This is a genomic window from Streptomyces cavernae (assembly GCF_004023625.1).
Taxonomy (GTDB): domain Bacteria; phylum Actinomycetota; class Actinomycetes; order Streptomycetales; family Streptomycetaceae; genus Streptomyces; species Streptomyces cavernae.
Genome location: NZ_RPDJ01000032.1, coordinates 1 through 57,419, shown reverse-complemented (window position 1 = coordinate 57,419; position 57,419 = coordinate 1). Strand labels below are relative to the sequence as shown.

At 69.6% G+C, this 57,419-nt stretch carries 53 protein-coding genes and 1 pseudogene (1 of these 54 running past the window's edge); 29 read left to right on the top strand and 25 right to left on the bottom strand.

Translation table 11 applies throughout. The features are described from left to right. Together EF387_RS34685 and EF387_RS34680 are read left to right on the top strand one after the other, a co-directional pair. On the top strand, positions 1-247 hold the final stretch of the coding sequence (locus EF387_RS34685) for a hypothetical protein (protein WP_128380566.1). The gene continues 401 nt to the left of window position 1, outside the view; the window shows 247 of its 648 coding nt (coding positions 402-648); its start codon lies off the left edge, out of view; the stop codon is at positions 245-247. A gap of 10 nt (positions 248-257) precedes the next feature. Next, complete coding sequence (locus EF387_RS34680; protein ID WP_128380565.1) at positions 258-1,169, top strand: ArsR/SmtB family transcription factor; 912 nt, start codon at positions 258-260, stop codon at positions 1,167-1,169. Positions 1,170-1,221: 52 nt separating this feature from the next. Here EF387_RS34680 and EF387_RS34675 read toward each other — a convergent pair whose 3' ends face one another. Then, positions 1,222-2,439: an MFS transporter gene (locus tag EF387_RS34675; protein ID WP_274388968.1), complete on the bottom strand. Its 1,218-nt coding sequence runs from the start codon at positions 2,437-2,439 to the stop codon at positions 1,222-1,224. A 1-nt stretch (position 2,440) separates the two neighbouring features. Next, positions 2,441-3,421 carry a diiron oxygenase gene (locus EF387_RS34670; RefSeq protein WP_128380563.1) on the bottom strand — a complete coding sequence of 327 codons (981 nt, stop codon included), beginning with the start codon at positions 3,419-3,421 and terminating at the stop codon, positions 2,441-2,443. 449 nt (positions 3,422-3,870) lie between these two features. On the opposite strand from EF387_RS34670, the gene EF387_RS34665 reads away from it, so the two are divergent. The 11 genes from EF387_RS34665 to EF387_RS34615 all read left to right on the top strand — a co-directional run bounded on the left by EF387_RS34665 (position 3,871) and on the right by EF387_RS34615 (position 13,651). Beyond that, the gene (locus EF387_RS34665; RefSeq protein WP_238431858.1) at positions 3,871-4,269 is read left to right on the top strand and encodes an NUDIX hydrolase; all 399 of its coding nucleotides are present in this window, start codon (positions 3,871-3,873) and stop codon (positions 4,267-4,269) included. Next, positions 4,266-5,096: an inositol monophosphatase family protein gene (locus EF387_RS34660; RefSeq protein WP_162467261.1), complete on the top strand. Its 831-nt coding sequence runs from the start codon at positions 4,266-4,268 to the stop codon at positions 5,094-5,096. The genes EF387_RS34665 and EF387_RS34660 overlap by 4 nt, the downstream gene beginning before the upstream one ends. A gap of 41 nt (positions 5,097-5,137) precedes the next feature. Then, entirely contained in the window at positions 5,138-6,235 is a 1,098-nt protein-coding gene (locus tag EF387_RS34655) for a DegT/DnrJ/EryC1/StrS family aminotransferase (protein WP_128380560.1), read from the top strand. Beyond that, a complete protein-coding gene (locus EF387_RS34650) occupies positions 6,232-7,212 on the top strand; it encodes a Gfo/Idh/MocA family protein (protein WP_128380559.1) in 981 nt (326 codons plus the stop codon). The genes EF387_RS34655 and EF387_RS34650 overlap by 4 nt, the downstream gene beginning before the upstream one ends. 98 nt (positions 7,213-7,310) lie before the next feature. Continuing rightward, entirely contained in the window at positions 7,311-7,787 is a 477-nt protein-coding gene (locus EF387_RS34645; RefSeq protein WP_128380558.1) for a DOMON-like domain-containing protein, read from the top strand. Positions 7,788-8,453: 666 nt separating this feature from the next. Continuing rightward, on the top strand, positions 8,454-9,557 hold the full coding sequence (locus EF387_RS34640) for an AIR synthase-related protein (RefSeq protein WP_128380557.1): 1,104 nt from the start codon (positions 8,454-8,456) through the stop codon (positions 9,555-9,557). 5 nt (positions 9,558-9,562) lie between these two features. Continuing rightward, positions 9,563-10,408, top strand: coding sequence for a hypothetical protein (locus EF387_RS34635; protein WP_128380556.1), 846 nt, complete (start codon positions 9,563-9,565; stop codon positions 10,406-10,408). Positions 10,409-10,410: 2 nt separating this feature from the next. Next, positions 10,411-11,370, top strand: a complete 960-nt coding sequence (locus tag EF387_RS34630; RefSeq protein ID WP_128380555.1) for a MazG nucleotide pyrophosphohydrolase domain-containing protein — start codon at positions 10,411-10,413, stop codon at positions 11,368-11,370. Positions 11,371-11,423: 53 nt separating this feature from the next. Further along, positions 11,424-11,963, top strand: coding sequence for an ATP phosphoribosyltransferase (gene hisG, locus EF387_RS34625; RefSeq protein WP_128380554.1), 540 nt, complete (start codon positions 11,424-11,426; stop codon positions 11,961-11,963). Further along, positions 11,950-12,672 carry a hypothetical protein gene (locus tag EF387_RS34620; protein WP_128380553.1) on the top strand — a complete coding sequence of 241 codons (723 nt, stop codon included), beginning with the start codon at positions 11,950-11,952 and terminating at the stop codon, positions 12,670-12,672. Before hisG ends, EF387_RS34620 begins: the two co-directional genes overlap by 14 nt. A 31-nt stretch (positions 12,673-12,703) precedes the next feature. Further along, positions 12,704-13,651 carry an aldo/keto reductase gene (locus tag EF387_RS34615; RefSeq protein WP_128380552.1) on the top strand — a complete coding sequence of 316 codons (948 nt, stop codon included), beginning with the start codon at positions 12,704-12,706 and terminating at the stop codon, positions 13,649-13,651. Positions 13,652-14,207: 556 nt separating this feature from the next. Here EF387_RS34615 and EF387_RS34610 read toward each other — a convergent pair. Then, the gene (locus EF387_RS34610) at positions 14,208-15,554 is read right to left on the bottom strand and encodes a Gfo/Idh/MocA family protein (RefSeq protein WP_128380551.1); all 1,347 of its coding nucleotides are present in this window, start codon (positions 15,552-15,554) and stop codon (positions 14,208-14,210) included. 934 nt (positions 15,555-16,488) lie between these two features. On the opposite strand from EF387_RS34610, the gene EF387_RS34605 reads away from it, so the two are divergent. From EF387_RS34605 to EF387_RS34580, 6 genes are all read left to right on the top strand, one after another. Then, positions 16,489-17,757, top strand: coding sequence for an ABC transporter substrate-binding protein (locus EF387_RS34605; RefSeq protein ID WP_128380550.1), 1,269 nt, complete (start codon positions 16,489-16,491; stop codon positions 17,755-17,757). Then, positions 17,754-18,692 carry a carbohydrate ABC transporter permease gene (locus EF387_RS34600; protein WP_128380549.1) on the top strand — a complete coding sequence of 313 codons (939 nt, stop codon included), beginning with the start codon at positions 17,754-17,756 and terminating at the stop codon, positions 18,690-18,692. Before EF387_RS34605 ends, EF387_RS34600 begins: the two co-directional genes overlap by 4 nt. After that, complete coding sequence (locus tag EF387_RS34595) at positions 18,689-19,555, top strand: carbohydrate ABC transporter permease (RefSeq protein ID WP_128380548.1); 867 nt, start codon at positions 18,689-18,691, stop codon at positions 19,553-19,555. Before EF387_RS34600 ends, EF387_RS34595 begins: the two co-directional genes overlap by 4 nt. Further along, positions 19,552-20,217, top strand: coding sequence for a hypothetical protein (locus tag EF387_RS34590; RefSeq protein WP_238431857.1), 666 nt, complete (start codon positions 19,552-19,554; stop codon positions 20,215-20,217). The genes EF387_RS34595 and EF387_RS34590 overlap by 4 nt, the downstream gene beginning before the upstream one ends. Next, positions 20,214-21,941 (top strand): hypothetical protein, encoded by a 1,728-nt coding sequence (locus EF387_RS34585; protein WP_202918457.1) that lies wholly within the window; start codon positions 20,214-20,216, stop codon positions 21,939-21,941. Before EF387_RS34590 ends, EF387_RS34585 begins: the two co-directional genes overlap by 4 nt. 578 nt (positions 21,942-22,519) lie before the next feature. Then, positions 22,520-23,416, top strand: coding sequence for a glycosyltransferase family 2 protein (locus tag EF387_RS34580; RefSeq protein ID WP_128380547.1), 897 nt, complete (start codon positions 22,520-22,522; stop codon positions 23,414-23,416). An 84-nt stretch (positions 23,417-23,500) separates the two neighbouring features. Here the strand turns inward: EF387_RS34580 and EF387_RS34575 are convergent, their stop codons facing one another. Further along, the gene (locus EF387_RS34575; protein ID WP_420802654.1) at positions 23,501-24,421 is read right to left on the bottom strand and encodes a polysaccharide pyruvyl transferase family protein; all 921 of its coding nucleotides are present in this window, start codon (positions 24,419-24,421) and stop codon (positions 23,501-23,503) included. 182 nt (positions 24,422-24,603) lie between these two features. After that, positions 24,604-25,584: a heme/hemin ABC transporter substrate-binding protein gene (locus tag EF387_RS34570; RefSeq protein ID WP_128380546.1), complete on the bottom strand. Its 981-nt coding sequence runs from the start codon at positions 25,582-25,584 to the stop codon at positions 24,604-24,606. On the opposite strand from EF387_RS34570, the gene EF387_RS47175 reads away from it, so the two are divergent. Together EF387_RS47175 and EF387_RS48725 are read left to right on the top strand one after the other, a co-directional pair. After that, entirely contained in the window at positions 25,551-25,817 is a 267-nt protein-coding gene (locus tag EF387_RS47175) for a hypothetical protein (protein ID WP_162467259.1), read from the top strand. The genes EF387_RS34570 and EF387_RS47175 overlap by 34 nt on opposite strands. Before the next feature lie 208 nt (positions 25,818-26,025). After that, positions 26,026-26,313 carry a hypothetical protein gene (locus EF387_RS48725; RefSeq protein WP_238431856.1) on the top strand — a complete coding sequence of 96 codons (288 nt, stop codon included), beginning with the start codon at positions 26,026-26,028 and terminating at the stop codon, positions 26,311-26,313. Here the strand turns inward: EF387_RS48725 and EF387_RS34560 are convergent. Continuing rightward, a complete protein-coding gene (locus tag EF387_RS34560; RefSeq protein ID WP_128380545.1) occupies positions 26,246-27,730 on the bottom strand; it encodes a sensor histidine kinase in 1,485 nt (494 codons plus the stop codon). The two genes, EF387_RS48725 and EF387_RS34560, sit on opposite strands and share 68 nt — an antisense overlap. Beyond that, positions 27,727-28,443 carry a response regulator transcription factor gene (locus tag EF387_RS34555; protein ID WP_128380544.1) on the bottom strand — a complete coding sequence of 239 codons (717 nt, stop codon included), beginning with the start codon at positions 28,441-28,443 and terminating at the stop codon, positions 27,727-27,729. The genes EF387_RS34560 and EF387_RS34555 overlap by 4 nt, the downstream gene beginning before the upstream one ends. Before the next feature lie 205 nt (positions 28,444-28,648). On the opposite strand from EF387_RS34555, the gene EF387_RS34550 reads away from it, so the two are divergent. The 3 genes from EF387_RS34550 to EF387_RS34540 are packed head-to-tail and all read left to right on the top strand — an operon-like array spanning position 28,649 to position 31,209. Next, positions 28,649-29,935, top strand: a complete 1,287-nt coding sequence (locus EF387_RS34550; protein WP_128380637.1) for a ferredoxin reductase family protein — start codon at positions 28,649-28,651, stop codon at positions 29,933-29,935. A gap of 19 nt (positions 29,936-29,954) precedes the next feature. Further along, positions 29,955-30,395, top strand: a complete 441-nt coding sequence (locus tag EF387_RS34545; protein WP_128380543.1) for an FMN-binding protein — start codon at positions 29,955-29,957, stop codon at positions 30,393-30,395. Position 30,396: 1 nt separating this feature from the next. Beyond that, a complete protein-coding gene (locus EF387_RS34540) occupies positions 30,397-31,209 on the top strand; it encodes an FAD:protein FMN transferase (RefSeq protein WP_128380542.1) in 813 nt (270 codons plus the stop codon). Here the strand turns inward: EF387_RS34540 and EF387_RS34535 are convergent. From EF387_RS34535 to EF387_RS34500, 10 genes are all read right to left on the bottom strand, one after another. Beyond that, positions 31,128-32,108 (bottom strand): phosphotransferase, encoded by a 981-nt coding sequence (locus EF387_RS34535; RefSeq protein ID WP_128380541.1) that lies wholly within the window; start codon positions 32,106-32,108, stop codon positions 31,128-31,130. The genes EF387_RS34540 and EF387_RS34535 overlap by 82 nt on opposite strands. Before the next feature lie 177 nt (positions 32,109-32,285). Then, positions 32,286-33,746 (bottom strand): helix-turn-helix domain-containing protein, encoded by a 1,461-nt coding sequence (locus EF387_RS50410; RefSeq protein WP_162467260.1) that lies wholly within the window; start codon positions 33,744-33,746, stop codon positions 32,286-32,288. 459 nt (positions 33,747-34,205) lie between these two features. After that, positions 34,206-34,997, bottom strand: a complete 792-nt coding sequence (locus EF387_RS34525; protein WP_128380539.1) for a class I SAM-dependent methyltransferase — start codon at positions 34,995-34,997, stop codon at positions 34,206-34,208. A gap of 5 nt (positions 34,998-35,002) precedes the next feature. Further along, positions 35,003-35,152, bottom strand: coding sequence for a hypothetical protein (locus EF387_RS47615; protein ID WP_202918456.1), 150 nt, complete (start codon positions 35,150-35,152; stop codon positions 35,003-35,005). Between the two features lie 88 nt (positions 35,153-35,240). Beyond that, positions 35,241-37,190, bottom strand: a complete 1,950-nt coding sequence (locus EF387_RS34520; RefSeq protein WP_128380538.1) for an ABC transporter ATP-binding protein — start codon at positions 37,188-37,190, stop codon at positions 35,241-35,243. Between the two features lie 121 nt (positions 37,191-37,311). Beyond that, positions 37,312-37,437: a hypothetical protein gene (locus EF387_RS49500; protein WP_274388967.1), complete on the bottom strand. Its 126-nt coding sequence runs from the start codon at positions 37,435-37,437 to the stop codon at positions 37,312-37,314. Next, positions 37,434-38,120, bottom strand: coding sequence for a DUF5819 family protein (locus EF387_RS34515; RefSeq protein WP_128380537.1), 687 nt, complete (start codon positions 38,118-38,120; stop codon positions 37,434-37,436). Before EF387_RS34515 ends, EF387_RS49500 begins: the two co-directional genes overlap by 4 nt. Next, positions 38,117-39,952, bottom strand: coding sequence for an alpha/beta fold hydrolase (locus tag EF387_RS34510; RefSeq protein ID WP_238431854.1), 1,836 nt, complete (start codon positions 39,950-39,952; stop codon positions 38,117-38,119). The genes EF387_RS34515 and EF387_RS34510 overlap by 4 nt, the downstream gene beginning before the upstream one ends. Before the next feature lie 238 nt (positions 39,953-40,190). After that, positions 40,191-40,514, bottom strand: coding sequence for a hypothetical protein (locus EF387_RS46820; protein WP_155589799.1), 324 nt, complete (start codon positions 40,512-40,514; stop codon positions 40,191-40,193). Between the two features lie 215 nt (positions 40,515-40,729). Next, entirely contained in the window at positions 40,730-42,193 is a 1,464-nt protein-coding gene (locus tag EF387_RS34500) for a phytoene desaturase family protein (protein WP_128380535.1), read from the bottom strand. Between the two features lie 652 nt (positions 42,194-42,845). Between EF387_RS34500 and EF387_RS34495 the strand changes: the two genes are divergently transcribed. Further along, the gene (locus EF387_RS34495; protein ID WP_128380534.1) at positions 42,846-43,190 is read left to right on the top strand and encodes a response regulator transcription factor; all 345 of its coding nucleotides are present in this window, start codon (positions 42,846-42,848) and stop codon (positions 43,188-43,190) included. Positions 43,191-43,335: 145 nt separating this feature from the next. On the opposite strand, the gene EF387_RS34490 is transcribed toward EF387_RS34495, so the two are convergent. Both EF387_RS34490 and EF387_RS34485 read right to left on the bottom strand, forming a co-directional pair. Beyond that, positions 43,336-44,616, bottom strand: a complete 1,281-nt coding sequence (locus tag EF387_RS34490) for a sensor histidine kinase (protein ID WP_128380533.1) — start codon at positions 44,614-44,616, stop codon at positions 43,336-43,338. 148 nt (positions 44,617-44,764) lie between these two features. Then, positions 44,765-45,448 carry a response regulator gene (locus EF387_RS34485; RefSeq protein WP_128380532.1) on the bottom strand — a complete coding sequence of 228 codons (684 nt, stop codon included), beginning with the start codon at positions 45,446-45,448 and terminating at the stop codon, positions 44,765-44,767. Positions 45,449-45,700: 252 nt separating this feature from the next. Between EF387_RS34485 and EF387_RS34480 the strand changes: the two genes are divergently transcribed. After that, positions 45,701-46,639 carry a helix-turn-helix transcriptional regulator gene (locus EF387_RS34480; RefSeq protein WP_128380531.1) on the top strand — a complete coding sequence of 313 codons (939 nt, stop codon included), beginning with the start codon at positions 45,701-45,703 and terminating at the stop codon, positions 46,637-46,639. Here EF387_RS34480 and EF387_RS34475 read toward each other — a convergent pair. Further along, positions 46,628-47,368 carry a Type 1 glutamine amidotransferase-like domain-containing protein gene (locus EF387_RS34475; RefSeq protein WP_202918455.1) on the bottom strand — a complete coding sequence of 247 codons (741 nt, stop codon included), beginning with the start codon at positions 47,366-47,368 and terminating at the stop codon, positions 46,628-46,630. The two genes, EF387_RS34480 and EF387_RS34475, sit on opposite strands and share 12 nt — an antisense overlap. A gap of 242 nt (positions 47,369-47,610) precedes the next feature. Between EF387_RS34475 and EF387_RS34470 the strand changes: the two genes are divergently transcribed. After that, complete coding sequence (locus EF387_RS34470) at positions 47,611-48,345, top strand: alpha/beta fold hydrolase (protein WP_128380530.1); 735 nt, start codon at positions 47,611-47,613, stop codon at positions 48,343-48,345. A gap of 127 nt (positions 48,346-48,472) precedes the next feature. Here EF387_RS34470 and EF387_RS34465 read toward each other — a convergent pair whose 3' ends face one another. The 3 genes and pseudogenes from EF387_RS34465 to EF387_RS34455 all read right to left on the bottom strand — a co-directional run. Next, a complete protein-coding gene (locus EF387_RS34465; RefSeq protein WP_128380529.1) occupies positions 48,473-50,518 on the bottom strand; it encodes a SpoIIE family protein phosphatase in 2,046 nt (681 codons plus the stop codon). Between the two features lie 563 nt (positions 50,519-51,081). After that, positions 51,082-51,486 carry a VOC family protein gene (locus tag EF387_RS34460; RefSeq protein WP_128380528.1) on the bottom strand — a complete coding sequence of 135 codons (405 nt, stop codon included), beginning with the start codon at positions 51,484-51,486 and terminating at the stop codon, positions 51,082-51,084. A 140-nt stretch (positions 51,487-51,626) separates the two neighbouring features. Further along, a pseudogene (locus EF387_RS34455) lies at positions 51,627-51,902 on the bottom strand (GntR family transcriptional regulator); the annotation flags it as partial. A 220-nt stretch (positions 51,903-52,122) separates the two neighbouring features. Between EF387_RS34455 and EF387_RS34450 the strand changes: the two are divergent. Next, positions 52,123-54,408 (top strand): alpha-L-fucosidase, encoded by a 2,286-nt coding sequence (locus tag EF387_RS34450; RefSeq protein ID WP_128380527.1) that lies wholly within the window; start codon positions 52,123-52,125, stop codon positions 54,406-54,408. Here the strand turns inward: EF387_RS34450 and EF387_RS34445 are convergent. Both EF387_RS34445 and EF387_RS34440 read right to left on the bottom strand, forming a co-directional pair. Then, positions 54,395-55,432: an L-idonate 5-dehydrogenase gene (locus EF387_RS34445; RefSeq protein ID WP_128380526.1), complete on the bottom strand. Its 1,038-nt coding sequence runs from the start codon at positions 55,430-55,432 to the stop codon at positions 54,395-54,397. The genes EF387_RS34450 and EF387_RS34445 overlap by 14 nt on opposite strands. A gap of 26 nt (positions 55,433-55,458) precedes the next feature. After that, positions 55,459-56,229, bottom strand: a complete 771-nt coding sequence (locus EF387_RS34440) for an SDR family oxidoreductase (RefSeq protein WP_128380525.1) — start codon at positions 56,227-56,229, stop codon at positions 55,459-55,461. Positions 56,230-56,389: 160 nt separating this feature from the next. Here EF387_RS34440 and EF387_RS34435 point away from each other — a divergent pair, with 160 nt between their 5' ends. Then, the gene (locus EF387_RS34435; RefSeq protein ID WP_128380524.1) at positions 56,390-57,157 is read left to right on the top strand and encodes an IclR family transcriptional regulator; all 768 of its coding nucleotides are present in this window, start codon (positions 56,390-56,392) and stop codon (positions 57,155-57,157) included. The last annotated feature ends 262 nt before the right edge of the window (positions 57,158-57,419 follow it).

The following is a 57,419-nucleotide window of genomic DNA, read 5'->3' as shown; positions in this document are numbered from 1 at the left end:
CGTGCTCTCGGCTCGACAAGCGCTCGGCTATACCGTCGACGCGCTGCTGGAAGAGCAGGGGCAGTTCGGAAGCCACCTGGTCAAGTGGCGGTCGCGCCGCTTCCGAGCGGCCAAGCCCACGGCGCTCAGCTTTGAGAAGTACTGGGAACTCGAGACGATGCAGGGCTTTGATGCCACCGACCCGTCGAGGTGGATCAATGCGGTTCTGACCCTGTGCCAGGATCTGTCGCTGAAGATAGAGGTCTGAGCGACGCCTCGTGATCCGGATACAGCTCGATGAGCTGACCCTCGGACGGGTACGCATCGCGATCAGCCCGTTGTGGGAGGCCGTCTCCAGCCTGGCGTTGACCACTCGGTATCGCAGCGAGATCCCGCACCCTTACACGAAGTGGCTCGCGACCGCACGCCGCCACGTTTCGCCCGCGCTGCACCAAGAGCTGGTCAGCATGATGCGAACGCATCAGGTGAGTTTATCGTCCTCTCTCACGCCGATCCCGCACTGTTCCTCTCCCTCGATCGAGGACGAGCTGGAGGTTCTGCGCGCCTCGGGACACGACAGATTCGCTGAGCTCACAGGTGACTACTGGAATGCTGCGATCGCGGCTTACTGGCCCGATATGCGCAGCGTGTTGGAAGAAGAGATCCTGATGCGCGGCCGTACCCAGGTAACCGCGGGCGCGGACATGATGCTGCACGAACTGGGAGGACGGGTTCGCTGGGAACGCCCCGAGTTGAGTGTGCCGCACCAGACCGATCTGGACTGGCGAATGACGGACGGCCACTTGATCATCGTCCCCGTGCTGTTCGCGCGTGGCACGAGGGTCTTCTCAACCCTGCGCGACACGGCCGCATTCTCCTATCAGGCACAGAACGCTGCGGTTCTCCGCGGGCCTGCCGGCGCCGCGGGCAGGCCCGCCGACGAGGTGCGCCAGAACGACAGGCTGACCACCATTCTTGGGCGCGGACGGGCGGCGGTCCTGCGCGGACTGCATTCACCGGCCACCACCACGGGACTGGCCAGCTCCATCGGTCTGGCGCCGAGCACCGTGTCACAGCACCTGTCCGTGCTCTCCTCGGCGGGCCTCATATGTCGCCACCGAATAGGCCCACGAGTGCTCTACGAGTTGGCTGACTCAGGTGCTGTCCTGCTCGCCCAACTTGGTGACTGAGCCCTGTGCCGCCGGCCTGGCGTGACAGGCGCGCGGCAGGCAGCTGACCCTGTCAGTCCCTGGGCAGATTGCGGATCGCCGGAACGTAGAGCAGCAGGCAGACGGTGACCACCAGCATGGCCGAGGAGAAGTACAGCACCGGCGCAGCGCCGAGCGAGAGGGCCACCAGTCCGGCGGCCATCTGTCCGACTGGTCGCATGACCAAGGATCCGGCGACGTCATAGGCGTGCACTCTCCCCAGGACGTCGGGGGGTATTTTCGTCTGCACGCTCGTGTGGAACATGACCAGCCAGAACGCGGAGGCCGCGCCGTCCAGGAGGTAACCGCCGGCAAGTATCGGTGGGGACAGCCGCATGGCGACCACCAGGATGGCAAGGGGGCCGACGGCGAGAGCGACAGCACCGGCCCGCAGGGGATAACGCGGCTTGAGCCGAGCGGCGACCAGACCACCCAGAACGGCGCCCACGCCGAACATCGACATGATCACACCGAGAGCTGTCTCTCCGTGCTCGATGGTGATGAGACTCGGCCCGAGCGTCATGAAGGGACCGTTCACGGTCACTTGGAAGAACATGAAGACCACGATCACGCTCCAGAGCCACCTGCGCGCCCGGAACTCCTGCCATCCCTGGACCAGGTCGCGCCGGAGGGGCACCCGCCGCTGCGCGCGAGGGAGCCTCAGCCGCAGGGTGAGCAGACAGCAGGCGCTGGCACCGAACGTCGCGGCGTCGATCGCCATGACGACCGGAACGGATGCGAAGACGAGAAGCAGCCCGGCCGCGGCGGGCCCGGCCACCGTCGCCAGCGACTCCGTGACCCGGATCGCCGCGTTGGCCTTCTGAACGTCACAGGCGAGCCGCGGAATGACGCTGCCGAAACCGGGCTGAAAGGCCGCAGCGGCGCATCCGCTCAACGCGAGCAGTATGACGACCAGCCAGATAGAGGGCCTGCCGACCGCGAACGCCAGCGCGAGAGCGCTGTGAATGATCAGCCGAGCCACGTCTGCGGCGACCATGACGCGCACCGGAGTGAACCGGTCGACGATGACACCGCCGACGATGACGAAGAGGGCCAACGGAGCCGTATAGGCGGCGAGCGCGTAGCCCACTCCGGAGACCCCGTGCCCGGCCTTCAGCACCGCGACCGTGATCGTAGTCGGGAGAAGCATCTGGTCGCCGAAGATCGATACGGTCCGGCCCGCGAAGAAGAGCGTGAAATCCCGGGACCAGAGCCGCTCTCGCGGCTCAAGCGATTCGAGAGACCGGACCACGCTACGGTGCCGCCGTGGTGAAGTCGTAGTCGACGCGCTCCTCGATCTCCAACTCGCGGACGAGACGCTCCACCGTGGAGAAGTCGGTGAACATCATGTCCGTGCCCGGCAGGTTGCGCGTATCGGCGATGATCTCGACCGTGCCGGGGATGTCGACGAACTGGAGGATCTCCGACCACAGTTCGTAGTCCTGTGCAGCCAGGGCCCGGATCGCGTCTCCGACAGAACCGGCGAAGAGATCGCGCTGCGCCTTGGTGAGGTGGACGAAGACGTCCTTCATCAGTTCGGCGACGATCGGCCCGTGCGCCGCCTCGTCCCTGGCATGAAGACGCGCCACGAGCGAATGCATGGGATGAATCGTCTTGTCCCGCGCGAGCAGCTCCAGGAAGTTGTTGATGTGGAGTTCGCCAACCACCGTCCAGACCAGGAACAGGATGTCCCGCTCCCACTTCTCGCTCCGCTGCGCGGTGAGCTCGAACAGACGCCTGTTCGTCACCGGGTGGGAGTAGTCCGGCTCCAGGGTCAGATTGCGAGCCTCCTTCGTACGCTGCATCGCCGTCATGTGCATATAGGTGTGCCACACCTCGTCAATGTGTGACTGCTGGACTGCCTCCTTGGCCTCGTACCGATCGATGCCGGAGAACACTCCATGCGCGAGCATCTCGAAGGTTGGATTGGCGACGTACTCCTCAGCCGCGATCACCCGGGCGTTGTAGGCCTGCCACGCCAACGTGTTCACGAGCCGGCGCGACTCCTCCGGAGCGTCAAGGAAGCGCGGGTGCTCGGCGAATGGAATGAGGTGTACCGGGTAGTCCGGTACATCCGATGCGGAGGCTTCGGAGCTCATGAAGGCGGCCATGTCCGTGCGGATGGTGGCCCGTCGCGGCCAGGCCGCAATGAGACGCCTCAGAGTGCTCGGGCCCACATGCGGCTCGGATTCAACGTTCTCGATCCCGAGTTCCTGGGGCTGAACGTCGCTCATGAAGGTGTCCCCTTCTCGTACATGCGGGAATTGGCCGCCGCCTGACTCCGGCTCAAGGTCTCCAGAGGGCCGAGCCCATCGGGTCAGGTATGCCTTGCAAGTCCGTTCATGATTGGAGGAGGGCGGCGAACTGTCAAGGCAGCCGGACAAAGACCGTTTCGCATGCCCGATCGCGTGACGACCGCACGAACCTCCCCTACGCCGGATTAGTGCAGGTCAAAGAGAGTGTGGGTAACCCCGGGCGGGCTGGATATCCCCCTCGACGCGGGCCCGCAACAAATCGGGAGATTCGGCGGCCAACGAATCGCTATACGTCGCCGTATGCGGATAGTTACCCTGGTGGTCCGTCCCGCAGGTGCCTATAGGCCTCGGAGGATCTCGACTTGAGCTATATCTCAGAATTGCGCGCGAAAGTGGGCACTCGTCCACTAATTCTGCCCGGGGCCGCCGTGATCGTCGTGGACGCAAACGACCGAGTTCTGCTCCTGGAGCGCGCCGACACCGGGGGCTGGGGGCTGCCTGGTGGATTCATGGATCCAGGAGAGTCCCTTGAGGAGACCGCTCGACGGGAGGTCATGGAGGAGGTTGGACTGGAGGTTGACGAGCTGACACTGATGAACGTCTTCTCCGGGCCCGAACAGTACTACCAGTATCCCAATGGGGATCAGGTCTTCAATGTGACCGCGGTCTACACGGCCACAGTTCGTGACTGGTCGCACCTCAAGCAGGATCCCTCGGAGGTGTCCGCGGCGAAACTCTTCACCACAAGTGACCTTCCAGCCGACCTGATCGCACCGGAAGTGCCGATTCTGGAACATTACTCCAGATTTGTGGGCGCATCTCGGTGACCTCCACCACCTCTCTGGTCCCCCTACGCGCGTATCCGGCCTTCCTGGAATCTCTGCTCCGGGAAGCAGCCGAAATAGCCCTGTCCTTCCCGCGAGGCCTGTCTGCCCGAATCAAGGATGCCGATCCGAACCAGGTCGTGACAGACGCCGACCTGGCCATCGGACAAAAAATCAAAAGCCGGATCCGTGAACGGTTCCCCCATGACAGCGTCATCGACGAGGAGTGGGGCGCGGTAAGAGGGACCTCTGCCATCACATGGGTGATCGACCCCATCGACGGAACCTCCAACTTTGCCGCGGGAAGCCCTCTGTTCGGTGTCATGGTCGGGATTCTTGAGCACGGAAGGCCGGTGGCCGGCGGGGTGAGCCTTCCTGCTCTCTCCGAGACGTATATCGCCGCGACCGGACACGGGGCATACGTGAACGGGAATAAACTTGAAATCGAGGCCGGGGGCAACATGGCAGAGCAACTGGTCGCCTACGGCATGGATTTCCATCCGTCGGAGACGGCTCTCGACTGCCGAACGATGGAGAGCATCGCATCCCGCTGCCGAGGGATCCGCACGAGCAACAGCATATTCGATTGCATGATGGTCGCAAAGGGTGTGTACGCCGCTTCCATGCACCGCCGCAACCGCATTTGGGACTGCGTCGCCCCACACGTCATCATCCAGGAAGCCGGTGGAACGTTCTCCACGATGGAGGGCGACGTTCCGGATTACCAAAAACCCCTAACAAAGACCACACAGGTTTACTCGATGCTGGCCTGTGCACCCGATTTCCGTAGGACTCTCACAGATATTACGCGAGCGCAATTGCCCGCCTGAAAGACGCACACTCCCTGCCTTCCCATGTCATGGAGCTCCCATTGATTCCGCTGGTTTCTGTCGACGTCCAGGACGCCGAGCCCCTCGTCCTGGAAGTCCTACGATCCGGGCATATTTCCCAGGGGCCCATGGTGGAGCGGCTGGAACGGGCCGCCGCGGAGGTAGCCGGCGTCAGGCATGCCATTGCGGTCAACAGCGGGTCCGCGGCCCTGTCCCTCAGCCTGGAAGCCCTGGACCTGCGCCCGGGGGACGAAGTCATCACCTCCCCCTTCACCTTCGTCGCCACCCTGAACGCCATCATCGCCAGCGGAGCCACAGCCAAATTCACTGATATCCGTGCCGAAGATTTCAATATCGACCCCGCACTGATGGAAGAACTGGTGAACGAACGTACGAAGGTGTTACTGCCCGTGAGTCTGTACGGCCAGACACCGGACATGTCGGCGGTTGACAGGACCGCGTCGGCGCATGGGCTGGCGATCGTCGAAGATTCGGCCCAGGCCATCGGCGCGACATTCCAAGGGCGGCCGTCGGGAAGTTTCGGGATCGGCTGTTTCTCCCTTTACGCGACCAAAAACGTGACCGCCGGAGAGGGCGGCATCATCACGACCGACAGCGACGAGGTCGCTGAACGCACCCGCATACTCCGGAACCAGGGAATGCGCGGCAGGTACGAGTTCGCGTGCATTGGCGGAAACTATCGGCTCTCCGACCTGCACGCGGCGGTCGGCCTCTCCCAGGTCATCCGCCTCCAGGAGTTCTCCGAACGCCGACGGCACAACGCCGAAAAGCTTTCCAAGGGCCTGGGCGAGCTCGAGGGCCTCGTGATTCCCCAGGTCATGGACGGTCGCAGCCACGTGTGGCACCAGTACACGGTTCGCGTCACCGCAGACGCCCCCTGCACACGAGACGAGTTAGCGGCAAAGCTGGCGAGCAGAGGAATTGTCACGAGCGTCCACTATCCCCGTCTCGTCTTCGACTACGAATGCTACAGAGAGCATCCCCAAGTGGTGGTGCCGGAGGTTCCTGTCGCTTCCAGGATCACAGAGGAGATCCTTGCTCTCCCGGTTCATCCTCGGCTCTCCGATGCGGACCTGGAACAGATCATCGACGAGACGAGAGCGGCTTTGCTCGCATGACCGGGTCAGGTGTCCCGCGAGTCCTCCTGGTCGGGGCCGGCGCGATGGGAAGTCACCACGGCAGGATTCTCGCCGAGAGCCCACGCTGCGAACTGGTCGCAGTGATGGATCCGTCCCAGGACCGCGGGCAGGCGTTAGCAGAGCGTTTCGGGGCGGACTGGCTGCCGGAAATCGGCAGCCTTTCCACGGTGGACGCGGTCGTCGTCGCTTCCTCGACCGACCAGCACCGCAAAATCGCGTCGTGTGTGCTGGCGGAGGACATTCCGCTGTTCGTGGAGAAGCCCCTGTGTGCGAGCCTCGCCGACAGCAGGGAACTGGTCGACACGGCACTGCGACGGGGTGTGCCGCTGATGTGTGGGTTCGTCGAGAGGTTCAACCCGGCCGTGCGGCAGGCTCTGTCGCTCGTGGAGGATCCTCGTTCCGTCCACACGCAGAGGCTCTCCGGCTACTCCGCCCGCATGCGTGCCGGCGTCACTTGGGACCTGCTGGTCCACGATATCGACATCAGCCAGCGCATCTTCGCGGGGCAGGTGCCGAAGGTCGTCAACGCCACCATCACTCGGAACTGCGGTGGGAACAGGACCGGTGAGGACACCGTGGAGGCCGAACTGGAGTTCCCGGGTTCCCGTACCGCCGATCTGACCGCCAGCAGAGTCTCATCCCGCCGCGAACGGTGCCTGACGATACGCGAAGGGTCGAGAACCATTGTGGCGGACCTTCTGGACCCGTCCGTCACTCTCTACTCCCAGCCGGTCTCTCCTCTCATGCCGGAGGACGGTGCCAGTCGCGGCCATGAGCCATCGGCTCGTCTGAATTGCTCCGGACGCCGCGAGCCACTGGCAGCCCAATGGGACAGGTTCGCTGACATCCTGGAAGGCAGGATCGACCCTCAGGCGGAGACCCGTTCCATCCTGCCCAGCCACGAGGTAGTCGCGACCATCCTCGATTCTGCGGAGAAACTGCTCTCCGACAGTTGACCGTTTCGTCATGAAGTTCTGCAGAATGTGACGCAATGTCCTTACGCCTTCCGCGCAGGTTCTCCCTGAGGCCTTTCACGCCTTCTGCCCCCGGCGTCGTGCGGGCGCTCGACGTGCAGTTGGAGGAACCGGTACGGGGGACGTTCGTCCTGCGGTATGCACTGCACGCGAACCTCTCCCGCCTGCGTATCCCCGCCACGCGTCGCCCGCGTCATACGGACGAACTGTGGAAGCACACCTGCTTCGAGATGTTCGTGCGCAAGTCGCCCGACTCCCCTGCCTACTACGAGCTCAATGCCTCGCCGTCCACTGAATGGGCTTTCTACACGTTCGACGACTACCACCAGAACAGGGAGCCGGTGAATCCGCCCCTGCCTCCTCGAGTGCGCCTCACCAGGGAGTCGGATCGCCTGTGTCTGGACGTACGACTGGAAATGCGTGATCTGCCCCATGCCGGTCGTATCGCCTTTTCTGCCGTAGTAGAGGACGACGCGGGCGATCTCAGCTATTGGGCTCTGAAGCACGTCTCACCGAAACCCGATTTCCATCATCCGGGCAGTTCCATCACCCTGTGAAGATCGGCCGACAGGCCGACCGAGAAAGACCTTCGCAACATTTGTAGTTTCCTACGAGAGTGACCTGATGTTGGCTAATCCTAGTCACGTGACATGCATCACTCGCGCGCTGCATAAAGGACATTGCCCGGCCACTGTTTGTCCATATTGACGGGATTTCACAGAAGCTTTTCCAGCCTTGCTGGGCCTGTTCGGATACTGAGGGTTGCGGTTCGGTGACGATCCATGAAAGATCGCTACTGAACAGACAAGTGTGGAGCCGGAAGGTGTTTGGATGTTCCTTCAATGTCTAGACGAAGCCTTGGCCCTGCCGAGTTGACGGGCGACCACGGTGGGCGATCTCCCTAGTCGTTTCATGGCGCGTCTGTTCGTTCATTCCGCAGGGGATTTTCAGCGGGATACAAACGGTCTGCCGCCCGTGTCCGCTACTGCAAGCACCGTTCACCGAAGGGGAATGGAGGGCCTGTGCCCCGGGAGACCGCGCGCACGTTCCCGGTCGTAAACGGCTTGGGCAGCCCAGGCGCGCGTCCATGCGGCGGCCCGGCACCTGCCAGGCAGGCCTGGGCCGGCCGGGCGTCGATGCGCGGACCCGCTCTGGCGGACTGATGGGCAGGGTACGTTGCACTCGTCCGTTCAGTGAACACATCGCCTAGCAAGGAATGTTCCATGGCAAAACTGTCCAACTACCGTGATTCCGGCGTCGACTACACCGTTCTCGACCGCATCAAGCGCGAGGCGATCGAACGGGCCAAGGCCACCAGCGGACTACTGGCCATGTCCGGGGCCGAGGAGGTACCGGAGTCCCGAGGGGCGTCGGCCTACGTGTTCAAGGCCGGTGGAATGACCATGGCCATGGTGGTGGAAGGCTTGGGCACCAAGTCGCTCATCGCCCACCAGGTGCTGCAGGAAGGGGGGATCAACCGGTACGTGGACGTGGCCGTCGATGCCGTAGCCGCGATCGTCAACGACGTGATCTCGGTGGGTGCCGCCCCTCTCGTGATCACCGCGTACTTCTCCACCGGGGACGCCGCCTGGTACGCGGACGAGGCGCGCGCCACCGCCCTGCTGGCCGGCTGGCAGCGCGCCTGTGAGGAGTCCGGTGCCGCCTGGGGCGGCGGCGAGTCGCCGGCGCTCCCCGGCCTGGTCGCGGAGGACGGCCTGGAGCTCGCGGGCAGCGCCCTCGGCATCGTGCCGCAGGGCCGCGACGCCGTGCTCGGCCAGAACGTCAGCCCGGGCGACCGCATCATCCTGCTCGCCAGCTCCGGCCTGCACGCCAACGGCGCGTCCCTGGCCCGGCGCGTGGCCGGCATGCTCCCGAACGGCTACGCGACCGCGCTTCCCAGCGGCCGCACCCTCGGCGAGGCGCTGCTCGATCCGAGCGTCATCTACGCCAAGTTCGTCCGCGCGCTGCTGGACTCGGACGTGCTCCCGAAGTTCCTCAACGGTGTCACCGGCCATGGCCTGATGAAGGTCATGCGCGCTCCCAAGCAGGTGCGCTATGTCCTGGAGACGGTACCGGAGGTTCCCGAGGTCCTCGATTTCCTGACCCAGCAGACCGGCATGTCGACCGCCGAGGCGTACGGCACGCTCAACATGGGGATCGGATACGCCGCGGTCGTCTCCGCCGAGGACGCCGACCGGACCGTGCATCTCGCCGAAGCCGCGGGCTACCGAGCGTGGAACGCCGGTGAGGTCGTCGCCGGCGCCAGGTCGCTGAGTGTGCCCCACCTCGGTATCGAATTCGCCGACACCGACCTGCAGTTGGGCTGATCAGGATGACTGGGACACGAGGTCTGCGAATAGCCATGCTGGGCCCGGACGGCATCGGCAAGACCACCCTCACCGAGAACATCCGGGTCCAGCTCGCCGAGCGGGACATCGAGCTTCACGTCGTCAGCTGGCGTCGCCTGGTGGACGGCAGCCCCGGTCCTGCCCCCTATCCCCAGACCGCCTTCGAGCAGTTATGGGTGGAGGACTGGCGACTCCTGTACGGAGGGGGCCGGGTCGACGGGCAGTCGGTCGACGAGCGCATCCCCCGCACTTTCGAGGAGTTCGCGGCGCTGCGGGCCGAGGAGACGTTCCCCCTGGGAGCCGAGGGCGTTCGCTCCTCCGGCCCCCTCGCCTCCGGACTGGTGGAGGCCTCGCTCGACTTCGTCATCGAGGCGGAGGTCGTCCGCCCCAAGGCGGCTAAGGGCGCCGTGGTGGTACGGGAGAGCTACGGCTACAAGCCCGTGCTGAAGGCCCTGCTCATCGCCGCCGCGTGCCAGGCCGACACCGTGCCCCGCAACGTCGTGGAGCGGATGATCGCGCGAGTCACCGACATCTACGCGGATCCGTTCCTGCAGCCCGACGTCGGAATCTTCCTGGACGGCGCCAGCGACACCGCGCACGCCCGGCGCAGCGTCGAGGGGCGGGGGGTCGGCGTGGCGGAGGACTACGCCCTATCCGGTCCTACCGGGGCCGAATCGTTCCTTTCTCTTCAGGAGGATTGCAACCGGCACTTCGCCAAGGCGGCGGACGAGTGGGGGTGGTACCGGCTAGAGGTCGCTGACCGGACCCCCCACGACCTGTGCACGGAGATCGTGGACAACCTGCTGGCCCCTCGGCTGTGGGGGGTGTGAGCGTGAGGAACCCGGAGGCGGACCCCGCGTTCCGCGCGCCGAACGACGCGCCGGTGCCGGTCAGCGTGGGACCGTACACCGTGCTAGTGGCTCCCGAGGGCGCCTCCGAGGCCAGTGCGCCCCGAGCACCTGTGGTCACGCTGCACCCGCACCCGGCCCCGCCCGACGGACACGCGGAGATCCGCCGGGTGCCCTCCGGGCTGTTGGTGCCCGAGGGCAGACCGACGGCCGACGACCTCCTGATGCGTGCTCTCGCCGTGTTGCACGGTGACGTGAGCATGTACGCGCACGTGGAGGCGGGTCCTCGCGCCCCCTGCCGACTCACCCTCGCCCCGCACACGCCGGACTGCGGCCAACGGCTGATCCTGCTCCGCGGGACACTCGTGTTCGCGGACAGCCGCTGGCACTCGCTGGCCGAGGTCGTCTGCGATGGCACACCATTGGCGCAGCTTCCGCCGGCCGACCGGATCAGCAGGCTGAGCGCGGCCGCTGACCCCGCATCCGCCTGCGCCGACTCCCACGCGGTCGGCACCGCGCGGCTCGATCCCCGGCTTGCCGCAGCGGCTGCCGACGTGACCCGGCGGGCCCTGCCAGCCGTCGCGGCCTCCGCGCCCTACGCGGCCGCCCACGGCGATGAACTGGATATCGGCGGGGCCCTGGACTCCGTACGCGACCTCCAGCACCGAGCCCACCGCCTGTACGGAAGGCTCGAACCGGAACGGGCGCTGTCCTGGTTCCTCGAGGAGCTGGGCGAACTCGCCCAGGCGATGCGCCGCCGAGAGCCCTCGGTGCGCATCGAGGAGGAACTCGGACAGGTCGCGGCCTGGTGCCTGTGCATCGCCAACATCACCCGCGTGGACCTGGGCGGCGCCCTGTCACGCGCCCTGCACCAAGAACACGACCGTCAGCTTCGCAAGTACGGGTCCTTACACCCTTACGTCTCTCAGGAGGAAGCCTGTTGAGGATCGGTCTACCCAAAGGAAGACTGCTTCAGAACGCCGAAGCCGCCCAGAACATGGCCCCCTCCGATACGGATTCTTGGCTCCTGCGGCTTCAGGACATCCCTGGCCTGGTGGCCGACGGCTCACTGGACGCCGGCATCACCGCGGAGGAGTGGATACAGGAATCACGCGCCAACGTCGTACGCATCGCGCCGCTTTGCTGGTACCACGTCCGCATCTGCGCCATCGGCCGACCGGAGCACAGGGTGGGCGCCACCCCCCGCATCGTGTCGGAGTACCCCTTCCTGGCCGCCGAGTACGCAGCGCGGCGATACCCCGACGCCACCGTCCGGCGCGCCCACGGCGCGTGCGAGGCCTACGTGCCCTCCCTGGCCGACCTCGCCGTGGACTGTGTGGAGACCGGCCGGTCCATGAGGGAACGCGGGCTGGACATCATCGAAGAGCTCTTCCGCAGCGACGTATGGCTCGTCTGCTCGCGTGAGACCGATGCACACGACCGGCACCACGCGCAACTCATGGACTGGGCGGCCGCCATCCGTCACGGCCGAGGCGAGTGCGCCTGGCAAAGCGAGGACGCCCATGTCACCACGTGAGACGGCCCTCCGCGAGGTACCGCTGCACGACCTACCCCCTCACCTGCGGCTGCTGGTCTGGCCGGCCCTGGGCGGAGCCGGTTCCGCGCCGCTCGACGTCGTCGTACCGGACCGCTACCAAGGCCTGTCGACCCCCTTGCTGGCCCAGGCCGACGGTGTCGCCGTTCGCCTTCCGAGCGCCGCCGCGGACACGCAGGCCGCACTGCTCAGCCTGCTGTGCTCGGGCAAGGCCACGCCGACGCTGCGACCGCTACTGGACGTCGTCGTGTGTATGGCCATCTGGGACGAGGCGTTGCGCACCCGGGGCATCTTCGCAGGCAACGCGTATCTCGCGAGCGAGGACGCCGTGGGTGCCCTGCTGGCCGTCACTGGAGCGCATGTCGGCGGATCGCTGGTCGGCCACCTGGAGGTTCTGCACGCCTTCGAGTTGCTGTACCGGTTCCCGGTCGCCTACAAGTTCCGGGGCACCTACGGAGCCGAGCGCCAGTGCCGGCTGAACGGCTGGGGTCGGCTGCTGTATCGGGACCTGGCAGAGGCTGGCGGCGCGGGACTCCCCCTCGCATCCTGGCGTACCGCCGTCGAACGGCATCTCGAAGCGCATCACGAGCCCTACCAACTGGCCCTGGACCGCGCCGTACGCGCCGTCGACGATGCTCCCGGCGAGGCCTGGGACACCGCTCAGACGCTTCCCGTTCCCGTCCTCATGTAACGAGCAGCCAAGTTAGCCAAGGGAGAACCGCATGCCCTCCAACCGCAACCCACTGGACCTGTCGAGTCTGGGCTACGGCAGCTGGGAGGCCGGAGGCGGCACCACATGGGGCCCCAACACCTCGCACGACGAAGTGATCACCGCTGTACGCCGGTCGGTGGACCTGGGGATGAACTGGGTGGACACTGCCGAGGTCTATGGCGGCGGCGGCGGTGCCGAGACGGTGGTGGGTGAGGCCCTGGCGGATCTACGAGAGGTCCTCGTCTGCACCAAAGTCGCGCCCGAGCCCGACGACCAGCGGTACACCGAGTCCGGTCTGCGGCAGTCGCTCGAGCAGTCGCTCAAACGACTCGGCAGGAACCACATCGACCTGTACCTGCTGCACTGGCCGGCCGAGCAGCTGCCGGTGGAGGTGACCTGGGAGGCGATGTCGCGGTTGCGCGACGAGGGCCTCGTGCGGGCCATCGGCCTGTCGAACTACCCCGTGGAGGACATCGCCCGGTGCGCCGATCTGTCCCCCGTCGACTACGTCCAGGTTCAGGCGTCCCTGCTGTACCGCGACGAACTCGACGGCTTTGGCCCATTGTGCCAGGAACGGGGCATCGGCCTGCTGGCGTACGGGCCCCTCGCCTACGGCCTGCTCACCGGCGCCGTCGACGAGGAGACGGTCTTTGACGACTGGCGCGGCGGGAACGTGATGGCGCACGACTTCTTCTGCGCAGAGAACCACCCCCGGTTCTTCGCAGCCGAGGCTCGCCGCGCGCATCTGGCGGTCGTCCGCGGCCTCGCCCCGCTCGCCGACGAGGCCGGTTGCTCGGTCGCCCAGCTGGCGCTCGCCTGGCTGCTGCGTCGGCCGGAGGTTGTCGCGGCGGCTGTGGGCACGAGGAATCCCCGGCACGCGGAGGCGAATGCGGCCGCCGCGGGGCTGCGGCTGGAGGAAGGGGTGCTGTCCGCGGTCACCGCTCTGGTGGAGCGCTGAGCCAACGTTGCACCGCGGGCGGTGCGACCGGAGGATTCGCGACCGCTCACCGCAGCCTTCAACGGCACGACGGGCCTCCGGCGTGCCGTTGAAGGCGATGCTGCGGCCCACCGCAGTGAAGAGCGGAAGGTCCCACTGGCCGTCTCCAATGGCGACGCAATCGCGCATGGCCACAGCCCACGGGTCCGCCTAGCGCTGTGACCGCATCGGTTCACCGGGTTGGGGTGTGTGCCTACCTTTCGCGGAGCAGGCGCCCGGGAACGCTCGTGCAAGGGAATGGCCACTTGAACGGGCACACCGTCAAATCCATCGTGCCGCGCCTGGTCAAGGGCGGGGTCGCGCGCGCCACCGGCTTCTACACCAACGGGTCCAAACCGCACCGACGACGCCAACTGCTGGCACTGGAAACTGATCTCGTCCTGCCTCGCGTACGCCGCGCAGGGCGGCGACCCGGGTCGGTCCCCGGGGGGCCGTGGCGTGTCAAGCCCAAATGCCGGAGGGGCTGAAGTGTTTCAGTTCCTCCGGCGCTTGCAGGCGGGCGCTGACCCCGCGCGCGTCAGACGTCCAGCAGGTCCCGTACTCGTACAGGCATTCCCGTCTCGAACGAGCGGTTCGCCGCCAGCCCCGTCACCAGCGAGCGCGCCCCGGCGGTGGCGTCGGCCGCGCGGTGCAGGGGGTCGGGGGTCCGCCCCGTGCCGAACAGGTCCTCGAGCATCCGGACGTCCCCGCCGCCGTGTCCGCCCTCGCCGCTCGCCACCTTCAGCTCGCGCGGCTCCTCCCAGAAGCGGTGCAGTGTCAACTGGGTGCGGCCTGCCGTGTCGCCTGCCTCGGCTCCGTGCAGCACGGCACTCGTGCTGCTGGTGCGCACGGCCGGCCGGGTCCACGTCGACTCCTCCACAAGTAATTCGAGCCGGCCGGCACTGCCGTTGAAGGCGATCCGGTAACCCTCCCAGGGGGAGTACGCGGTGAGGTGGTACGTGAGCGTGGCCCCTGACGCGTAGCGCACCAGGACCGCCATGTCGTCCTCGATGGTCACCCCGGGGCCGAAGACGTTCTGGTCGCGGTGGTACCCGTCCTCCGCCTCGGCGTCCAGGTACAACTCCCTGAGCACGGGCGAGTCCGCCAGGTGCACGGCGAAGGGGTCGCTCCCGGCCGACTCGGAGCCGTGCGCCCGGGCGTAGTCGCGGGCCAGTCCGCGGCGTTTGCCCGCCTCGGCTCCGTAGAAGAAGAGGCCGCCCTGTGCGTAGACCGATTTGGGGGTGGTGTCCAGCCACCAGTTGACCAGGTCGAAGTGGTGCGTCGCCTTGTGCACCATCAGTCCGCCGGAGTTCGCCTTCTGGCGGTGCCAGCGGCGGAAGTAGTCGGCGCCGTGCCGCAGGTCGAGCAGCCACTCGAAGTGCACGGAGCCGACCTCGCCGATCTCTCCTGCCGCGAGGGTTTCCTTCACGGCGGAGTGCACCGGGGTGTAGCGGTAGTTGAAGGTGACCCGCACATCGCTGCCGGTGCGGCGCTGCGTGTCGAGGATCCGGCGGGCGCGGTCGGCGTCCGTGGTCATGGGCTTCTCCGTGACCACGTCACACCCTGCCTCCAGTGCGCGGACGATGTAGTGGTCGTGGGTGCGATCGACACTGCAGACCACGACCAGGTCGACGCGTTCGCGTCGCAGCATCAGCTCGAAGTCCTCGGCGGCGTAGGACGGTACGGGAGCCCCTCGGTCCGGGTGGGCGGCCTGGATCCAGTTGTTGTGGACGGCCATGCGGTGGTTGTTGACGTCGCAGAAGCCTACGAGGTCGATCCGGTCGGCGTAGGTGCCGGTGAGGGCGTCGGTGTAGAGCTGGGCGCGGGCGCCAAGGCCCACTACGGCGCAGCGGCGGCGACGGGGTTGTGCGGTGGGGTGGGCCATGCGGTTCTCCGTTCGTCGTGCGGGCGCCTCGGCGGCGGTTGTTGCCGGTTGCGCCTTGTCGTGCGTCGTGGGCCGCGTCCGTGTGGTGCACGGAGGTGGGTGGCCGGTGCGCTTGCTGTGATTCGTGGGTCGGGGTGGTGCCGGATTCTTCTTCCTCGGGGTTTGTGGGGGCTGGTGTGTTGCTGCCTGTTGCCGGTTTTTGGCCGGTCTGTGTTGATGTGGCTGGTCGTGTTGCCGTGGTCGGTTTGTTGGGTGGTGCTGCGTCTTGCGAGGCCGGGCGCCGTTGCGCCGGTTGCCGGTTGCCGGTTGCCGGTTGCCGGTGGCCGGTGGCCGGTGGCCGGTGGCCGGTTGCTGGGGCGGGGCCGCGCCGGGTTCTCCGTCCTCGGTCTGGCGGGTTTCGTGTCGCACGGAGGAGTAGGACTGGTCCGACCGCCAGCCGCTGCGGGCGGAGAACCCGGCACGTCCCCTTCCGTCGGTTCGCGGCTGTCGGCTGTGGAAGTGCGCGTCCCACGGGTTTCGTGTCTGGTCCGATCGCCAGCCGCTGCGGGCGGAGAACCCGGCACGTCCCCTTCCGTCGGTTCGCGGCTGTCGGCTGTGGAAGTGCGCGTCCCACGGGTTTCGTGTCTGGTCCGACCGCCAGCCGCTGCGGGCGGAGAACCCGGCACGTCCCCTTCCGTCGGTTCGCGGCTGTCGGCTGTGGGGGTGCGCGTCCCGTTCTTTCAGGGGTTTGGGGGCGGGGTCCCCAGGTATGGGAACCCCCGGCACCTGGGCAGCCTCAAGCAACGTCGCACGCCCCGAGGTTGACACCCGCGTGGACACGAGTCAATGAGTGTCGTACCGATCTCTGCACGGGGGTTGTTGGGACATCCGGACATTCTCTAGGGTCCAAGGGTCCCTGCGGATGCAAGCGCTTTCTAGGGAAAGGGGCAGAGGCATGCCCGGATACAGGACGAGAAGGTCCTGCGCCGTGGCCGCCGTGCTCGCGCTCTGCGTGGTGCTCAGCGGTTGCTCCGGCGAGGAGACGGGTGGCGGCAAGGTCGTGCTGCAGTACACCTGGTGGGGCAATCCGGACCGGGCGGCCCGTACCGAGGAGGCCGTGGCGCTGTTCGAGGAGCGGCATCCCGGCGTCGAGGTGCAGACGTCGTTCGCCGGGTACGAGGCCTACAAGCAGAAGCTGGCCACCCAGGCGGCGGGCGGTGACGCCCCGGACGTGATGCAGCTCGACTACCGCATGATCGACCAGTACGCGTCCGGGGGTGTGCTGCTGGATCTGCGGGGCGAGGTCCGGACCGAGGACATCGAGCGGGGGCTGCTCGCCACCGGTGTGGTGGACGGCAAGCAGTACGCCATCCCGCAGGGGCGCGGCACCGAGACCGTCGTGTACGACACCAAGGCCTGGGAGCGGTCCGGGGTTCCGCTGCCCCGGGAGGGCTGGACCTGGGACCAATGGGCTGATGCCATGCGGGAGTTGAGGGAGAAGACCGGTCGGCCCGGCGGTACCGATCCGGGGCAGAGCGAGGACGCCTTCGAGGTGTGGCTGCGCGGTCAGGGCAAGGAGTTGTACACCGACGACCGCCGACTGGGCTTCGACGCCGACGACTTGGCGGAGTGGTGGACCTTCACGGACCGGCTGCGCCGGGAGGGCGCGGTCTCGCCCGCCGAGCAGACCACCCAGCTCGACGGGGCCGTGGAGAACACCCCGCTGGGTCGTGGCACGGCCATCTCCGACTTCAACTGGGACGCACCGTCCAGTGGTTACCTGGCGCTGGTCGAGGGCGGGGTCACGCTGGCGCCCATGCCGTCCGCCGGCGACGGGACCCCGGGGCAGTACTTCAAGCCGTCGATGTTCATGGGAGTCGGCGCCAGCACCCCGCACGCGAAGAGGGCGGCGCAGCTCGTCGACTTCCTCGTCAACGACCCGGACGCCGCGAAGATCCTCGGTGCCACCCGCGGCATCCCCGTCAACGAGACCATCCGGGAGGACATCGCTCCCGAGCTGAAGGACTTCGACAAGACCATCGCCGACTTCCAGGCCTCGCTCGACGGCACCCTCAACGCGCCTCCGAAGGCGCCCCCTTCGGGTGACAGCGCACTGCAGACCACCTTCCAGCGCGACTACGACCAGGTCTCGTACGAGCGGATGTCCCCCCGCGAGGCCGCCGAGAACTACATCACCGAGGCGAAGGCGGAGCTGAGGTCATGACCGCGACACAGATGCCCCCCGCCGTCCGGCCCTCGGGCGCGGCGGCGGCGAAGAAGGCCGCCGGGCGCCGGCGCGAGGGCGCCGCCTGGGTGTTCCTGTCACCCTGGGTGCTCGGCGCGTGTGTGCTCACCCTGCTGCCGATGGCCGTCTCGCTGTACCTGTCGTTCACCGACTACGACCTGTTCAACCCGCCGAACTGGGTGGGCCTGCGCAACTACACGCAGATGTTCACCGAGGACCCGCGCTACTGGCGGTCGGTCGTCACGACACTGACGTACGTGGTGATCGCCGTGCCGCTGCAACTGGGCCTCGCCCTCGTCGTGGCGCTGGCGCTGAAGAACATGCGCCGCGGCAGGGGCTTCTACCGTTCCGCCTTCTACGCGCCCTCACTGCTGGGTGCGTCGATGTCCATCGCGCTGGTGTGGCGGGCCGTCTTCAACGACGGCGGGACCGTGGACAACCTGCTGGGGACGGGCGGCTGGGTCAACCGGCCGGGCTGGTCGCTGCTCGCCGTGGCGCTGCTGACGGTGTGGCAGTTCGGCGCGCCGATGGTCATCTTCCTCGCCGGACTCCAGCAGATCCCGGGGGAGTTGTACGAGGCCGCGGAGGTCGACGGGGCCGGCAAGTGGCGGCAGTTCCTGTCCATCACCGTGCCCATGCTGTCCCCGGTGATCTTCTTCAACGTGGTTCTGCAGACCATCCAGGCCTTCCAGGTCTTCACCCCGGCCTTCGCCGTCAGCGCCGGCAAGGGCGGGCCCGCCGACTCCACGCTCGTGTACACCCTCTACCTCTACGACCGTGCCTTCGTCGCCTCGCACATGGGCTACGCCTCCGCGATGGCCTGGGTCCTGCTGGTCGTCATCGGCGCCGTCACCGCCGTGCTGTTCCGAACCTCGCGGTCCTGGGTCTTCTACGCCTCCGAGGGGGAACGATGACCACCTCGTCCACGGTCGCCACCCGCAAGCCGGTCGCCTGGCGGCGCCTCGCCCTGCACGTGGGCTGCCTGGCCGCACTGCTCGTCATGCTCTACCCGCTCGCCTGGCTGCTGGCGACCTCCGTCAAACCCGCCGACGAGGTCATCGCCAGCCTCGACCTGCTCCCGAGCCGACTGGAGTGGTCCAACTACACCACCGCCCTGGACGGTGTGAACGACGTCTCGGTCTGGCAGCTCCTCGGCAACTCCCTGTTCATCGCGGGCGGCGCCGTCATCGGCAACGTCCTCAGCTGCTCGCTCGCCGCCTATGCCTTCGCCCGACTGCGGTTCCGGCTGCGCGGGCCCCTGTTCGCGTTCATGATCGCGACCATCATGCTGCCGCACCACGCCGTGCTGATCCCGCAGTACATCATTTTCAACCAGCTCGGCATGGTGAACACCTACTGGCCGCTGATCCTGCCCAAGTTCCTCGCCACCGAGGCGTTCTTCGTCTTCCTCATCGTCCAGTTCATGCGTGGACTGCCACGCGAACTGGAGGAGGCCGCGCGGATCGACGGCTGCGGACCGTTCGGCAGCTTCTTCCGGGTGATCCTGCCGCTGACCCGGCCCGCGCTCATCACCACGGCGATCTTCACCTTCATCTGGACCTGGAACGACTTCTTCACTCAGCTGATCTACCTCTTCTCGCCGGAGAAGTTCACGCTGACGCTGGCGCTGAGGTCGTTCGTGGACGCCTCCAGCACCTCGGCGTTCGGCCCGATGTTCGCGATGTCGGTGATCGCGCTGCTGCCGATCGTGCTGTTCTTCCTCGCCTTCCAGCGGTTCCTCGTCGAGGGCATGGCCAGCTCCGGGATCAAGGGATGAGGGAGACACGCGACCGCCGGGAGGCCGGCGAGATCTTCGGGCCGCGGATGACGCTGTTCGCGGACGTGCTGAGCGTCGGCGTGCTCACCGCCGTCGTCGGTCTGGCGCTGGTGACCGTGCCGGCCGCGCTGTCCACCGCCTGCGCGGTGCTGCGCGGAGCGGGCCGGGACGAACCCGTCACCGCCGGGCGGTACCTGGCTCTCCTGCGGAAACGGGCGCGGGCCGGGGATCTGGCTGCCGGAGCGGCAGCGGTGGGCGGGGTGCTGCTGCTCGGCGCGGATCTGGCGCTGGCCCGGGCCGGACTTCCCGGCGCGCCCCTGTTCGCCGTCGTGGCCGGCGCGATCGGAGCCTGCGCCGTCGTCGTGGGGCTGCGCGCCTGCGGACGGCCCGAGTCCCTCACCGACTGGCCCGCGGCCGTACGGGGCGCGGCGGGCGACGCCGTACGCGACGCCGGTGGCAGTGCGCTGGTGTTGCTCGCCCTGGCGGCGGCCGCGGTGTGCGCCTGGATGCTGCCGCCGCTCGCCTTCCTGGCACCCGGACCGCTGGCTCTCGCGCTCACCGCGACCTACGTACGCCACAGTGGGGGAGGCGTGGAGACCGGCGTTCGAACGATCCGCGCCCGAGACCACGTACCGCACCCAGCACCTCAGGAGAATCCGTGACCCGGCTCGACACCGACTTCCTGGAGTTCCTCACCACGGCCGCCGAAGCGCGGGCCAAGGCCCTCCTGGACGGCTACCGGGATCACCTCACCGAGCTGCGTGACCTGGGCAGGGCCCGCTCCACGGGCCGGGCGCTGCGCACCCTCACCTCGGTCCACGTGCACGACGCGGCGGCGTACCACCACGCGGAGGACCTGCTCGGACCGATGACGGAACTGGCCGAGGCGCTCGCCGAGGAACAGTTGGACAACGGGCTGTGGTTCGAGCAGGGCGGGACCGGGTCGCCCCCGGACACGGCCTTCACGATCGCCGACCTGAACATCACGTACCACCTGCTGGACGAGGACGGCCACCCGCCGACGGCCGGCATCCGGGCCACCGTCGAGAACATCCTGCGCAAGGCCGGTCCCGGCCTCGCCACCGGCGGGCTGCACACCGCCAACCACCGCTGGCTGGTGTGCGCCGCGCTCGCCCGGATCCACCGCCGCTGGCCCGACCCGGCGTACCCGGAACGCATCGACGCCTGGCTAGCCGAGGGCATCGACCAGTTGCCCGGCGGAGAGTACAGCGAGCGCAGCCCCACCTACTCGGCGGTGGTGACCAATCCGGCGCTGCTGCTGCTCGCCCGCAATTACGGGCGCAGCGACCTCTACGCCAACGTCCGGGCCAATCTGGAGGCCGGGCTGTACCTCACCGAACCCGACGGCGAGTTGGAGTCGGTCCATTCACGGCGCCAGGACCAGACCACCGCCCGGCACCTCCCCGAATTCTGGTTGCAGTACCGGGAGATGGCGATTCATGACGGCGACGGACGTTTCGCCGCCGTGGCCCGGCTGCTGCGGGAACGCGGCGCCGGCCAGCGGATGGGCGAGACCCCGCTGGGCGACCGGCTGGCCCAGATCCTCGACCAGCCCGAACTCGGCCGCCTTCTACCGGAGTCGGCTGAACTGCCCACCGACTTCGAGCACCATGACGACAGTTGCCGGCTCGTGAGGGTTCGCCGGGGCCGGAGCACGGCGAGCGTCTTCGGCGGTACGGACGTCCCGCACACGCACGCCATTTCCTCGGGCCTGTCCTCCAATCCCACCTTCTTCAAGTTCCGCAAGGGCGAGGCGATCCTCGACTCGCTGCGGCTGGCCCCGCAGTTCTTCTCCCTCGGGCACTTCAGGTCGGAGGGCCTCGAGCGCCGGGGAGACGCCTGGCGGCTGCACGCGGAGCTCCGTGCCGCGTTCCACCACCCGCTCCCCGCCGCGCACCGCCGGCCCGACGGCGACTACGCCCTCACCGACGACGGCCGGTTCTGGTCCGCGATGGACTTCCCGCACCGGCCGAAGGACTACTGCACCCTGAGTACCGAGGTCGTGCTCCGCGAGGTCCGGGAAGCCGGCGGCGGGGCCTGGGACATCGACGTCGACCTGACCGGCAGCGCCGCCCCGTTCACCGTCGAACTGTGTTTCCGCCGCGGCGGCACCCTCACCGGCGAGGGCCTGGAACCGGTGGCGGGGGAGACCGACACCTACCACCTGGTGTCGGGCGAGGCCACGTACACGGTCGGCGGCGATCACATCACCTTCGGCCCCGGCAACGGCAAGGGCGGCAAACAGCCCCCGGTGGTCGACGCGGGCGAACGCTACGCCTGGCTGGGCGGCTCGCTGCCCGTCGACGGTGTCCGGGTGCTGATAACGGGGCGGTCGCCGTCGTCGTACCGCCTGATCCTGCGCTGACCGAGCGGCGGCCCTTAGGGCTTGCCGGGATACAACTTGCGTGCTCCGGGTCTTGACACTGCAGCTCAGGACAGATGCTCGCCGACGATTTATTTCCCGGCAAGCCCTTAGGGGTCCTTGCACTATGCCCGCCCGGGTCGCGTGGTCTGGCACCGCTCCCCCAAGCTCTCGGCTGCGCTCGAGCAGGGGGCACCCCCATCGCCGCGTTACCGAAAAGCCCTAGTAGCTCCTCCCCACTCTCGACTCCGCTCGAGCGGGGGCCCCCATCGAGGGCTCTTGGGCGCTTGCGATGCACGGCACCAGACCACGCGACCTCATCGGACGCTCATAGTGCATGGACCCCTAAGCACTGAGGGCGAGGCGTCCCCGAAGGGCGCCGTGGAAAGCCGAAAGTCGTCATAGTCGGTGGTGCATGTCTCCGAGTGTTTTGGACGGCCGGCTTTTGGCACCCGCGTAGGCCCGCCGAGGTGTCGGCCGACACCTCGGCGGGCCGCGGCGGGACACGGGGTTCCGCCGCCGAGGTGGCATGATGACCGCCGCCCGGTCGTGCGACCGGGGACGTTGCAAGGAGCAACCACATGTCCGACCCCCGCACCAGTGTGGTCGTGATCACCCACAACCGACGGGCCGAACTCCTGCGCACCCTCGACCACCTGGCGCGAATGCCGGAATCACCGCCCGTGTTCGTCACCGACAACGCCTCCGAGGACGGCACCGCCGAGGCGGTCGCCCAGCACCATCCGGCGGTACGGCTGCTGCGTCCGGGCCGCAATCTGGGCGCGGTCGGCCGCAACCTGGCCGTGGCGCACACCCGGACTCCTTACATCGCGTTCTGCGACGACGACTCCTGGTGGGCGCCCGGGTCGCTGTCCGCCGCGGCGGACCTGCTGGACCGCCATCCCGGCCTCGGTGCCGTGACCGCGCGCATCGTCGTGGAACCGGGCGGAACGGAGGACCCGATCGTCGAGGAGCTGCGCAACTCACCACTCACCGGGCCTCCTTGGCTGCCCGGCCCGGCGCTCGGCTCCTTCCTGGCCGCCGCCACCGTCGTCCGCGCCGACGCCTTCCGCGCCGCAGGCGGCTTCAACGAGCGGTTCTGGCTGGGCGGTGAGGAGGAACTGCTCGCGGTGGACCTGCTGGTGGACGGGTGGTGGCTGGTGTACGCCGACGAGCTGACGGTCCATCACTGGCCGTCGCGCGCCCGGAACGCCGAGGCGCGCCGGGTCGACGGCATCCGCAACACGCTGTGGTTCACCTGGCTGCGCCGTCCGGCCTGGGCGGCCGTCCGGCGCACCCTGTACCTGGCCCGCACGGTGCCGCGCGACCGGGCCTCCCTGCGGGCGTTCCGGCGGGCGCTGAACGGGTTTCCCTGGGTGCTGCGTGAGCGGTGTGTCGTGCCGCGGGAGGTCGAGGACCGGCTACGCCTGCTGGACCGGACCCAGCGCCGCTCCACGGCACGCAGCTATACGGGCTGACCCCAACCGCGGCGGTCGCAGTCCCGCTCCCCGCTTGCACAGGACCTCCCAGCACCGTCGGCCGCCGCCGCGACGGTGGCCGAACTACGCCCGTCCCTCCAGCGCCGCCACCAACCTGGCGGTCCCGTCCGCCGTCGACCCCTCGCCCGGCCGTGCCGCCTCCTCCAGGAATTCCGCGCCGATCTGCCGAGCCGCCACCCGACCGGACGTGAGGCACCAGTCCCACCACCGTTCCAGCCGGGTCTCGTCCAGTCGTTCGGCGGGCACGATGGCCGGCCAGCCGCAGGCGCGGGCCTGGGCGGTCACCTTCGCGCCGCCCGCCACCGGGTCCACGGCCAGTGCCGGGATCCCCGCGCGGAGCGCCAGCACCAGCCCGTGCAGGCGGTCGGTGACGACCAGGTCCAGCCGGGCGAGCAGCGACTGGAACTGGGCGGGGGTCGCGTTCAGATGCCAGTCGTGGGTGTCCAGCCGGGTCTCCAGTTCGAGCCGGGCGCAGTCCTTGCCGGCCAGCCACCGGGTCACCTCCTCGGCGACCTGCCCGTGCCGGCGCAGCTCCGCGTACTCGTGCTGTCCGTGGGTGAGGATCACCCCGACGACCGGCTTGGGCGGCAGCGCGGGGGCCCGGGCGGCGAGGTCTTCCAGCGGTTCCACGGCAGGCGCGTCGCGCGCGAGGATCCGGTGGAAGCCGGTGACCGCGGGGTCGTCCCCGTCGATCACGGACGTGCCCACGGCGATCCGCCGGCAGTGCCGGAAACGTTCATGCAGACGTTCGACCTGTGGGCCCTGCAGTGGACCGCAGACGAAGACCAGATGGGTGTACGCGGTCGGATCCGCCTCTTCCAGGTGCAGTGCCCTGGGCTGGAAGCCGGGGCTCCAGGCCGTGTCGTACGGCAGCCGCGCCCGGTCCAGCACCTCCTGGACCCGTCGCAGGGCCAGCACGTCCCCGGCGGTCGCCTCACCATCCGTGAAGCTGAACCACCCGGCAAGCAGAATCCTCACTCGCACAATGCGCCACGAGTGCCCCGCTTTGTGCCCGTCAATCACACTCTTCGTCCATCAATCACCTTCTGCAGGTGCCCGTCGTACTCTCCGCGTGCTCGTCACTCTCTCCGTGCCTCGGACGCATTCTTCGCACGTCGGTCGCACCCGGGGGTCCGCGCCCGGGGCACCGCTAGGCCCCGGCGTACTCAGCCCGCGTGGATGCGGTCAACGAGGATGTCGGTGACCAGCGGCGTGCGCGGGCCGAAGCCGAGCAGGACGCCGTCCTCCACGTCCACGACCCGGCGGTTCGTGCCCGCGGGGGTCTGGCTGATCCCGGGCACGGCGAGCAGCCCGTCCATGCCGCCGACCGAGTCCAGGCCCTTGGTCATCATCAGGATCACGTCCTGCTGGGCCTTGATGAGCGCCTCGCTGGTGATCGGGGTGCACGGTTTGTCGAGTCCAAAGGACATACCCGCATCCACCGCTCCCGCGGCCTCGATCAACGAATCCGCACCCGACCCCTCGCCCCCGATCAGATAGACGGCGGCGCTGCCCCGCATGTAAAGGAAGGCGACCTTGGGGCGGCTGCCCTCGGGCACGCCCGCGCGGGCCGCACGGAGTTCGTCGCGGATGCGCCGGGTGAGGGACTCGCCGGCCGTCGGCACTCCGAGGGCCTCGGCGATCCGCGTGGTGCGGGTGGTGACGTCCGCAAGTTCGTCGGCCGGTTTCAGGACGACGACGGGGACGCCCGCGTCACGGATCTGGTCGATGGCCTCCGCGGGCCCGGTGTCGGTGTCCGCGAGCGCCACGGTCGCCTCCAGGGAGAGCACGCTCTCCGCGCTCACGTCGTGCGCCTTGGTGACCAGGGGGAGATTTTCCGCCTCCCGGAACGTGGCCGTGACGTCGCGTCCCACGACCCGGTCGCCGAGTCCCAGGGAGAAGACGATCTCCGCGACCCCGCCGTTGAGGGGCAGGATCCGGTCGGCCTTCGCGACGATGACCCGCCGGCCGTCGGAGGAGTCGACGGTGACCGGCAGCCTGGGGGTGGGTGCCTCGCCCTCCACGGGGACCACGGAGTTCGCGTCCAGCTGTTTCTGTGCGGCGGCGGCGCGAATGCCCGCGGACGTCGGCGACGGATCCGTGCCCGCCTCCGGTGAACCGGACCCGTCCGCGCAGGATCCCGACAGTACTCACGGCCAAGGGCGACGGACCCGACTGCACCCAGGTCGACTGCGCCGTCGTCACCCGCGTCGACCACCGCGGCAGCGGCGACCGTTCGCAGGACGTCCGCGTCCCCGTGACCTTCGGGGGCCAGGAGCCCGGCGAGGGCGACGGCGGCGACGGCGCATCCACGTCGCCCTGTGCGTCGACAACGGCGACGGCGAACTGCCCACACCCTGCGTCGGCGGCGTCGACATGACCGGCGCCTCCCACACCTCCGCGTGGATCTCCTCCAACCCTCCTGACCACGGTGAGGAGTTGGCGACCCCGTACGGCAAGGGCGGCACCTTCGAGGTCGAGCTCACCGTCGACGCCGAGGACGAGTTCACCGACTGCTTCAAGCAGACGCGTGTGCTCGCCACCCGCGCCGACCACACCTCTCCGGCGACCGTTCCCAGGACGTCAAGGTGCCGGTCGCCTTCGTCGGCCAGGACCCGGTGGACACCGACGACGGAACCGGCGGTGGCGACGGCACCGGCGACGGGGGCACGGGAAGCGGCGGCGGTCCCGGCTCCGGCGGTTCCTGCGGCGGAGGACCGGTCGGCACGGACCCGACCGCCACCGACGGCGGCAGCCTCGCCTCAACGGGAGCCACCGTGCTGGGCATCGCCGCGTCGGCCGTGCTGCTCACGGCGACGGGCTGGGTCCTCCATCGGCGGGCCCGGGTGAAGTACCGAGCGGAATCCGCAGGGTGAAGACCGTGGCGCCCGGCCTGCTGGTCAGCTCGACTGTGCCGCCGTGGGCCCTGACCAGTGAGCTTGCGACCGCCAGGCCCAGGCCGCTACCGCCGCGGTCGCGGCTGCGGGCCTTGTCGACGCGGTAGAAGCGGTCGAAGACCCGTTCCCGGTCGGCGGCCGGGATGCCCGGGCCGGAGTCGGTGACGCGTACCGTCGCCGACTCCAGGGCCGTACCGCAACGGCCCACCTCCACCGACACCTTCGTGTCAGCGGGCGTGTGCACGGCCGCGTTGGTCAGCAGATTGTCCAGCACCTGGCGGATGCGCAGGGTGTCCATACGCAGCATCACCGGGTCGGATCCGGACGTCACCGTCAGCGGACGGCCCGGGTGTGCCGCGCGGAACGCGTCCGCCGCCTGCTGAACCAGCTCCACCAGGTCCGCCTCCTCCATCCGCAGCGGCGTCTCCACATCGGCCGCGTCAAGCCGGGCGAGCAGCAGCAGATCGTCCAGCAGGAACCCCATCCGGGCGGCCTCGGCGCGCAGCCGCGCGAGGTGTTTGTCCCGCTCCTCGGGGGCGTTGGCCGCCGCGTACTGGAAGAGGTCCGCGTAGCCGCGCACCGACATCAGCGGGGTGCGCAGCTCGTGCGAGGCGTCCGCGACGAACCGGCGCAGCCGCTGCTCGGCCTCGGTGCGTACGGCGAGCGCGTCGTCGATGTGTTCCAGCATCCTGTTGAACGCGGTGCGCAACTCCTCCACCTCCGGCCCGCCGTTCCCGCCGTCGGCGCGCACCGGCAGCCGGGCCGAGTCGGTGAGGTCGTGCGAGGTGATACCGCGGGCCGTGTGCGCCATGTCGCTGAGCGGCTTGAGCCCGCGCCGCAGCAGGGCCCGCCCGCACGCCACGAGGGCCAGCAGCGCCAGCCCGAAGGTGACGGCCTGGATGCTGATCAGCTGAGTGACAGTGTCCTCGATGTCCTCCAGGGGCGCGGCGCTCACCAGGACCACACCGGGTTCCACCTCGCAGGCCCGCAGCCGGTACGTGCCCGCGCCCTTGAGGTGCTCGGTGCGGGTGAGCTCCGAACCCGAGGTGATCTGGGCCGCGGCCAGGGCGGTGAACTCCTCGGTGTCCTCCGGCAGGTCGGCGGCGTCCTCAGGAGTGCGGAGGACGGGTGCACCGTCCGACACGTCGTACACGGCGTTGTACCAGCGGTAGTACCTTTTTCCCTGGAGCGTGCCGTAGTCCGCGATGCTCTTGGACTGGGCGATCTGGGCGACCTGCAGCTGATCGTTGAGCTGGGCCGACAGATAGTCCCGCATATACGTCGTGAGCGCCGTGCCGACCACGGCGAACACCACCAGCGACAGCACCCCGAGCCCGAGCGCGAGCCGGGTGCCCAGGCGCATACGACGGTAGCCCTCCCGCAGCCGGCCGATCACTCGGCGGCCTGCCGCAGCGCGTAGCCGAACCCGCGGACGGTGTGGATGAGCGGCTGCCCGGCCTCCCCGCCGTCAGCACCGTGGCCCGCGTCGTCGAGTTTGCGGCGCAGCCGGCTGACGACCAGCTCGACCACGTTGGAGCGGCCACCGAAGCCGTACTCCCAGACGTGGTCGAGGATCTGAGCCTTGGTGAGCACGGTCGGCGATTTGCGCATCAGATAGCGCAGAACCTCGTACTCGGTCGGGGTCAGCGTCAGCAGCTTCTCGCCGCGCCGTACTTCCCGGGTGTCCTCGTCCATCGTGAGGTCGGCGACCTTCAGCACGGACCGCTGGAAGCCGGGGCCGGCGCTGCGCCGCAGCACGGTCCGCAGCCGGGCCATGAGCTCCTCCACCGCGAACGGCTTGACCAGGTAGTCGTCGCCGCCCCGGGTCAGGCCCGCCACCCGGTCGGCGACGCCGTCCCGGGCGGTGAGGAACACCACCGGCACCATGGTCCCCGCCCCGCGCAGCCGGTCCAGCACGGCGAACCCGTCCAGGTCCGGCAGCATCAGATCGAGCACCACGATGTCCGGGTGGAACGTTGCGGCCCGGTCCAGCGCCTGTTCACCGGTGTTCGCGGTGACGGCCTCCCAGCCCTCGTAGCGGGCGACCGTCGCCACGAGGTCGGCTATCGGGGGGTCGTCGTCCACGACGAGAAGTCTTACTTTCTCCACGCGCCCATACTGCGTCACGCGCTCGCCGGAGCCATACCGGGCTGCCGGGGCGGATGCACATCGATAAAAACTTGAAAGTTGAGCGACAGCGAAACGACAGCTCCCACCGGACAAGCTCGGAAGCCCCCGGACCCGACCAAGGAGCTGCCGTCCCGTGACGACCATCCAACGCGTCCAGCCGCCCCCTCCGGTGCTACGGCCCAAGGTGGTGGCCCGCACCGGTCTGTACGCGGTGCTGGCCGTGAACGCTGCCGTCGTATCCGCATTCTTCGTGCAGGCCGGGTTCGCCTCCAACGCGCTGATCGTGCTGGGCCGCCTCACCGGGCTGTACGCGGCGCTGCTCATGGCTTTCCAACTGCTGCTCGTCGCCCGGCTGCCGTGGTTCGACCGCCGTATCGGCATGGACCGGCTCACCTCCTGGCACCGCTGGGTCGGCTTCTCCGTGCTGTGGCTGCTGGTGGCCCATGCCGTGTTCATCACCTTCGGCTACGCCGAGTCCTCGTCGCTGGACCCGGTGAGCCAGCTGGTGGACCTCGCCGAGACCGTGGAGGGCGTGCTGCGCGCGGTCGTCGCGCTGGCGCTGATCATCGTGGTCGGCGTGGTCTCGGCCCGCTCCGCGCGGCGCCGGCTGGCCTACGAGACCTGGCACTTCATCCACCTGTACACCTATGTCGCGGTGGTGCTGGCGTTCACGCACCAGGTCGCGGCGGGCACCACCTTCACCACGTCGTCCGTGGCGAAGACGTACTGGTACCTCCTGTGGGGCGCGGCCCTCACCGCGGTGTTCACGGGCCGGCTGGTGCTCCCGCTGTGGCGCAACCTGCGGCACCAGCTGCGGGTCTCGGCCGTCGTCCCCGAGTCCGACAACGTCGTCTCGATCCACATCACCGGCCGTGACCTCCACCGGCTGCCCGCCCGGGCCGGCCAGTTCTTCCTTTGGCGCTTCCTGACCCGGGACCGCTGGTGGCAGGCCAACCCGTTCTCGCTGTCGACGGCGCCCGACGGCACCCATCTGCGGCTGACCGCGAAGACGGCCGGAGACGGCACCGCCGCCCTGCGGCACCTGAAGGTGGGCACGCGCGTGTTCGCCGAAGGCCCCTACGGAGCCTTCACCGCCATGCACCGCACCCGACCGGACGCCCTGCTGATCGCCGGAGGCGTCGGCATCACCCCCATCCGGGCCCTGCTGGAGGAACTGCACGGCCACGCGGTGCTCATCTACCGGGTCGCCGCCGACCGGGACGCGGTCCTCTACGACGAACTGCGCGAGCTCGCCCACGCCAAGGGCGCCCAGCTGCACCTGATCACCGGCCCCGCCACGCCGGACCGGCTGGCCGCGGGCGAGCTCACCTCGCTCGTGCCGGACCTGACCGACCGTGACGTCTACGTGTGCGGTCCGCCCGGCATGACCACCGCCGTCCTGCGCACCCTGCGCGGTCTGGGCGTGCCCAAGCAGCAGATCCACTTCGAACGCTTCAGCCTGGCCGGATGAGAGGGACGAGGAAGACACCGTGAAGCGAGCACTGCCCGTCCTTGCCCTGACCGTCGTCGGCCTGATCCCGCTCTGGCGCTACGAACCCTCGAGCGGGGCGACGGCCACGACCGAGGTCGCGGCCCCCAATCCCTCGTCGTCTTCGGCATCGGGTTCTTCCGGGTCGTCGTCGGCACCGCCGTCCGCGTCGACCGGCGGTTCCCAGGTCGTCGCCGGCTCCACCGTCAACACCGAGAAGGGCGCCGTGCAGGTGGAGGTGACCTTCGACGGCGACGAGATCACCGCGGTGAAGCTGCTCCAGCAGCCGAACCACCCGCAGACCACGGCGGCGGTACCCAAGCTCATCGCCGAGACGCTGGAAGCCCAGAGCGCGGACATCGACACGGTGTCCGGCGCGACGATCACCAGCGACGGCTACCGGAAGTCCCTCCAGGCCGCCCTCGACGCGAAGGGCGCGTGAGGTGCGCCGCGTCGAGCACATCATGGGGTTCCCGATCTCACTGCGGATCGACGACGCGGACGCCGCACCGCAGGACGGGGACCCGGTGTTCGCGTGGCTGCGCGAGGTCGACGCCCGGTTCAGCCCGTTCCGCGCGGACAGCGAGGTGTCCCGGCTGGACCGCGGCGAGCTCGAACCGGGCGCCCTCAGCGCGGAGTTGAGGGAGGTCCTCGACCTGTGCGAGCACTACCGGACCGCCACCGGCGGAGCGTTCCGGGTGCGGTTGCCCGGCCGCGGTCTGGACCCTTGCGCGGTGGTGAAGGGCTGGGCCGTACAGCGGGCCGCGGACCTGCTGGCCGACCGAGGGGCGGCGAAGTTCTGTCTGAACGCCGGTGGTGACGTGGTCGTGGCCGGCGGCCCGTGGCGGGTGGGGATACGCCATCCCGAACGGGCCGACCGGCTGTGCACCGTACTGGAGGTCACCGACGGCGCGGTGGCCACCTCCGGCCGCTACGAACGCGGCGACCACATCATCGACGGCCGCACCGGCCGGCGCGCGACCGGCCTGCTCAGCCTGACCGTCGTGGCGAGTTCCCTGACCGAGGCGGACGCGACGGCGACGGCCGCGTTCGCGCTGGGCGGGGAGGGCATCGCCTGGGCCGCGGCGCGCGAAGGCTGCGAGGTTTTCGCGGTGGACGCGGAGCGCCGTGTCCACCGCACCCCGGGTCTTCCGTCCGCCGGGGCGGAGGCCCCTCACCACTCGGACCGAAGGGCCTCGGCCAGTCGGGAGACGGCGATGGGGTCCGGGAAGCTCCGCAGGGACGAGACGACCTGATGGCTCGCGAACTCGCGCTGGACATCGGTCACGGCCGGATCGACCGCGCACTCGGCCTGCACGTAAACGTAGTTCAGCGCCGTAGCGAAAAGCATCGAGAAGGATTCCAGGCCCTTGATGACCGCGTGGCCTCCGGCACTCCGATACGCACGCACCAGGCGCCGGGCGGAATCGGCCCGGAACCGGTTCCCGCCCGACCACACGTAAACGGCCCGTGCGAGTTCGCGTTCCGCCGATATGGGTCCGGCGTTGTCCCAGTCGAGGAGAACCGGCCCGGCCGGACCGACCAGCACGTTCTGAGGCTGCACGTCGAGGTGGGACATCACCACGTCGCCGGGGGCGGACGGCGTGACGTGGTGCGCGAGCTCCGCCGCCGACGTGGCGACGAACCGGCCCAGCGCATCCGACCACGGCACCCCGGCCCGGTGCACGTCCTCGAGCAACCCCGCCCACTGCGCCTGCTGATGACACTGCTCGTACCAAGAATCGGGCGTCCCGCTCGCGCCCTCCCCGGCCCTGTGCAGGATGGCCAGGGTCAGCCCGCACCAGCCGAGGATCTCCGGATCGGAAGCGTCCGCCTGGGCCCCCTCGACCCAGTCGTACAGCTTCACGTACGACCCGCCCAGCGCGGGAGGGAGCTGTGAGACGTGGGTGCCGGCGCGGTTCGGCATGAGCCGGGGCGCGGAGATCCCCAGCTTCTCCGCGGTGTTCCGCAGCGTGGATTCCCGGTCGACCTGCCGCTCGTCACATCCGAAGAGGAGCTCCTTCACCGCCCATGAGGAACCGTTCCCGGACAGTTTCCAGATCTGTCCCAGCGCGCCGCGGGTGACGGACCTCATGGCCCATGGTCCGGTGCCGAGCGCATAGGTGTCCGCGATGAATTCGCCCGTGGTCCGCATGCAGATGCCTCTCCGGTCGCCCTGTCGGTGACAACGACCGTGGTGGACCGCGCTGTTCGGATCAACCTCTTTTTCTCCGGACGCCCGGCCCGAGTGAGCCCCTGGGGGGCGGTGTGGACCCGATGGGCCGTGCGGCGCGCGCCGCGCCGGCCCGAGTCGTCCACGCGCCCGACGGTCTCAGCGGTAAGGGGTGTGCGGTAGCCCGCCGGTCGGCGAAGCGGGCAGGCCCGCGCACGCTCGCGCTATGTCCGCGGCCGCGGCGCGGGCCTCACGGACGGCCGTCCGCACCTTGCCGAGGCCCGGTGCCTGCATCACCAGGGTCAGTACGGCCTCGGGCGCTTCACGACGGGTGAGGACGGGTGCCGCGATGGCCGTGAGACCTCCCGGGGCGGTGGCCATCGCGCAGCCGTGTTCGAACCCCACCACAGGCGGCGGGGGCGCGGGTTCGGCGAGATCCTCGGCGAACAGACCGAACGGACCGGTCGGATCGACCTCACGCATGGTGGCCCGTGCGGCGGCCGTGGACAGCCGCTCGGCGAGTCCCGGGGCGCCGCGGCCGATCGCGGTGGCCACCGGCCCGTCGGAGAAGACACAGGTCAGCCGGTCCATCGTGGGCGGGTCCGGGATCAGCAGACAGGAGAACCCGTCGCTCTGCTCGCACAGTAATCGCTGCCAGGGCAGGGCCGTGGTGCGCAGCAGACGCCGGGCGGGCACCTGCGCGCTGAGAGCGAGCACCCGGGGGCCGAACATGATGCCGGCGCCGCCCTCCTGGAGGAACTGGTAGTCGATCAGGACCGAGATGAGCCGGTGGGCCGTGGACTTGGGCAGGCCGGTGCGGTGGGCGAGTTCGGTGAGGGTCACCCGTGCCTCACCGGCGCGCAGACCATTGAGCAGGCTGAGCCCGCGAGCCAGCATCGACGGGGTCTCCGGGCACGGGTCCGGTGCGGCTGCGGCTGCGGCTGCGGCGGGGGCCAGCGGGGCGACCGTCCCCAGTCGTTCGTTGAGCGCCCGTGCGACGGCGTGCACATGCGGCACGGCCGCCGACACCGCGTCCCCGGACCGGCCGATCAGGGCGATCACGGCCCGGATCGCGGTCCCCCGGGGGCGGATCGCGGCGCCGACCCCGGTCAGCTCCCCGCTGCTGATCACCTGGGGAGTGGCGCAGCCGCTGTCGTGCCGCCGCAGGGCCGCCGCGACCAGCAGGGAGTTGATCGGGCTGCCCTGCGGGGCGTACGAGACCACGCTGGTGCCGCCCAGCCTGCTGAGCTGACCGATCGGCAGCGCCTGCGAGCCGTAGCACGCGGAGAACACGACGTCGAGGCCGGTCGCGGCGTGCAGACGGACCAGCAGCGGCAGTGCGTCGTCCAGGAGCGTGTGCAGATGGCCCTGTGCCCGCCGCCCCAGTTGAGCCAGTGACCGCCCCAGCCGCAGATGGCCGCCGAAGCGTTCCAGCATTCCGCACAGCTCCAGTTCGTGGACGAGCCGGTGCGCGGTGGGCAGCGGTACCCGGGCCCGGTCCGCCAACTGCGAGAGTCTCAGCAGATCCTCGTCGGGGCCGAAGCAGTTCAGCAGGTTCAGACCGCGGACGAGTTTGGACTCGCGTGGGGCCGCGGCTGTGGCGGGTTCTGTGTGCGACATCTCTCTCCTGGGAACAGGAACCGGCCGCCGAGGCGAGTCGGTCCCTGCGGGGCCGGATCCTTGAACCGGATCTCCGGCACGGATGGTCATTCTCGGCGAGCGTCGCCGTCGCGACCAGAGTCAGATGTCCTTAGGGCTCGCCGGGATACAACTTGCGTGCTCCGGGTCTTGACACTGCAGCTCAGGACAGTATTTCCCGGCAAGCCCTTAGGGGTCCTTTCACTATGCCCGCCCGGGTCGCGTGGTCTGGCACCGCGCCTCGCCGCGTTGCCAGACCACGCGACCTGATCGGACGCTCATAGTGAAAGGACCCCTTACCCGCGAGTCGTCCCGGGGCCGGCCCGCGAACCCGGGCATGGCTCCGCCCGGGCGCGTACGGGGCGCGTCCGGGCGGGGTTCTCGGGGTGTAGCAGGGTCTGTCAGGGTGATCCGGGGTGTGCGTCCGTGGCATCGGCCCCACTACGCCCGATGCGGCTTGACGTAGGTGCAGATGGACAGGGGCGACAGCGCGTGGTGCGGTTCCGTGTCGGGGTGCCAGTCACCGAAGCGGCTCTCCGGTTCCAGGCCGGCGGTGCGCGCGTAGTCGTCCATCTCCTCCGGCGAGGTCAGCCGGGACACCTCGGTGCCGACCCGGGTGCTGCCGTCGGCCTCGTACCAGATGTGCGAGAGGTGCCACAGGGAGTCCTCGGGGTGCAGGACGGAGTGGCTCTGCAGACCCGTGCCGGCCTCCGGGTACGGAGTGAACAGCGTGGCGCGGCGGAGGCCTTCGTGGAGGTCGACGATGGCCGACTTGTTGTGGGTCTCCACCACCAGCCGCCCGCCGGGTGCGAGCAGATCGGCCGCGCGCTGGACGGCCCGTTGCTGGTCCTCGGGGGTGAGCAGCATGGACAGGGTCGCGCAGACGCAGTAGACGAGGCCCACGGTGCGGTCGGCGGTGTAGGTGCGGATGTCGGCGTGCACGGGTTCGACGGGTGTGTCGGGGCGGAGGCTCGCGCGCAGCACGGCGAGCATCTCGGGGGAGGAGTCGATACCGGTGACGGGCCCGACGCGGCGGGACAGCGGCAGCGCCAGCCGTCCGTTGCCGACTCCGAACTCGACGGTCCCCGAGCCCGGGTCCGGGTGGAGGGAGACGAGACGCTCCACCTCCACGGCGACGGACGCGTTGTCGGGGAACAGCCGGTCGTACCAGCCGGCGAACTGCTGTCCGTAGCCGATGTCGTCGACGACGTCGGCCGTGGCGGCTGCGTTCATGGGTGCTACCTCTTCTTCCTGAGTTGTGCGGTGAGGCCCAACGGCACCAGGAGCGCGGCGCCGGCGAGGGCGGGGAGACTGACGGCCTGCGTGGCGATCAGGAATCCGATGATTCCGACGGCCACGACGACGGGGCAGATCAGGAAATCGTGCATCGCCCTTTTCTTTCCTGCGAGTGGATTCTTGAAAAAGACGCTAGAACTCCGCCTGGTTCATGGCCATTCGTAGAATTACCTATTCGATTCAGGAGGCGATGTCGCTGAGTTCCTGCAGCTTGGCCAGCCTGCGGTAGAGGTCGTTGCTCCTGTTCAGCTCCGCGTGCGTGCCCACCGCCTGCACCTTTCCTCGGTCCATCACCACGATCTGCCTGGCCTGTACGACGGTGGAAAGGCGGTGGGCGATGGCGATGACGGAGCAGAAGTCGGAAATCATCGCGATGCTGTCCCGCAGGGACCTTTCCGATTCGCTGTCGAGGTTCGCGGTGGCCTCGTCGAGCAGCAGGAACCTGGGGGTCTGCAGCAGGGTGCGGGCGATGGCCAGACGCTGTCTCTGACCGCCCGACAGACCGGCGCCGCGGTCGCCGAGTTCGGTGTCGAGCCCCTTCGGCAGGGCGGCGATCACCTCGGTGAGGTTGGCCATCCGCAGGGCTTCGGCGATGTCCTTCTCCCCGGCGTCCGGGGCGGAGTAGGTGAGATTGTCCCGGACGGTGCCGCGCAGCAAGGTGTGGTCCTGGTCGACGTAACCGACCACGGACCGCAGCTGGTTGAGTGGCATGTCGACGATGTCCGTGCCGTCGATCCGGATCGCCCCGGACACTGGGTCGAAGAGCCGCTCGATGAGCTGGAAGACGGTGGACTTGCCGGCGCCGGAGGGGCCGACGACGGCGGTGAGCCCCTCGGTGGGCACGGTGAAGGAGACGCCGTCGAGGATGACCTTGTTGCCGGCCGGATAGGAGAAGCGGACGTCGTCGAAGACGAGACCGGGCTCATAGCCCCGACTGCGGGAGCGGGCGCCCTGTTTCCGTTCGGCCGTGCGTTCTGTCCGCTGGTCCGTCTCGACCTCGATCCTGCCCAGCTCCGCCAGCCGCTCCACCGATGCCCTGCCGACCTGGAACTGGGCGATGGACTCGAAGAGTTGCAGCAGCGGCGCCACCAGGTAGAAGAGGTACAGGATGAACGCCGTCAGATCGGCCGCGGGCATCGCGCCCGTCGCGGTGCGGGCCGCGCCGAGACCGATGACGACGGTCAGCGCGAGCTGGGTGCCGATGCTCATGGTCGGGTCCAGCAGCGACGACATGACCGTCACCTTGAGCCCCGACTTCCGGGCCTGCTTGGCGATGACGGCGATGCCCTCCGCCTCCCGGCTCTCGGCACGCGACGCCTTCACCGTCGGCATCGCGCCCAGCACCCGCAGCAGGGCGGAGCCGAAGTGGCCGGTGTCGGTCTGGTTGAGCACCGAGACCCGGCGCACCCCGCGGGCGAGATAGAGCGAGACGACGCTGGTGATCCCGAGACAGGCCAGCGTGGCGGCGAGGAGCACCGTGTCGATCCAGGCCATCAGCACGATGCCGCCGATGACCAGGAAACCGTTGTTGAGGATGCTGTCGACCGCGTGCGTCATCGTCGAGCGGGCGAGAAGGGTGTCGCTGACCATCCGGGAGAACACGTCGCCCTGCTGCCAGCCGCTGTACGCCCGGAACCGGGAGCGCAGCAGCCGGGACACCAGAGTGCTGCGGATGTCGTAGACGATGTTCTCGCCGGCCAGCCCGATGATGTACGAGTGCAGCGCGCCGAGGAGCGCGTCCGCGGTGAACAGTGCCGCGGCGACCAGGATCGGCTTGGTCACCGGGCGCCCCGCCTCCACGGAGCCCACCAGGTCGCCGATCACCGCGGGCTGTGCGAGGGACGTGGCGGCGCCCATCAGACCGACCAGGATGCCGAGGACGATCAGCCGACGGTGCCTGCCCAGCGCCCGCCACGGTTTGGCGCCCTTGCCCCACAGCAGATGCAGATGGAGCTCGGGAACCGCGCGGTGCACGGCTCGGGGCCGGGCGGACCCGCCGTCCTTCTGCCGCTCGTCCTCCCCCTTCTTCGTCAGTCGTGGTCCGGTGCACGGCTCCGGGGTCTTGGACAGGTTCGTCCGCGGCTCCTGCGGACGGTGGTGCCGGCCCCTGCCGGCCGTCCAATCGCTCATCGTGAGCCCGCTGACCGGACGGGGAGGGGAGACCGGAACCACCCGCCGCCCGCCCGGATCTCGGCCGGGCGGGCGGCGGTGTGGGCACTCGTGTCGATCGTGACGATCGTGCCGGCCAGGGTCACTCGGTCTCCCTCTCCTCCTGATGCTGTTCCCGCGTCCCTTGGAAGTAGAGGGCGCCCGCCCTGACCAGGCCGAGCAGGAAGATCACGCCACCGGCCAGGAAGAAGGGGTTGTCGAGACTCATGAGACTGTCCTTTCGGGTGTCCTGCCGGGTGTCTTGCGGGGTGTCTCGCCGGGTGTGTCGCCGGCGGTCCGGCCGGACGCCTTGGCGAGGGTGATCGCAGCCAGCGGGGTGGCCGGCGCGTGCGGGTCGAGCGGCACGTAGGGGGAGACGAACAGGAGCTGGGGCTTGTGCCTCAGGTCGTAGCCGGTGCCGGAGGCGAGCGCGAACTGGAAGCCCCGGGCCTCTCCGGTCTCCTCGCCCCGGGCCGCGATACGGTCGCGCACGCGCGCGGTGACCAGCCGGTACCCGGGGGTGCGGGCGGCGGCCCCGAAGCCCTGGTCGAGGAGTTGCAGGATCTCCTGGCACGCGTCGAAGACTGACTTGTCGGCGCGACGGGTCGGGAACCAGACGAGGTGCGTCGGCTTGCGGTCCTCGATGCCACTGATGTCCGTCCACGTGGAGGCCGTGCCGTCGGAGTCCACGGTGCGGTACAGGAAGTGGTAGTCGTAGACGGCCGGGTTGGGTGCGAAGAACCGCCAGTTCGGCAGCAGGGAGAAGATGTCCCTGGCCCGGACCCGGTTGCAGTCCTGATGGGGGTGCTGGCCGGCGAGGGTCAGCAGCAGGGCGGCGGCTCCGGCGATCCGCCACGTGGCGCCTTCGCCGGTGAACACGTTCTTCGGCTTCAGCTGTGACAGGGCGCTCACCGGGCGGTCTCCTTCGTGTGCTGGGGATTCCGGGCGGAGACAAGGGTCGGCTCGGTGGCCCGGGTGCGATCGTCGGTGTCCCGGAAGAAGTCGATGACCAGGTCCGTCACCCGATGCGCGTGACGGCTGTTGACGAGCATGCTTTCGTGCGAGGCGTCCTCGACGACCACCGTCCTGGTGCGCGCTCCGACGTGGGCCTCGGCGAGTTCCCTGTGCAGCAGCAGCTGTTCGGGGTTGCTGTCCACGGTCCGCTGTGCGGAGACCACCAGGCAGGGCACGCCCTCGATCGCGGTGAGGCTTCCCGGGAAGGACTTGAAGTCGGCCCGTACCGCCTTCCATTCGCGGCGCGCGGCCTCCCACATACGGGCGTCCGAGTACTGGGCGTGGACCTTCTTGCGGTAGGGGACCGGCAGTTCGTCGATCCACGACGGCCGGTTGAGGAGGATTCCGCTCCCCAGGCGCAGTGCCCGGCTCATGGTGGTGAAGCTGCTTGCCAGACCCTTGTCGATGATGCTCTGCCCGCTGTTGAACTGGCCGGGGTGGGAGGAGTCGAGGTAGACGACGCCGTGCAGACGGTCACCGAGGTGCAGGGCGGCGCGGCGGGCGATCTCCCCGCCGATCGAGTGGCCGATCAGGATGACCTTGCGGTGCGGAGCGACGGCTCCGTTGACCAGGTCCACGAGGTCGTGGACGGACTCCGCCAGATGGAAGGCACCCGTCGCCTTGCGGCGGCTTCCGGCGTATCCGGCGCGGGCGTAGGTGATGACCCCGTACCGGGTCTCGTGGGCCAGGCGCTCGGCGATCCACGCGTAGTGCTCGCTGGTGGACAGCAACCCGCTGGCGAGCACGACGACCGGCTGCTCCGGAGCTCCCGGCGAGTACTCCTCGTACTGGAGCCGGTTGTTGTGCCGTGTGGTCAGTACGCGGGAGCTGTGCCAGCCCTCCGTGGTGCGCAGCCGCCGCTGCACCGCGCCGACGGCTGCCACGGCCACACCTCCGGCGAGCGCGGTGAGGGCGGCCGGGACGGCACGGTCGTCCCGGCCGGCGACGGCGGCGTGGGAACGCGGGGCTGCGGTGTAGGCCACGAGCGGGTGGAACGCGGGGAAGGCGCTCACGAACCTGCCCAGCCCCATGAAGTAGCCGTTGGCCAGGTGGAACGCCGCGGCCCCGGCGATCATGGAGCGGGTCAGCTTGCCGCCGCGGGCATAGACGAGCGGGAAGAAGCACTCCAGTGCCAGCACTCCGTGGGTGAGCATCTGGGTGGCCCGGGGGTGTTCCTCGGACCACCGGAAGAGGCCGGCGTGACCGTAGGTGCGGGTCCGCATCACTCCGCTGAGGGCGGTGGCGTCGCGCCAGGACCTTCCGAAGAGCTTGACCCAACCGGACACGGCGTAGGCGAGGTTGGCCTGCAGGGCGGCGTACCACAGCAGGGCGTCCTTGGCCGCCGGCGACGGCACCACACGGGCCGCGCCGGTGGCGAGCTGCACCAGCGCCGCCACCTGGTCGGAGCCGTCGGCACCGTAGTGGTGGCGTGGCGACAGCAGGGCGGAGGAGGCGCCCAGGAAGAGGCTGCCGGCGCCCCGCCAGCGGGAGTTGCCGGGCAGCAGCATGGCGGCGGAGACGGCGGAGCGGGCGACGTGCAGGGCGGTCGTGGTCCGCAGTCCGCTGACGCTGTCGACCAGACGGCGTGTCAGCGGGCCGGATCCCACCAGGTACTGCCTGCCGACCTCCCAGTCGTTCATGCCCCCCTTCTCCATGTCCTTGCGCTGGACCAGATACTCGAGGGACGACGTCAGACTGGACACGGCGGCCAGGCGCTCGGACATGCCCATGGCGCGGTCCCGGCCGATCGGAGCCGGGGCGAAAACTGCCGAACTGACCCTTCCGGGAATAATGGAAGGCATTTTTCCGGTGAATTTCACGGGAACCCCATTCGTGATAACCTCCGCCGGAGGCTTTATTGCCTTTACGGTGCACTGCCGGGCCAGAACAGGCCTCTGGCCCGGCAGTTTTCCTGCGCTTTTCGCTCAGCTCCTACGAGCCGGCGGACCGCAGGCCGCGGAGGTCGGATCAGGCCCCACCGGCACCGGCCGCACCCGCACCGGCGCCGGCACCGGCCGCAACGTCCGCCGCCGCGTTCGCGACGGCCTGGTCGGCTGCCACGGAGGCGTTGGCCGCCTCCACCGAGGAGGCGACGCCGACCGTCGAGGCGGCAGCAGCGCCGATGCCGGCCAGGTCGGCGATCGCGCCCAGGCCGGCGAGGCCCCGGCCCGCACCGCCGCCGCGGCCGGCACGGCCGATGCGCGGGGTGCCGAGGGTCGGACGGACGGACGTCAGGACCATCTCCTGGACGGGGAGGTTCAGGGTGTCCACTGCCTTGGCGATGTGGCTCATTGTTGTTTCCTTTCCGAAGAGCCCCGGAGTTCTGTTTTCTCCGGTGTGCTTCCGGTGACAACAATGCCCGCTCGATGAGCCCCCTGCCATTGAGGAAAATACCTATTTCGCAGGTGGCGGACTTCACATCCGAATTCTTGGCGAAGAGAAACGGGAAAGGCGTCATTGTGGTGGGTCCGACGAACCCACCACAATGACGCCTTCATTCGTTCCTTTCAGGTCTGCTTTCGTCCCGACGGGACGGAAACCGTGGAGCCCGTCGCCCGTCGGCGGAGATGGCGCAGGGCCGACGCCGCGGCGTTCGCCCCGCACATTCCATGGGCGCCGGCCCCGGGCGGCGACGCCGCGGAGCAGATGAACATCCCCGGCACACCCGTGCTGTAGGGATCGACGGCGAGGCGGGGACGCATGACGAGCTGCAGGGCGGTGTTCGCTCCCGTGATGACGTCCCCACCGACGTAGTTCGGGTTGTACGCCTCGAAAGCGGCGGTCGAGCGGACGGCCATGCCGAGGACCCGTTCGCGGAACCCCGGGGCGAACCGCTCGATCTGCCCGACGATCGCCTCCGTCGCGTCACCGTCGTAGCCGTGGGGTACGTGCGCGTACGTCCACAGCGGATGGACGTCGCCGTCCGACCGCTGCGGATCGGCCAGATACTGCTGGCCGACCAGGACGAAGGGCCGCTCCGGCATCCGTCCGGCGTGGATCATCCGTTCGGTGCGGGCGACTTCCGCGTAGGCCCCGCCCAGGTGCACGGTGCCGGCGCGGCGGGCCGCCGGATGGGTCCACGGAACGCCTCCTTCGACCGCGAAGTCGACCTTGAAGGCGCCCGGCCCGTGCCGGAACCGGCGGTAGGCCCGCGCGACCCGCCCCGGCAGCCTCTCGCCCATGATGTCGGCGACCGCGCCCGGCGCGAGGTCGAACAGGACCACGTCCGCGGGCGGCAGTTGGGCGAGGGAGCGCACCCGGACCCCCGTCTCGATCCGGCCGCCGAGTTCGGCGAGCAGCGCGGCGAGAGCGTCACTGATGGCCCGTGAACCGCCCGCGGCCACCGGCCAGCCGTACCGGTGCCCGGCGCCGATGATCATCAGTCCCACGGCGGCGGTCGCCGGCCGGTGGAACGGACGGAACGCATGGGCGGCCACCCCGGCGAACAGGGCACGGGCGTGCTCGGAGCGCAGCAGCCGGGCCACCGCTGCGACGGGCAGCAGGGCCGCCGGCCCGAACGCGGCCAGCCGCAGGGGGTGCGCCGGCAGGTGCTGGAGCGGGCGCATGAGGTCCTCGGCGAGCGCGTCGTAGCTCCCGGCGAGGGTCCCGAACAGCCGCTGCCACAACCGCCCGTCCGGTCCGCCCAACGCCGCGGCCGTCTCGTGCGGCGACCGGTGGAGGACGCCCGCCTCGCCGGAGTCCAGCGGATGCACGCAGTCGATCTCCGGAACGCACCAGCTGAGGCCGTAGCGGTCCAGCCCCAGCGTGCGCAGGAACGGTGAGCCGACGGCCATCGGATGGGTGGCGGAGCAGTGGTCGTGCAGGAGACCCGGCGTCAGTTCGCTGGTGCGCGTGCCCCCGCCGATCGTGTCGGCGGCCTCCAGCACGGTGACCTCGACACCCTCCCGCGCGAGCGAGACGGCGGCCGCAAGACCGTTGGGGCCGCTGCCCACCACGATGGCCGTGCTCATACTGGCTCCCCTCGACGCGGACACTCCGTCGTCGTTCACGAGGGGGACGTTAGACGGTGCCGGGGCCCCGCGCGATCAGCAAAATTGCCTACGGGCCGCCCGATCCGTGTCCGTTCCGTGCCCGTTCCGTGTCCATTCGGTCTCCTTTCGGACTCCCCTTGAATTCATGACTCCGCACCGTTCATGGGCCCGATGACCAGGCCGAACGGAGAAACCGCGGCGTCACCGCTCGTGGAAACCCGGGAAACCCGCGGAACCGGGGACAGTGTCGGAGGTCATGTTTCAGTGGGCGGGACATTCCCATGCGTCAGCTGTGAGCCTGTGCCAACATGGGCATTCCCCGGCGATGCCGGACGGTGAATTCGGCGAGTGCGGTCCACGTTCTGCGACCCCCCTTGTCCATCACGGACATTGCCTGCCCTTTACCGTCGTATGGGGCCCCTGAGCATGGCGCCGGGCCACGGGCGGTAGTTGACCAGACCGCTCGCGGACACGGTTCCACGGAAAGGAAAGCCACCCGCATGACCTCGGCAACATTCATGCCCAGGACGGTGCGCCGCGCGCCGTCGGCATTCCGCAGAGAATCAGCCACCACCCACCGGACCGGCAATCGCCCGCACACGGAGCGCCCCGGGCCGCGGCGGGAGGCGACATGACGGTGGACGGTTCGCTGGCCCCGGCCGGTCCGGCATGGGACCGCACGGGCCGGCTAAGCCCACGGGAAGGCGAGATCCTGCTGCTGGCCGCACACGGAATGTCCGACTCGGAGATTTCCGCCGCCCTGTCGATTTCGCCTCGCACGGTGGGCGCCCACCTGGCCAACATCCGGGAAAAGCTGTGCGCGAAGAACCGCACCCACCTCGTGGTGCGCGCACTTCGGGCCGGCATTCTCGCGATCCGTGCGGAGTGCGGGTTCCCGCGGTCGGGTGCCGATGCGGAGGAGATGTTCCATCTGACGGGCCTCTCCGGAGTTCGGGGCGAACACCCGGGACTGTGAGGCCCCCGAATGTCCTGGGCGGTTGTGGGGCACCGAAGTACGGGTGACCCACCGCCGCCCCCGATCGGTCCAACGCCCGTGCCACTCACCGGAATTGAACCGGTGGGTGGCGCGGGCGTTGATCCGTGGGTGCGCCCCGTGTGGGTCAGCGCACGCTGCCATCGGGGCGGGCCGCCGACGCGACCGGCTCCGGGGCGGTCGGGAAGTGCGCGATGACCCACCAGCCGTCGTCGTCCCCGGGGCCGGCCGTGAGGGTGCCTCCCACCTCGTACGCGCGCTCCCGCAGCCCCATCAGACCGTAGCCGCCGTGCCCTCCGGTGGGCACGGCGGCGCGCAGCGAGGCCGCGGTGTTGTGCACGTCCACCCTGAGCAGCCCGTCGTCGGTCCGCTCCAGGCGCACCGTGGCCTGGGTGCCGGGAGCGTGCCGGCGCACATTGGTCAGGGCCTCCTGCACCACGCGGTGCACCGCCGACTCCACTTCGGGAGTGACGAGGGTGCGGCGGGCGGCTGCGGAGATCTCCAGCCGGGCGACCGTACCGCCACCCGGCTCGGAGAACGACGACACCAAGTCGGTGAGCAGCGGGACCAGTTGCGCGAGGACCGCATGGGGCTCACCGGGCCGCTGGATGTCCATTCCACCGCCGTCCCCGCGGACGACGGCTTCGCCCGGCGGGTCCTGGTCCTCACGCAGGACGCGGACCAGACGGCGCATCGAGTCCAGGGTCTGCTGGCCCGCCTCCGAGATATTGCGCAGGATGGGGCCGATCTGGTGGGGCGAACTCTGGTGGATCACCCCCGCCGCGTGGGCCTGGGCGACGATGCCGGTGACGTGGTGGGCGACGAAGTCATGTAGTTCCCGGGCCAGTTGCAGCCGTTCGGCAAGCCGTGCGGCCGCCACCGAACGCGCCCGGCGGGCGTCCGTCGTGCGCTGGTAGCAGCCCGTTCCGATCGCGGCGCCGACGATGAACGTCAGCAGGAACGGATAGGTGAGGGTGATCCCGGTCCCCTCGGTCCGTAAGGGCTCGTCGATGACGGCGGCCCCGAGCCCCGCCGACAGGACCACGGCGACTCCGGGGTGCCTGACGCTACGGCAGGTGCGGGCCAGCAGGACCAGCAGGCAGGCCGTCTCCAAGAGCCCCCAGTCGGGCATGGGTTGCCCGAGCAGGATCGTTCCCACGGTCAGCACCGAGGAAGCGGCCGCCGCCAGCCCCGCCCGCCACTCAAGGCTCAGCACCCGGTCGGGCACGAGGATCAGCGCCACGGCGGCCGATCCGGTCAGTAACGGCAGCCAATCGGTGAGCCGTTGCTGCTGCAGCCAGACCAACTCCATGTCGAGCAGCCACAGTCCACCCAGTAACGCGAACAGCGCGCCGAAGCTCAGCCGGCGGGCGCGTTGCCCCAGGGGCGCGGGGGCAGAATGTGTCATACGGTGAAGGTTAGGTAACGGTCCGGCCTCACGCGGCCCGAACTACTTTTCTGTGGGCGGCGACACGGCCCGTTCTCTGTGGGCGGCGACACGGCTCGTCTTCTGCTGGCGGCTTCACGGCCCGTCCCGCCGGTTCACTCCGCTTTCGTCAAAGCGCCGTCCGGACGGCGCCGTTCGCCCACGCCCACGCGGCCACCTCGACCCGGTTGCGGACTCCCAGCTTGCTGTGGATCTTTCCCAGATGTGTCTTGACCGTGGACAGGGACAGGAACAGCTCGTCGCAGATCTCCTGGTTGGTGCGGCCCACCGCCACCAGCTGGACCACCTCCAGTTCCCGGGCGCTGAGCGGGAACGGACGCGGCCCTGCGCCGGGCACCGCCGGCACCTGCTCCTCCAGCCGCTTCAGCAGCCGGACCGTCACCGCGGGCGAGACCAGCGCGTCACCGCGTGCGGCGGCCCGTACCGCCTCGACCAGCAGCGCCGGTGTGGCGTCCTTCAGCAGGAGGCCGCAGGCGCCGTTGCGCAGTGCGGTGTTGATGTAGTCGTCGTGGTCGAAGCTGGTGATCACGACGACGTGGACCGGATCCGGCACCGCGGGACCGGCCAGTAGCCGGGTGACCTGCAAACCGTCCAGCTTCGGCATGCGGATGTCCACCAGGCAGACGTCCGGCCGCAGTTCGCGCGCCATTTCCAGGCAGGTGAGCCCGTCCGCGGCCTCGCCGACCACCTCGATGCCGTCCTGGGCGTCGAGGATGAGCCGGAAGCCGGCCCGGACCAGGTCCTGGTCGTCGGCGATGAGGACACGTGTCTTGGTACCCCGGGGTCCGCTCACCCGACCGATCCTTCCACAGCGGGGGCGAACGTCTGTACGTCTTGGAAAGGCCCGCGGCGGTACGTCGGCCCGGTACGGCTTGGGCCATACGGCCGATGCGTTCGGCGGGAACTCGGCCGAACGGCCGATGCCTACGGCGGAGACGCGGGAGGACAGTCGACGAACACCGTCCGCCCCAGCGGTCCGGACGGACAGCGCGCCCATCCCCTGCGGAAGCGCACTGGTTGTCGTTGCCCCCGGCGGAAGGAACGCATGGTGCGAAGCTCGTTGCCCCCAAACCCGGTCCCCGTCCTGGCCCCGACCCGGGCCGAGGGCCGGTCCGCCCGGCCGCCCGGCAAGCTCGACGTGATCGCGACCATGGCCTGCGACGACGGCGACTGGCCGTACCGGAACCTGCTGCGGGGGGACGAGGGGCTGCGCCTGCGCCACGTGCGGTCGCCGCACGAGGAACTGCTCGACGCCCCCGCGTGCCACGTCGTGCTGCTGCGGGGCCCGGACGCCGTGGGCGAGGCCGCACGACTGCTCGGCACGCCTGGCGAGGGGACGCCTCCCGTGCTCCTGATCTGTCCGACGGACGAGCCCCGGCAACTGGCCGACGCGCTCCGGCTCGGTGTCACCAGTTGCCTGGCCGAAGGGGACTACGACGGCCGGATGCTGCTGCACGCGCTGCGAAGCACCGCCGCCGGGCACACCCACATATCGCCGGCGGTCCGTGATTGCGCGTGGCACGCCGCGACCTCCGGCGTGCCCGCCACGGCCCCAGCCGCCTCGGTCACCTCGGGGATCTTCATCGCCTCCGCGGCCTCTACGGGCTCGTCCACCGTGCCGTCCGCGGAGCAGCCCGGAGGAACCTGGGCCGCCCGGCCCACTGCTCCCGGAGCCCCTGCCGGTCCTGCTGGTACCACCGGTCCCGCCGGTCCCGCCTCTTCCCCCGGTCGCGGGGCGCAGCTGCGCCGGATGCTGTCACCGCGCGAGCGGCAGGTCATGGACCTGGTGGCGAGCGGCGTCAAGGTCGCCGAGATCGGCCGGAGAATGTCGCTGACCGCCAAGACCGTACGCAACTACCTCTGGGCCATCTACACCAAGCTGGGCGTCTCCACCCGTACGGAGGCCGTGCTGCTGTGGCTGGACGCCCGCCCCCACCCGGAAGACGCACCCGGACGATCACTTCTCACCACTTCATGCGGGTGAAGTGGGCAGTTGCGCTGCGGCGAGCAGGCGACATCGCATGGCCTGTTCCTTGACTCCGCCATCCCTGCCGGGCTCCACGCGATACAGACAGGCCTGAGGCGTACGGGTCACGGACTCCGCCAACAGGCCGTCCGTGAAGAGGGCACCGACGCCGTCGTCGACTGCCCAGCCCGCTGGAAGCACGCGGTTTGCCACGGCTGCCTGATAGGACGATCGTCGACCCGGCTCACTGTCGTAGTGCGGGCAGACCGAGCCGGACAACAAGCCCAACCCGTCCGAGAGGTGAGTCAGCGGCCCGAAAGAGTCGGTGTGCGAGCCCTCGGCCCAGCAGTTGGCACCAGCGCTGATGCCGCACAGCAGGGTCCCACGGTCGAAGGCCTCGCGAAGTAGCCGGTCCACACCGTGCGCGCGCCAGACCGCCAGCATGTTCGCGGTGTTGCCCCCACCCGCATAGACGACGTCTTGAGAGAGCAGGAACGCGCGTAGGGCCTCGTCATCGAGCTCCCGCCGAAACAGCTGCAGGACGCTGGGCTCGCAGGAACGTGACTGGTAGGCCCCGAAGAACTGCTCGATGTAGGCGGGGGCGTCGCCACTGGCTGTCGGAACGAAACACACCTTGGGGCGAGGAACGGGCACCTGATCGAGCACCCAGTCATCCAGCAGACCATCGTCGTCGGTGGAGAAGCCGCCTCCGAGCAGAGCCAAACGACGTTCCGGAACGACAGCCACGAGGGTGCCTCCTCAGATCGCGATCGGACCGCACGATGCCTGAACCGTGCCAAGCCATCGGCTACTTCCGCAATCGAATAGTCCGCACCGCGATCGCGCCGGCCGTGGCACCGGTATGCGCGGTCGGTGTGACACCCGTGCACGGAGAGGCAATTCGGCTGCCCGTCCGATTGGTGTGATGGAGGCCGGGGTGGCCAAGTGCCGGTCCCGTCGTACATGTTGATGATCAGGAGTTGTGGTCCATGACTGGTAAGCCGACCGTCGTTCTCGTGCACGGTGCGTTCGCCGAGTCCTCCGCGTGGAATCCGGTCACCGAGCGCCTGCAGGCCGCGGGCCACCGGGTGATCGCGTTCGCCAACCCGCTGCGCAGCCTGTCCGGCGACGCGGAGGCCCTGCGCAGCCTGCTCACCTCGATCGAGGAGCCGGTCGTCCTCGTCGGCCACTCCTACGGCGGGGCGGTCGCGACCAACGCGGCGCTCGACGTGCCCGGCGTGCGCGCGCTGGTGTTCGTCGCCGCGTTCGCCCCGGAGCACGGCGAGAGCATCGGCGACCTGACCGGCAAGTTCCCCGGCAGTACCCTGCCCGAGGTCCTGGACTTCGTGCCGCAGGCCGACGGCACCACCGACCTCTACATCCGTCAGGACGCCTTCCACCAGCAGTTCGCCGCCGACCTGCCCGTCGAGGAGGCCACGCTCAACGCCGCCGCCCAACGTCCGCTGCGCGACACCGCCCTCAACGAGCCCTCCGGTGAGCCGGCCTGGCGGACCGTCCCGTCCTGGTTCGTCTTCCCGGAGCTGGACCGCAACATCCCGCTGGCCGCGCACCACTTCATGGCCGAACGCGCGGGCGGCAAGGACACCACCGTCGTGCCCGGCGCCTCCCACGCGCTGCCGACCTCCAGCCCGGAGGCGGTCACCGCCACGATTCTCAACGCCGCCGCGCACATCGACCGACCGGCCGCCGCGCAGGACGCCTGACCGGCACCGCCGCGCCGGACCGCGGCCGATGAACAGGGCCGACCCGCCACGGGTCGGCACTCGGCGGGCACCCGGCGCGCACGCGCAGCCCGCCGGACGGCGTCCGTCCTCCGCGCCGTGACCGCGCTCAGACACGGGTGCGGACGAGCAGGAGCGCGACGTCGTCGTCGGGTTCCGGGCGCAGGGCGCGGAGGACGGTGTCGCTGGTCTCCTCCAGGCAGTGGCCCGAGCTCTGCAGCAGACGGGTCAGCGCCGTGAGGCCCCTGTCGATCGGTTCCCCCCGGTTCTCGACCAGTCCGTCGGTGTAGAGGGCGAGCAGTGAGCCCGCGGCGAAGGGCAGCTCCACGGTGCCGAAGGCCACACCGCCCACCCCGAGCGGTACACCGCCGGGCACGTCGACGAGTTCCGCGGTGCCGTCCCCCCTCGTCAGCACCGGCGGCAGATGACCGGCGCTGGACAGCGCGCAGGTGCCGCTGCGCACGTCGCACACGGCGTAGACACAGGTGGCGATCGCGTCGCCGAGCGAGCCGGCGATGTCGTCGAGGTGCCGCAGCAGCTCGTCGGGCGGCAGGTCGAGGCGGGCCAGCGCACGGGTCGCGGTGCTCAACTGGCCCATGATCGCGGCTGCTTGGACTCCCTTGCCCATCACGTCCCCCACGATGAGCCCGGTGCGTCCCGGCCCCAGCGGCAGCACGTCGTACCAGTCGCCGCCCACCTCGCTCAGGGCGGGGAGGTAGCGTGCGGCGATGTCGAGCGCCTCCTGCCGGGCCGGCGCGGACGGCAGCAGACTCCGCTGCAGCGTCAGGGCGGCGGAGCGTTCCCGTCCGTAGAGGCGGGCGTTGTCGATGGATATCGCGGCACGCGCGGCGAGTTCCGAGGCGAGCACGCGGTCCTGTTCGTCGAAAGGCCGCTCGTTGACGGTGCGGTACAGGGTGAGGGTGCCGAGCACCTTTCCGCGGGCCATGAGCGGCAGCGCCAGATAGGAGTGCACGCCCGCGGAGAGGAGCATCCGGGCGACGCGTGCGTCCCGGGCGATGCGCCGCATCATCCGGCCGTCCACGCGCCCGACCAGGACCGGCTGGGCAGTACGGACGCACTGGGTGATCATCCGCGAGGAACCGTAGACGGCCACTTCCCCGACGGGGTCGGCGGCGTGTATGACGTCCGTGGGATAGCCCGCCGCGACGGCCAGCGCCCTCAACTCGACGGGTGCGTCACCCGTGACGGGCGTGATGGCGCCGTGGGCCACGACGGATTCGAGGACGTCGACGGCCGCCAGGTCGGCCACGTGCGGCACGGCCACCTCGGCCAGCTCCCGCGCGGTCTGCCGGAGGTCCAGTGTGGTGCCGATCCGCACTCCCGCGTCCGCGATCACGGCCAGGCGCTGACGGGCCTCGGCGACCTCGGCCGCGGCCTGCTGGCGCTCGGTGACGTCCAGGACGGACATTGCGAGCCCGAGCACCCGGCCGTCGCTGTCCTCGATGCGGTGGTACGACTCCGAGTACGCGCGGTCCTGGACGTCCGCAGCCGTACGACCGACGGTCTGCTGGTCGAGCAGGGGCTCGCCGGTCTCCAGGACGTACCGCATGCGGGCTTCGATGGCCTGCACATCCAGGTCCGGCAGTACTTCGCCGACCCGGCGGCCCAGCACGGCCGACTCGGGTACGCCGTTCATGCGCTCGAGCGCCGGATTGACGCCCACCCAGCGCAGGTCGTTGTCGAAGACGGCGATGCCCACCGGGGTCTGGTTGACGAGGCTGTTCGACAGGGCCAGGTCCCGCTCCACGCCCCGCACGGTCGTCGCGTCCGTGGCGATCCCCAGCAGGTGGGGCCGGCCCTCGCTGTCGAGCAGGCGCATCGTGCGGAACTCCACCGCGCGCTCCGTGCCGTCCCGGTGCCGCAGTGGGAAGACCCCCGCCCGCCGGGCGCCCGAACTGACCTGGGTGAACAGTTCCCTGGCCCGTGGACGGTTCTCGCGCGTGACAAGGAGTCTGTCGGCGCGCTGCCCCAGGGCCTCCTCGGGGGAGTAACCGAGCAGATGCTCGTTCTCGGGGCTCCACAGCGCGATGTACCCGTCCGCGTCCAGGACCACGGCCGCGACCTTCAGGACGTCCAGTAGCCTGCCGGGCGCCGCCGTGACCTCGTCACTGTCAGGGGTCGCATACCCGTGCATGCGAGCCGCTCCTTCCGGCGCGGCAGGGGTACCGCCAGAGTCCGTCACATGTTGTCCGATGAGGTCACAGTACGGTCGGACACGCGCACTGTCGCGCTGAGACGACAAGTGCTCTCACGCTGAGACGACAAGTGCTCCGCGGGGCGGTCCGCCCAACGGCGCTCGGCGGATGGCGTGCCCGGCGGTGGGGCCCGCTGGGCGGTGCACCTGCCGGACTCCCGAACCCGCACCCGCACCCGCCCCCAGACCCCGGACCCGCCCGGCGGTGCGGCCTGCCCGGGAGTGCGGCCGGTCCGCCGAGCCGCAGCGTGCGCCGGAACCGTGGCCCGCCCCCCAAGCCCCGGCCCCGGACCTGTCGCCTTGCCTGACCGACCGGACCCTGACCGACCCGGACTCTGACCGACCCGGACTCTGACCGGACCCGGACCGAACCCGGACTCGGACCAAACCCGGACCCGGGCCCGCGCCCAGTCGCGGGCCGAGCCCATGCCCGTGCCCGGGACCGTCGGCCCTCCGGGCACTGGGTCCCGGGCACGGGCGGCACGTCGGTTCTGTCAGCTGTCCTACGAGCCGATGTTGACCATCCAGGAGATGCCGAAGCGGTCGGTGCACATGCCGAAGACGTCGCCCCACATCTGCTTCTCCAGCGGGACGGCCACGGAGCCGTTTTCGGACAGCTTCTCCCAGTAGCCGCGGAGCTCGGCGTCGTCGTCGCCGCTGAGGCTCACCGCGAAGTTGTTGCCCGGCTCGAGCTCCGTTCCCGGAGGCGCGTCGGCGCCCATCAGGGTGAAGCCGCTGGAAGTCTCCAGCCTGCCGTGCATGATCTTGTCGGCGTGCGGGGTGCCCTGCTGGCCGAAGTCGCCGTAGCTGTTCAGCGCCAGGGTGCCGCCGAACACCTCCTTGTAGAACTCCAGGGCCTGCCGGGCATCGCCGGCGAAGCTGAGGTAGGGGTTGAGCCGCGAGACCATGGAAACCTCCCAAAAGGGATGGACGGTCGGATCTGCGCAGGCTAACGCGCACCACTGACAACGGCCTGCCATGAGCGCGACCGGGTCGCCACGCCGCCGGAAGGCAGCACCCGCTCACGCCCGGGGAAGTCAGCCAGGCCCGGGGAGGACGCGGTGGTGGCCAGGTGGTCCCGCAGCCATTGCTCGGTACTGCTGACGTGCAGCAGCGCGGCGGCCTGGGTGAGCGCGGCGTCCCGACCGGCCGGCGCCGCGAAGATCGCCTCGTGCTCCGCGAGGGTGCACCCCGCGGCCCGGGCGTCCACCAGACCGCGCCAGATCCGACGTCGGCCAGGCCCCGCCGTGGAGATCCGGGTGGCGGCCAGGCCGGCGGCGACCGGTTCGAGCAGCCGTCCGACTTCCATCAGGTCGCGCCTGGCGGGCGCAGTGAGTTCTCACTCTCCGTTGATCGCCCGCTACGGCCACCCTGTCAAGACATTCCATGTCTCCCGCAGTTCGATCTGCAAGATAACCAGCAAAGCGGGCAAAAGCTAACTGCTCCAGGGCTTATTCATCCCTGCACGCCCGTTGACACCCACGGCCTGCATGGCTGACCTTCATGGCGTAACACCTGACACGCCAGCCCCATGTGTACCGGTCATGCCTTTGCGTGTAACAGCCGAGACGGAGGTCTCCGTGGTGTCGAGAGCGATCAGCAGGCGCACGATCAGCAGGCGCACGTTACTGGCCGGTGCCACGGCCGTCGTCTCGGCCGCGGTGGCCACTGACGTGGTCGCCGCCGGAGGCGCCCTGGCGGCCCCGCGCACCTACCGGCCCACATGGGACTCGGTGAACCGGCACCCGGCGGCACCCGAGTGGTTCCGGGACGCCAAGTTCGGCATCTATTTCCACTGGGGCGCCTTCAGCGTCCCCGCGTACGACAGCGAGTGGTACCCACGCAACATGTACGTGCCGGACGACAAGGCGAACAAGCACCACACCGCCACCTATGGCAGCCCGACCGAGTGGCCGTACCACAACTTCATCGACGGGGCGGACGACCTGGCGGGCAACCGCACCCAGTTCGCGCCGAAGCTCAAGTCGGCCGGCGGCAACTTCGATCCCGACGAATGGGTCCAACTGTTCGTCGACGCCGGCGCGAGGTTCGCCGGGCCGGTCGCCGAGCACCACGACGGCTACTCGATGTGGGACAGCCAGGTCAACGAGTGGAACTCGGTGAAGAAGGGCCCGGGCCTCGATCTGCTGCGGCTGTTCACCGACGCGATCCGCGCCAGGAAGCTGAAGCTGCTGGTGGCGATGCACCACGCGTACAACTACACCGGCTACTTCGAGCACGCGCCCGCCCAGTCCGACCCGAGCCTGCAGAAGCTCTACGGTCAGCTGGGTCCGGAGCAGGAGAACCAGCTCTGGTACGACAAGCTCAAGGAGGTCGTCGACCGGGCCCGGCCGGACATCCTGTGGCAGGACTGGAGGCTCGACCACGTCGACGAGACGCAGCGGCTCAACTTCCTGGCGTACTACTACAACCAGGCCGCGAAGTGGGGCAAGGAGGTCGTCGCCACCTACAAGGACGGCCTCAACAGCCACGGCGCGGTCTTCGACTACGAGCGGGGCGGCCCGGCCGACCTGACCGCGCCCTACTGGCTGACCGACGACAGCATCTCCAACTCCAGCTGGTGCTACACGGAGGGCATCGGCTACTACACGCTCGCGCAGATGCTGCACTCGTTCATCGACCGGGTCAGCAAGAACGGCAACATGCTGCTCAACATCGCCCCGAAGGCCGACGGCACCATCCCGCAGGGGCAGCGCGACCTCCTGCTGGGCATCGGCGACTATCTGAAGCGCTTCGGCGAGTCGATCTACGGGACCCGGGCCTGGACGGCGTACGGCGAGGGGCCGACGAAGATGGGCGGCGGCTCCTTCACCCGGCCCACGGCCGGCACCGCGCAGGACATCCGGTTCACCCGCAACAAGGCCGGCACCGTCCTGTACGCGACGATCCTGGGCCGGCCCGGCGGAGCTCTGACGCTCAGGACGCTCCGCTCCGACCGGATCGACCTGGGCTCGCTGTCGTCGGTGCAACTGCTCGGCTCCACGGCCGGCGAGTACATCGACCTCCCCGCCCCGGCCCAGTCCACGGCCGGGCTGAAGGTGACCCTTCCGTCGGTGATGCCGTTCGACGCCCCCGCGTACGTCCTGAAGTTCCGCTTCTCCGGCCGCATCCCGACGCTGCGGCCCCTCGCCGGCGCCCTGGTCTTCAAGGACGCCCGCTACTCCGGCGACAGCGCCGTGCTCGCCCTCGGCGACCACACCGCCGAGCAGCTGACCCTCGCCGGGATACCGCCGCGCACCCTCTCCTCGCTAAAGCTCGCCCCCGGATACCGGATCGTCGGCTACACGGGTGACGACCTCACCGGTACCTCGTGGACCTTCACGGCGGACAGGGCCGACCTGCGCCGCACCGGTGCGGACAACAGGATCGCCTCACTGAAGGTCACTTTCGACCCGTCGGTCTTCCTCCGGATCACCAACGTCACCAACGGCCTGGCCCTGGACGGCGGCGGGGTCGTCCCCGGCGGTTCCGATCTGGTGCAGCGGACCTGGGACGGCGACGCCGACCTGCAGTGGCACGCGGTCGAACTCGGCAACGGCTACCACAGGCTGGAGAACCGCACCAACGGCATGGTCGCCGACGGCTGGGGCGCCACCGGCGACGGCGCCACCGTCAGACAGCAGGAGTGGAACGGCACCACCCATCAGCAATGGCTGATCACCCACCGCGGCGACGGCAGGTACTCCATCGCCAACCGCACCACGGGACTCGTCCTCGACGGCGGCGGCAACGTCTCCTCCGGTTCCGTCACCAAGCAGTGGACCTGGGGCAACAGCACCAATCTGCTGTGGACGTTCACCGTGGTGTGACGGCCGCGACGTCCAGCAGGACCTTGGAGGCGACCGTGCGGTCCCGGGCGATGTCGAACGCGGCGACGGCACGCTCCAGCGGGAAGGTGTGGGTGACGGTCGGCTCCACGGGCAGGCCCTGGGCCAGCAGGGACAGCGCCTCGTCGAACTCGGTGTCGAATCGGAAGGCACCGCGCAGTCCGAGTTCGCGGGTGACCGCGACATTGCCCAGCAGCCCGACCTCGCCGGGCGGCAGCAGACCCAGCAGTACGACGGTGCCGCCGCGGCGTACCCGTTCCACGCAGGTCCGCAGCCCCGCCGGTGCCCCGGACGCCTCGACGGCGATGTCGAAAGGGGCGTCCCAGGCGGGGGCGTCGGCCCGGTCCGCGCGTGCCGTGGCGGTCGCCCCCATCTCCGTGGCGATCCGCAGCGGCTCGTCGAGGAGGTCGCTGACGACGATCTCGGCGGCGCCGCCGTGCCGCAGCGCCGCCACCACGAGGCAGCCGATCGGACCGGCGCCGGTGACCAGGACCCGCTTGCCGCTCACCTCGCCCGCCCGGTGCACGGCGTGCAGCGCCACCGACAGCGGCTCGGCGAGAACGGCCCGGCGCAGGCTCAGCCCGGGCGGCAGGGGACGGATCTGGTCGGCGGGCACGCTGATGAGCTGGGCGAATCCGCCCTGGACGTGCGGGGTGTGGGCGGCGCTGCCCAGATAACGGGTGTGGGCGCAGATGTTGCGCCTGCCGCCCGCGCACTCGTGGCAGGTGCCGCACGGTGTGGCGGGATGGACCGCGACGGCGGTGCCCACCGAGGGTCCGTCGGTGCCGGGCCCGAGGGCGGCGACGTGGCCGACCACCTCGTGGCCGAGCACCATGGGCTCGCGCAGTGCGAAGTCCCCAACCCGCCCGTGGTGGTAGTAGTGCAGGTCGGAACCGCAGATCCCGCCGAGCGCGACGGCGACCGCGATCTCACCCGGCCCGGGATCGGCGGGCGGCCGCTCGTCGACCCGCAGATCACCGGCTCCGTGGACAACACACGCGTGCATGGAAGCTCCTTGAGTGGTCGGCCGGGTCACAGGACGGAGAGCATGCCGCCGTCGACGTACAGCAGCTGTCCGTTGACGAAGTCGGAGGCCGGTGAGGAGAGGAACAGCAGGGCGCCGACGAGGTCCTCGACCTTGCCCCAGCGGCCGGCCGGCGTTCGCCTGCGCACCCAGGCACTGAACTCCTCGTCCGCCACCAGCGCGGACGTCAGTTCGGTGTCGAAGTAACCGGGGCCGATGCCGTTGACCTGGATGCCGTGCGGCCCGAGGTCGGCGCACATTCCCTTGGTGAGCATCTTCAGGCCGCCCTTGGTCGCCGAGTAGGGCGCGATACCGGGGCGCACCGCCTCGCTCTGCAGCGAGCAGATGTTGACGATCTTGCCGTGGCCCCGGGGCACCATGCGCCGGGCGACCTCGCGGCCGACGAGGAAGGCGCTGGTGAGGTTGGTGTCGAGCAGGCCGTGCCAGTCCTCGTCGGTGAACTCGAGGAAGGGGGCGCGGCGTTGGGCGCCGGTGTTGTTCACCAGGATGTCGATCGGCCCGGCCCGGTCCTCGATCCGGCCGACGGCATCGGCGACCCCGGCGGAGTCCGTGACGTCGAACGCTTCCGCGAGGACCGCCTCGCCGAACGTCCCGGCCAGTTCCTTACGGGTCTCCTCCAGGGTGACGGTGTCGCGGCCGTTGAGGACGACCGTGCAGCCGGCTTCGAGCAGGCCGCCGGCCAGTGCCCGGCCGATACCGCGGCTCGATCCGGTGACGAGCGCGACCTTGCCGGTCACGTCGAAGACGGGGTGGCTCATGGGAGGCCTCTCAGGCGCGGGTGGGGGGTTTCCACTGAGTGGGAAGGTCATCTGCTCAATGGGAAACATCGTCCGCGCCGCCGATGAGCGGTGTCAACACCGCGTAACCGCGAAGTCCGCTCAGTGAGACTTCTTTCCGCTGAGTGGTAATTTGCCGTTCGTGAGCACCAGTGAAGTCCCGGCCGACGTCATCGGTCGTGCGATCCGGCTGCTCGTCCTGGTCGGCGAGCATCCCCACGGCATCACGCTCTCGGCGCTGGCCCGTGAGAGCGGCGTTCCCGTCAGCACCGCGCACCGGCTGGTCAACTCCCTCTGCCGCGAGGGCTTGGTGGAGTTCGAGACCGCCGGCAAGCGCTACAAACCTGGCCTCAGGCTGTTCCGGCTCGGCCAGCAGGCCGGCCAGGCCTACGGCTTCGCGGGCACCGCCCTCCCCGTGATGCAGCGGGTGACGCGGCAGACCGAGGAAGCCACCCTGATGTCCGTGCTCGACGGCACTCGGCACCTGTACGTGCACTACGTGGACGGGCCCCTGCCGGTCGGCGTACGCAGCGAACCGGGCCGCCACGGTCCGCTGCACTGCACGTCGATGGGCAAGGTCCTGATGGCCTTCGCACCCGAGGACGTGCGCGCCGACCTCCTGGACCGTGTCGAACTCACCCCGTACGGACCGAACAGCATCATCGACCGCGACGTCCTGCGCGAAGACGTCGCCCGCGTCGCCGAACGCGGCTACGCCACCGCCGACGAGGAGCACCATCGCGGCCTGCGCGCCGTGGCCGTCCCGATCCTGCGGGCCGACGGCAGCGTCTTCGCCGCCCTCTCCACCGCCGCGCCCGCCTTCCGTCGCAGCATGGACGACCTGGTCGCCATGGTGCCGCTGCTCCAGGCGGCCGCCGCCGAACTGGGGCTCCGGCTGCCTGCCCGCTGACCCGGCCGCGGCACACCGCCCCGTCCGACCACGAACGCCCGGTCCCGCGCGGCACACAGACCAGCCCCGTCCGGCGCGCACCGCCGCGTCCGGCGCGCACCGCCGCGTCCGGCGCGCACCGCCGCGTCCGGCGCGCACCGCCGTGTCCGGCGCGCACCGCCGTGTCCGGCGCGCACCGCCGTGTCCGGTGCGCGCCGTGCGGCACACACCGGCCCCGTCGGGCCCGCGCCGAGCGGTCCCTCAGCGCCCACCCGACCCCGGT

Excerpts from the sequence above, each read along its gene's own strand:
- EF387_RS34445 (WP_128380526.1), bottom strand. The coding sequence starts at position 55,432 with ATGCACGCGTGTGTTGTCCACGGAGCCGGTGATCTGCGGGTCGACGAG.
- EF387_RS34595 (WP_128380548.1), top strand. The coding sequence starts at position 18,689 with ATGACCACCTCGTCCACGGTCGCCACCCGCAAGCCGGTCGCCTGGCGG.
- EF387_RS34440 (WP_128380525.1), bottom strand. The coding sequence starts at position 56,229 with ATGAGCCACCCCGTCTTCGACGTGACCGGCAAGGTCGCGCTCGTCACC.
- EF387_RS49500 (WP_274388967.1), bottom strand. The coding sequence starts at position 37,437 with ATGAGTCTCGACAACCCCTTCTTCCTGGCCGGTGGCGTGATCTTCCTG.
- EF387_RS46820 (WP_155589799.1), bottom strand. The coding sequence starts at position 40,514 with ATGAGCCACATCGCCAAGGCAGTGGACACCCTGAACCTCCCCGTCCAG.
- EF387_RS34590 (WP_238431857.1), top strand. The coding sequence starts at position 19,552 with ATGAGGGAGACACGCGACCGCCGGGAGGCCGGCGAGATCTTCGGGCCG.
- EF387_RS47615 (WP_202918456.1), bottom strand. The coding sequence starts at position 35,152 with ATGCACGATTTCCTGATCTGCCCCGTCGTCGTGGCCGTCGGAATCATC.
- EF387_RS34465 (WP_128380529.1), bottom strand. The coding sequence starts at position 50,518 with ATGCACGGGTATGCGACCCCTGACAGTGACGAGGTCACGGCGGCGCCC.
- EF387_RS34490 (WP_128380533.1), bottom strand. The coding sequence starts at position 44,616 with ATGACACATTCTGCCCCCGCGCCCCTGGGGCAACGCGCCCGCCGGCTG.
- EF387_RS34450 (WP_128380527.1), top strand. The coding sequence starts at position 52,123 with ATGCCTTTGCGTGTAACAGCCGAGACGGAGGTCTCCGTGGTGTCGAGA.
- EF387_RS34535 (WP_128380541.1), bottom strand. The coding sequence starts at position 32,108 with ATGCGGACCACGGGCGAATTCATCGCGGACACCTATGCGCTCGGCACC.
- EF387_RS34580 (WP_128380547.1), top strand. The coding sequence starts at position 22,520 with ATGTCCGACCCCCGCACCAGTGTGGTCGTGATCACCCACAACCGACGG.
- EF387_RS34495 (WP_128380534.1), top strand. The coding sequence starts at position 42,846 with ATGACGGTGGACGGTTCGCTGGCCCCGGCCGGTCCGGCATGGGACCGC.
- EF387_RS34620 (WP_128380553.1), top strand. The coding sequence starts at position 11,950 with ATGTCACCACGTGAGACGGCCCTCCGCGAGGTACCGCTGCACGACCTA.
- EF387_RS34640 (WP_128380557.1), top strand. The coding sequence starts at position 8,454 with ATGGCAAAACTGTCCAACTACCGTGATTCCGGCGTCGACTACACCGTT.
- EF387_RS34615 (WP_128380552.1), top strand. The coding sequence starts at position 12,704 with ATGCCCTCCAACCGCAACCCACTGGACCTGTCGAGTCTGGGCTACGGC.
- EF387_RS34610 (WP_128380551.1), bottom strand. The coding sequence starts at position 15,554 with ATGGCCCACCCCACCGCACAACCCCGTCGCCGCCGCTGCGCCGTAGTG.
- EF387_RS34510 (WP_238431854.1), bottom strand. The coding sequence starts at position 39,952 with ATGGGCATGTCCGAGCGCCTGGCCGCCGTGTCCAGTCTGACGTCGTCC.
- EF387_RS34600 (WP_128380549.1), top strand. The coding sequence starts at position 17,754 with ATGACCGCGACACAGATGCCCCCCGCCGTCCGGCCCTCGGGCGCGGCG.
- EF387_RS50410 (WP_162467260.1), bottom strand. The coding sequence starts at position 33,746 with ATGTCGCACACAGAACCCGCCACAGCCGCGGCCCCACGCGAGTCCAAA.
- EF387_RS34605 (WP_128380550.1), top strand. The coding sequence starts at position 16,489 with ATGCCCGGATACAGGACGAGAAGGTCCTGCGCCGTGGCCGCCGTGCTC.
- EF387_RS34650 (WP_128380559.1), top strand. The coding sequence starts at position 6,232 with ATGACCGGGTCAGGTGTCCCGCGAGTCCTCCTGGTCGGGGCCGGCGCG.
- EF387_RS34480 (WP_128380531.1), top strand. The coding sequence starts at position 45,701 with ATGGTGCGAAGCTCGTTGCCCCCAAACCCGGTCCCCGTCCTGGCCCCG.
- hisG (WP_128380554.1), top strand. The coding sequence starts at position 11,424 with ATGGCCCCCTCCGATACGGATTCTTGGCTCCTGCGGCTTCAGGACATC.
- EF387_RS34520 (WP_128380538.1), bottom strand. The coding sequence starts at position 37,190 with ATGAGCGATTGGACGGCCGGCAGGGGCCGGCACCACCGTCCGCAGGAG.
- EF387_RS34525 (WP_128380539.1), bottom strand. The coding sequence starts at position 34,997 with ATGAACGCAGCCGCCACGGCCGACGTCGTCGACGACATCGGCTACGGA.
- EF387_RS34470 (WP_128380530.1), top strand. The coding sequence starts at position 47,611 with ATGACTGGTAAGCCGACCGTCGTTCTCGTGCACGGTGCGTTCGCCGAG.
- EF387_RS34635 (WP_128380556.1), top strand. The coding sequence starts at position 9,563 with ATGACTGGGACACGAGGTCTGCGAATAGCCATGCTGGGCCCGGACGGC.
- EF387_RS34460 (WP_128380528.1), bottom strand. The coding sequence starts at position 51,486 with ATGGTCTCGCGGCTCAACCCCTACCTCAGCTTCGCCGGCGATGCCCGG.
- EF387_RS34670 (WP_128380563.1), bottom strand. The coding sequence starts at position 3,421 with ATGAGCGACGTTCAGCCCCAGGAACTCGGGATCGAGAACGTTGAATCC.
- EF387_RS34500 (WP_128380535.1), bottom strand. The coding sequence starts at position 42,193 with ATGAGCACGGCCATCGTGGTGGGCAGCGGCCCCAACGGTCTTGCGGCC.